General features: G+C 57.4%; 51 protein-coding genes (1 of these 51 cut by a window edge). 21 read left to right on the forward strand and 30 right to left on the reverse strand.

Annotated elements, in window-relative coordinates; all coding sequences use genetic code 11:
• The 4 genes from PQR63_RS10005 to greA form a co-directional block, all read left to right on the forward strand.
• Positions 1–321: the 3' portion of a GlcG/HbpS family heme-binding protein gene (locus PQR63_RS10005; RefSeq protein ID WP_094563024.1), read on the forward strand. It extends 87 nt beyond the left edge of the window; 321 of the gene's 408 nt are visible here — the last part of the coding sequence; its start codon lies beyond the left edge, outside the window; its stop codon occupies positions 319–321.
• A gap of 316 nt (positions 322–637) precedes the next feature.
• Positions 638–1,801: a glutamine-hydrolyzing carbamoyl-phosphate synthase small subunit gene (gene carA, locus PQR63_RS10010; protein WP_408167714.1), complete on the forward strand. Its 1,164-nt coding sequence runs from the start codon at positions 638–640 to the stop codon at positions 1,799–1,801.
• On the forward strand, positions 1,794–5,027 hold the full coding sequence (gene carB, locus PQR63_RS10015; protein ID WP_408167716.1) for a carbamoyl-phosphate synthase large subunit: 3,234 nt from the start codon (positions 1,794–1,796) through the stop codon (positions 5,025–5,027). The genes carA and carB overlap by 8 nt, the downstream gene beginning before the upstream one ends.
• Before the next feature lie 214 nt (positions 5,028–5,241).
• Positions 5,242–5,724 carry a transcription elongation factor GreA gene (greA, locus tag PQR63_RS10020; RefSeq protein WP_408167717.1) on the forward strand — a complete coding sequence of 161 codons (483 nt, stop codon included), beginning with the start codon at positions 5,242–5,244 and terminating at the stop codon, positions 5,722–5,724.
• A 182-nt stretch (positions 5,725–5,906) separates the two neighbouring features.
• Here greA and PQR63_RS10025 read toward each other — a convergent pair whose 3' ends face one another.
• Positions 5,907–6,371 (reverse strand): YhbY family RNA-binding protein, encoded by a 465-nt coding sequence (locus PQR63_RS10025; protein WP_116435051.1) that lies wholly within the window; start codon positions 6,369–6,371, stop codon positions 5,907–5,909.
• A 95-nt stretch (positions 6,372–6,466) separates the two neighbouring features.
• Here PQR63_RS10025 and PQR63_RS10030 point away from each other — a divergent pair, with 95 nt between their 5' ends.
• The 5 genes from PQR63_RS10030 (at position 6,467) to phoB (ending at position 12,476) form a co-directional block, all read left to right on the forward strand.
• Entirely contained in the window at positions 6,467–7,111 is a 645-nt protein-coding gene (locus PQR63_RS10030; RefSeq protein ID WP_094563028.1) for an RlmE family RNA methyltransferase, read from the forward strand.
• Positions 7,112–7,392: 281 nt separating this feature from the next.
• Positions 7,393–9,276 (forward strand): ATP-dependent zinc metalloprotease FtsH, encoded by a 1,884-nt coding sequence (gene ftsH, locus PQR63_RS10035; RefSeq protein ID WP_408167718.1) that lies wholly within the window; start codon positions 7,393–7,395, stop codon positions 9,274–9,276.
• Positions 9,277–9,447: 171 nt separating this feature from the next.
• On the forward strand, positions 9,448–10,305 hold the full coding sequence (gene folP / locus PQR63_RS10040) for a dihydropteroate synthase (protein ID WP_408167719.1): 858 nt from the start codon (positions 9,448–9,450) through the stop codon (positions 10,303–10,305).
• A 44-nt stretch (positions 10,306–10,349) separates the two neighbouring features.
• Positions 10,350–11,687, forward strand: coding sequence for a phosphoglucosamine mutase (gene glmM / locus PQR63_RS10045; protein WP_408167720.1), 1,338 nt, complete (start codon positions 10,350–10,352; stop codon positions 11,685–11,687).
• An 87-nt stretch (positions 11,688–11,774) separates the two neighbouring features.
• A complete protein-coding gene (phoB, locus tag PQR63_RS10050) occupies positions 11,775–12,476 on the forward strand; it encodes a phosphate regulon transcriptional regulator PhoB (protein ID WP_408167721.1) in 702 nt (233 codons plus the stop codon).
• Between the two features lie 111 nt (positions 12,477–12,587).
• Here the strand turns inward: phoB and PQR63_RS10055 are convergent, their stop codons facing one another.
• Positions 12,588–13,877: a c-type cytochrome gene (locus tag PQR63_RS10055; protein ID WP_408167722.1), complete on the reverse strand. Its 1,290-nt coding sequence runs from the start codon at positions 13,875–13,877 to the stop codon at positions 12,588–12,590.
• A gap of 10 nt (positions 13,878–13,887) precedes the next feature.
• On the reverse strand, positions 13,888–14,595 hold the full coding sequence (locus tag PQR63_RS10060) for a c-type cytochrome (protein ID WP_408167790.1): 708 nt from the start codon (positions 14,593–14,595) through the stop codon (positions 13,888–13,890).
• A gap of 289 nt (positions 14,596–14,884) precedes the next feature.
• Between PQR63_RS10060 and PQR63_RS10065 the strand changes: the two genes are divergently transcribed.
• Positions 14,885–15,454, forward strand: coding sequence for a sigma-70 family RNA polymerase sigma factor (locus tag PQR63_RS10065; RefSeq protein ID WP_408167723.1), 570 nt, complete (start codon positions 14,885–14,887; stop codon positions 15,452–15,454).
• Between the two features lie 460 nt (positions 15,455–15,914).
• Here the strand turns inward: PQR63_RS10065 and PQR63_RS10070 are convergent, their stop codons facing one another.
• On the reverse strand, positions 15,915–18,344 hold the full coding sequence (locus PQR63_RS10070) for a penicillin-binding protein 1A (protein ID WP_408167724.1): 2,430 nt from the start codon (positions 18,342–18,344) through the stop codon (positions 15,915–15,917).
• A 334-nt stretch (positions 18,345–18,678) separates the two neighbouring features.
• On the opposite strand from PQR63_RS10070, the gene PQR63_RS10075 reads away from it, so the two are divergent.
• Complete coding sequence (locus tag PQR63_RS10075; RefSeq protein WP_408167725.1) at positions 18,679–20,592, forward strand: ATP-binding cassette domain-containing protein; 1,914 nt, start codon at positions 18,679–18,681, stop codon at positions 20,590–20,592.
• A 51-nt stretch (positions 20,593–20,643) separates the two neighbouring features.
• Here PQR63_RS10075 and PQR63_RS10080 read toward each other — a convergent pair whose 3' ends face one another.
• Positions 20,644–21,483 (reverse strand): SirB1 family protein, encoded by an 840-nt coding sequence (locus PQR63_RS10080; RefSeq protein ID WP_408167726.1) that lies wholly within the window; start codon positions 21,481–21,483, stop codon positions 20,644–20,646.
• A gap of 100 nt (positions 21,484–21,583) precedes the next feature.
• Positions 21,584–23,134 (reverse strand): murein biosynthesis integral membrane protein MurJ, encoded by a 1,551-nt coding sequence (gene murJ / locus PQR63_RS10085; protein ID WP_408167727.1) that lies wholly within the window; start codon positions 23,132–23,134, stop codon positions 21,584–21,586.
• Between the two features lie 299 nt (positions 23,135–23,433).
• Here murJ and rpsT point away from each other — a divergent pair, with 299 nt between their 5' ends.
• Positions 23,434–23,700, forward strand: coding sequence for a 30S ribosomal protein S20 (rpsT, locus tag PQR63_RS10090; RefSeq protein WP_006463174.1), 267 nt, complete (start codon positions 23,434–23,436; stop codon positions 23,698–23,700).
• Between the two features lie 300 nt (positions 23,701–24,000).
• Here rpsT and PQR63_RS10095 read toward each other — a convergent pair whose 3' ends face one another.
• The 3 genes from PQR63_RS10095 to PQR63_RS10105 all read right to left on the reverse strand — a co-directional run bounded on the left by PQR63_RS10095 (position 24,001) and on the right by PQR63_RS10105 (position 25,537).
• A complete protein-coding gene (locus PQR63_RS10095) occupies positions 24,001–24,441 on the reverse strand; it encodes a DUF192 domain-containing protein (protein WP_408167729.1) in 441 nt (146 codons plus the stop codon).
• Between the two features lie 180 nt (positions 24,442–24,621).
• Complete coding sequence (locus PQR63_RS10100) at positions 24,622–24,816, reverse strand: hypothetical protein (protein ID WP_408167791.1); 195 nt, start codon at positions 24,814–24,816, stop codon at positions 24,622–24,624.
• A 160-nt stretch (positions 24,817–24,976) separates the two neighbouring features.
• The gene (locus PQR63_RS10105) at positions 24,977–25,537 is read right to left on the reverse strand and encodes a pseudouridine synthase (RefSeq protein WP_408167730.1); all 561 of its coding nucleotides are present in this window, start codon (positions 25,535–25,537) and stop codon (positions 24,977–24,979) included.
• Positions 25,538–25,933: 396 nt separating this feature from the next.
• Between PQR63_RS10105 and icd the strand changes: the two genes are divergently transcribed.
• A complete protein-coding gene (icd, locus tag PQR63_RS10110) occupies positions 25,934–27,187 on the forward strand; it encodes an NADP-dependent isocitrate dehydrogenase (RefSeq protein WP_408167731.1) in 1,254 nt (417 codons plus the stop codon).
• A gap of 176 nt (positions 27,188–27,363) precedes the next feature.
• On the opposite strand, the gene cspE is transcribed toward icd, so the two are convergent.
• Positions 27,364–27,567 (reverse strand): transcription antiterminator/RNA stability regulator CspE, encoded by a 204-nt coding sequence (gene cspE / locus PQR63_RS10115; RefSeq protein ID WP_009665919.1) that lies wholly within the window; start codon positions 27,565–27,567, stop codon positions 27,364–27,366.
• A gap of 342 nt (positions 27,568–27,909) precedes the next feature.
• On the opposite strand from cspE, the gene clpS reads away from it, so the two are divergent.
• Positions 27,910–28,224, forward strand: a complete 315-nt coding sequence (gene clpS, locus PQR63_RS10120; protein WP_007880228.1) for an ATP-dependent Clp protease adapter ClpS — start codon at positions 27,910–27,912, stop codon at positions 28,222–28,224.
• Positions 28,221–30,527 carry an ATP-dependent Clp protease ATP-binding subunit ClpA gene (clpA, locus tag PQR63_RS10125; RefSeq protein ID WP_408167732.1) on the forward strand — a complete coding sequence of 769 codons (2,307 nt, stop codon included), beginning with the start codon at positions 28,221–28,223 and terminating at the stop codon, positions 30,525–30,527. Before clpS ends, clpA begins: the two co-directional genes overlap by 4 nt.
• Before the next feature lie 258 nt (positions 30,528–30,785).
• Here clpA and PQR63_RS10130 read toward each other — a convergent pair whose 3' ends face one another.
• The 6 genes from PQR63_RS10130 to PQR63_RS10155 form a co-directional block, all read right to left on the reverse strand.
• Positions 30,786–31,877, reverse strand: coding sequence for a M48 family metalloprotease (locus PQR63_RS10130; protein WP_408167733.1), 1,092 nt, complete (start codon positions 31,875–31,877; stop codon positions 30,786–30,788).
• Between the two features lie 19 nt (positions 31,878–31,896).
• Entirely contained in the window at positions 31,897–32,346 is a 450-nt protein-coding gene (gene dut / locus PQR63_RS10135; protein WP_007880233.1) for a dUTP diphosphatase, read from the reverse strand.
• Between the two features lie 37 nt (positions 32,347–32,383).
• Complete coding sequence (gene coaBC, locus PQR63_RS10140) at positions 32,384–33,592, reverse strand: bifunctional phosphopantothenoylcysteine decarboxylase/phosphopantothenate--cysteine ligase CoaBC (RefSeq protein WP_408167735.1); 1,209 nt, start codon at positions 33,590–33,592, stop codon at positions 32,384–32,386.
• A 74-nt stretch (positions 33,593–33,666) separates the two neighbouring features.
• Positions 33,667–34,176 carry a signal peptidase II gene (lspA, locus tag PQR63_RS10145; RefSeq protein WP_408167736.1) on the reverse strand — a complete coding sequence of 170 codons (510 nt, stop codon included), beginning with the start codon at positions 34,174–34,176 and terminating at the stop codon, positions 33,667–33,669.
• Between the two features lie 110 nt (positions 34,177–34,286).
• Positions 34,287–37,181 (reverse strand): isoleucine--tRNA ligase, encoded by a 2,895-nt coding sequence (gene ileS / locus PQR63_RS10150; protein ID WP_408167737.1) that lies wholly within the window; start codon positions 37,179–37,181, stop codon positions 34,287–34,289.
• A gap of 114 nt (positions 37,182–37,295) precedes the next feature.
• Positions 37,296–38,273: a bifunctional riboflavin kinase/FAD synthetase gene (locus tag PQR63_RS10155; protein WP_408167738.1), complete on the reverse strand. Its 978-nt coding sequence runs from the start codon at positions 38,271–38,273 to the stop codon at positions 37,296–37,298.
• Positions 38,274–38,559: 286 nt separating this feature from the next.
• On the opposite strand from PQR63_RS10155, the gene PQR63_RS10160 reads away from it, so the two are divergent.
• Entirely contained in the window at positions 38,560–39,015 is a 456-nt protein-coding gene (locus PQR63_RS10160) for a GNAT family N-acetyltransferase (RefSeq protein ID WP_408167739.1), read from the forward strand.
• Positions 39,016–39,052: 37 nt separating this feature from the next.
• Here the strand turns inward: PQR63_RS10160 and PQR63_RS10165 are convergent, their stop codons facing one another.
• From PQR63_RS10165 to PQR63_RS10230, 14 genes are all read right to left on the reverse strand, one after another.
• Positions 39,053–39,745 (reverse strand): GntR family transcriptional regulator, encoded by a 693-nt coding sequence (locus PQR63_RS10165; protein WP_094563053.1) that lies wholly within the window; start codon positions 39,743–39,745, stop codon positions 39,053–39,055.
• Positions 39,746–39,812: 67 nt separating this feature from the next.
• Positions 39,813–40,193, reverse strand: coding sequence for an oxalurate catabolism protein HpxZ (gene hpxZ, locus PQR63_RS10170; RefSeq protein ID WP_408167740.1), 381 nt, complete (start codon positions 40,191–40,193; stop codon positions 39,813–39,815).
• The gene (locus PQR63_RS10175; protein WP_408167741.1) at positions 40,190–40,888 is read right to left on the reverse strand and encodes a cysteine hydrolase family protein; all 699 of its coding nucleotides are present in this window, start codon (positions 40,886–40,888) and stop codon (positions 40,190–40,192) included. Before PQR63_RS10175 ends, hpxZ begins: the two co-directional genes overlap by 4 nt.
• Positions 40,885–42,477 (reverse strand): ABC transporter ATP-binding protein, encoded by a 1,593-nt coding sequence (locus tag PQR63_RS10180; protein WP_408167742.1) that lies wholly within the window; start codon positions 42,475–42,477, stop codon positions 40,885–40,887. Before PQR63_RS10180 ends, PQR63_RS10175 begins: the two co-directional genes overlap by 4 nt.
• 2 nt (positions 42,478–42,479) lie before the next feature.
• Complete coding sequence (gene biuH / locus PQR63_RS10185; RefSeq protein ID WP_408167743.1) at positions 42,480–43,175, reverse strand: biuret amidohydrolase; 696 nt, start codon at positions 43,173–43,175, stop codon at positions 42,480–42,482.
• Between the two features lie 16 nt (positions 43,176–43,191).
• On the reverse strand, positions 43,192–44,112 hold the full coding sequence (locus tag PQR63_RS10190; protein ID WP_408167744.1) for an ABC transporter permease: 921 nt from the start codon (positions 44,110–44,112) through the stop codon (positions 43,192–43,194).
• Positions 44,105–45,247: an ABC transporter permease gene (locus PQR63_RS10195; protein WP_408167745.1), complete on the reverse strand. Its 1,143-nt coding sequence runs from the start codon at positions 45,245–45,247 to the stop codon at positions 44,105–44,107. The genes PQR63_RS10190 and PQR63_RS10195 overlap by 8 nt, the downstream gene beginning before the upstream one ends.
• Positions 45,248–45,356: 109 nt before the next feature.
• Complete coding sequence (locus PQR63_RS10200) at positions 45,357–46,454, reverse strand: BMP family ABC transporter substrate-binding protein (protein ID WP_408167746.1); 1,098 nt, start codon at positions 46,452–46,454, stop codon at positions 45,357–45,359.
• 68 nt (positions 46,455–46,522) lie between these two features.
• Positions 46,523–47,368: an ABC transporter ATP-binding protein gene (locus tag PQR63_RS10205; RefSeq protein WP_408167747.1), complete on the reverse strand. Its 846-nt coding sequence runs from the start codon at positions 47,366–47,368 to the stop codon at positions 46,523–46,525.
• Complete coding sequence (locus tag PQR63_RS10210; RefSeq protein WP_408167748.1) at positions 47,365–48,231, reverse strand: ABC transporter permease; 867 nt, start codon at positions 48,229–48,231, stop codon at positions 47,365–47,367. The genes PQR63_RS10205 and PQR63_RS10210 overlap by 4 nt, the downstream gene beginning before the upstream one ends.
• A gap of 2 nt (positions 48,232–48,233) precedes the next feature.
• Positions 48,234–49,307: an ABC transporter substrate-binding protein gene (locus tag PQR63_RS10215; protein WP_408167749.1), complete on the reverse strand. Its 1,074-nt coding sequence runs from the start codon at positions 49,305–49,307 to the stop codon at positions 48,234–48,236.
• Between the two features lie 44 nt (positions 49,308–49,351).
• Positions 49,352–51,190, reverse strand: a complete 1,839-nt coding sequence (atzF, locus tag PQR63_RS10220; protein ID WP_408167750.1) for an allophanate hydrolase — start codon at positions 51,188–51,190, stop codon at positions 49,352–49,354.
• A gap of 346 nt (positions 51,191–51,536) precedes the next feature.
• Complete coding sequence (locus PQR63_RS10225) at positions 51,537–52,025, reverse strand: YidB family protein (RefSeq protein ID WP_408167752.1); 489 nt, start codon at positions 52,023–52,025, stop codon at positions 51,537–51,539.
• 183 nt (positions 52,026–52,208) lie between these two features.
• Positions 52,209–52,934 carry a 16S rRNA (uracil(1498)-N(3))-methyltransferase gene (locus tag PQR63_RS10230; protein ID WP_094566179.1) on the reverse strand — a complete coding sequence of 242 codons (726 nt, stop codon included), beginning with the start codon at positions 52,932–52,934 and terminating at the stop codon, positions 52,209–52,211.
• Positions 52,935–52,978: 44 nt separating this feature from the next.
• Here PQR63_RS10230 and PQR63_RS10235 point away from each other — a divergent pair, with 44 nt between their 5' ends.
• From PQR63_RS10235 to PQR63_RS10255, 5 genes are all read left to right on the forward strand, one after another.
• The gene (locus PQR63_RS10235) at positions 52,979–53,191 is read left to right on the forward strand and encodes a hypothetical protein (protein ID WP_408167754.1); all 213 of its coding nucleotides are present in this window, start codon (positions 52,979–52,981) and stop codon (positions 53,189–53,191) included.
• A gap of 82 nt (positions 53,192–53,273) precedes the next feature.
• Positions 53,274–55,268, forward strand: coding sequence for a transketolase (gene tkt / locus PQR63_RS10240; protein WP_408167755.1), 1,995 nt, complete (start codon positions 53,274–53,276; stop codon positions 55,266–55,268).
• A complete protein-coding gene (locus PQR63_RS10245) occupies positions 55,265–55,867 on the forward strand; it encodes a GNAT family N-acetyltransferase (RefSeq protein WP_408167756.1) in 603 nt (200 codons plus the stop codon). Before tkt ends, PQR63_RS10245 begins: the two co-directional genes overlap by 4 nt.
• 9 nt (positions 55,868–55,876) lie before the next feature.
• Positions 55,877–56,890, forward strand: coding sequence for a type I glyceraldehyde-3-phosphate dehydrogenase (gene gap / locus PQR63_RS10250; RefSeq protein WP_408167757.1), 1,014 nt, complete (start codon positions 55,877–55,879; stop codon positions 56,888–56,890).
• 243 nt (positions 56,891–57,133) lie between these two features.
• Entirely contained in the window at positions 57,134–57,637 is a 504-nt protein-coding gene (locus PQR63_RS10255) for a hypothetical protein (RefSeq protein WP_408167758.1), read from the forward strand.
• Positions 57,638–57,671: the final 34 nt, after the last annotated feature.

A 57,671-nucleotide genomic window follows, 5' to 3' on the forward strand; every position in this document is an offset into this window, starting at 1 on the left:
GTTGTCATCTCCATCGTCGACGATGGTGGTCATTTGCTGTGGTTGCAACGTCTGGACGGCGCTGCACCGGCTTCTTCGCATATCGCTCCGGCCAAGGCCAAGACCGCTGCGCTGGGTCGTCGCGAAACCAAGATTTATGAAGACATGATCAACAACGGCCGTGTCGCATTCCTGTGCGCACCGGAGCTGGATGGTCTGTTGGAGGGCGGCGTGCCTATCGTTGTTGACGGCCAATATGTCGGCGCCGTCGGCGTGTCGGGCGTGAAGTCGTCGGAAGACGTGCAGATTGCCAAGGCAGGTATTGCTGCTTTGGGTCTGTAATCGTCTGATCTGACGCTAATTAATTGATTTTTAGCCGGTTTTTGCTAACCGGCAAAGTCTTGAAATGCGCCTTCCGGCAATCTTAGGATTTGCTGGGGGGCGCATTTTGCGCTATAATCGAGCGGTTTAGCTAATTTAAATTCCGCCGTAGCGCATACCGAATCCTTCACCTCGTCCCAGCAGACCAAACAACCACCCCACGTGCTTCAAAACGGGGCGTTTGCGCCGGTCGCCGGTTGGGTACTGAGAATCGAGTGCTGATCCCAGCAACACGATCTGGTCAGGCCAGCGGCGGTAACAATCTCAGGAGTTACCCTTGCTGCCTCTTCTTTCTGGCCCTACCGTTCCGGCCATCCTCGCGCTAGCAGACGGGTCCGTTTTTCTTGGTGTTTCGATCGGCGCTGCCGGTAACACGACTGGTGAGGTGGTTTTCAACACCGCCATGACCGGCTACCAGGAAATTCTGACCGATCCCAGCTACAGCCAACAGATCGTCACACTGACTTACCCGCATATCGGCAATACCGGCGTCAATCCCGAAGATGTCGAAGCCTCGCAGATTCACGCTGCCGGCCTGATCATCAAAGATCTGCCGCGTCTGACCTCCAATTTCCGCACCAAGCAAACACTGACCGAATACCTGCAAGCCAGCAACATTGTGGCCATTGCCGATATCGACACGCGCAAGCTGACCCGCATCCTGCGCGAAAAGGGTGCGCAAGGCGGCGCCATCGTCGCCGGTGACACGAACATCGAAGCGGCAACCGCCAAGGCGCTGGAACTGGCGCGCGGTTTCCCGGGACTGGCAGGCATGGACCTGGCCAAGGTCGTGTCGACCAAGCAATCCTACAACTGGACCGAGACCGAGTGGAAGCTGGGTCGCGGTTACGGTCAGCAAATCACGCCGAAATTCCACGTCGTCGCGTTCGACTACGGCGTCAAGTACAACATCCTGCGCATGCTGGCTGAGCGCGGTTGCAAGGTCACCGTGCTGCCGGCGCAGGCAACTGCCGCTGAAGCGCTGGCCCTGAATCCGGACGGCATCTTCCTGTCGAATGGTCCCGGCGATCCGGAGCCATGCGATTACGCGATTGCTGCGTCGAAGGAGCTGATCGAGCGCGGTATTCCGACTTTCGGCATCTGCCTCGGCCACCAGATCATGGCGCTGGCCTCCGGCGCCAAGACACTGAAGATGAAGTTCGGTCACCATGGCGCGAACCATCCGGTGCAGGATCTGGACACCAAGCAAGTGCTGATCACTTCGCAAAACCACGGTTTCGCTGTTGATGCCGCGACACTGCCGGCCAACTGCCGCGTCACGCACGTGTCGCTGTTCGATGGCTCGCTGCAAGGTTTTGCCCGTACCGATAAGCCTGCGTTCTGCTTCCAGGGCCACCCCGAAGCATCGCCCGGGCCGCATGACATCGCCCCCCTGTTCGATAAATTTGTGGCGATGATGGAGAAAAAGAAACATGCCTAAGCGTAACGACATTAAAAGCATCCTGATCATCGGCGCTGGTCCGATCATCATCGGTCAGGCCTGCGAATTCGACTATTCCGGTGCGCAAGCCTGTAAGGCACTGCGTGAAGAAGGCTACAAAGTCATCCTGGTCAACAGCAATCCTGCGACCATCATGACCGATCCTGAAATGGCGGACGTCACCTACATCGAGCCGATTACCTGGCAAGTTGTGGAACGCATCATCGCCAAGGAAAAGCCGGACGCGATCCTGCCGACCATGGGTGGCCAGACTGCGCTGAACTGCGCGCTGGACCTGCACCGCAACGGCGTGCTGGAAAAGTACAAGTGCGAACTGATCGGTGCCTCGCCGGAAGCCATCGACAAGGCTGAAGACCGCTCCAAGTTCAAGGACGCCATGACCAAGATCGGTCTGGGTTCCGCGCGCTCTGGCGTGGCGCACACGCTGGAAGAATCGTGGGCGGTGCAGAAGGAACTGGGCTTCCCCGTCATCATCCGTCCATCGTTCACTATGGGCGGCACCGGCGGCGGCATCGCCTACAACGCCGAAGAATTCGAAACCATCTGCAAGCGCGGCCTGGAAGCTTCGCCGACCACCGAACTGCTGATTGAAGAATCGCTGATCGGTTGGAAAGAGTACGAGATGGAAGTCGTGCGCGACAAGGCCGACAACTGCATCATCGTCTGCTCGATCGAAAACCTGGATCCGATGGGCGTGCATACCGGCGACTCCATCACCGTCGCGCCGGCACAAACGCTGACCGACAAGGAATACCAGATCATGCGTAACGCCTCGCTGGCGGTGCTGCGTGAAATCGGCGTCGACACCGGCGGCTCCAACGTGCAGTTCTCGGTCAATCCGGCCGACGGCCGCATGATCGTCATCGAAATGAATCCGCGCGTCTCGCGTTCGTCGGCATTGGCCTCCAAAGCGACCGGTTTCCCGATCGCCAAGATCGCCGCCAAGCTGGCGGTTGGTTTCACGCTGGACGAACTGCGCAACGAAATCACCGGCGGCGCGACCCCGGCATCGTTCGAACCGTCGATCGACTACGTCGTCACCAAGATCCCACGTTTTGCGTTTGAAAAATTCCCGCAAGCCGACAACCACCTGACCACGCAAATGAAGTCGGTCGGTGAAGTCATGGCGATCGGTCGCACCTTCCAGGAATCGTTTCAGAAAGCCTTGCGCGGCCTGGAAGTCGGCGTCGATGGCATGAACGAAAAGACCACCGACCACGAAACCATCAAGGAAGAACTGGGCGAGCCTGGTCCTGACCGTATCTGGTACGTGGGTGATGCGTTCGCGCAAGGTTTCACACTGGAAGAAGTGCATGGCCTGACGCACATCGATCCGTGGTTCCTGTCGCAAATCAAGGAAATCGTCGACATCGAACTGTGGCTGGAAAACGGCCAGACACTGGAAGGCCTGGACAAGGCGACCTTGTACAAGCTGAAGCAAAAGGGTTTCGCTGACCGTCGCCTGGCCAAGCTGCTGAAGGTCACCGACACCGCCGTGCGCGAGAAGCGTCATGCGTTGAATATCCGCCCGGTCTACAAGCGCGTCGATACCTGCGCCGGCGAATTCTCGACCAACACTGCTTACATGTACTCGACGTATGAAGAAGAGTGCGAGTCAAAGCCGACCGACAAGAAGAAGATCATGGTGCTGGGCGGCGGTCCAAACCGTATCGGCCAAGGTATCGAATTCGACTATTGCTGCGTGCACGCTGCGCTGGCAATGCGCGAAGACGGCTACGAAACCATTATGGTCAACTGCAATCCGGAAACTGTTTCGACCGACTACGACACCTCCGACCGTCTGTATTTTGAATCGCTGACGCTGGAAGATGTGCTGGAAATCGTCGCGCTGGAAAAACCATACGGCGTCATCGTGCAATACGGTGGTCAGACACCGCTGAAGCTGGCGCTGGATCTGGAAGCCAACGGCGTACCTATCGTCGGTACTTCGCCAGACATGATCGATGCCGCAGAAGACCGCGAGCGTTTCCAAAAGCTGCTGCACGACCTCGGTCTGCGCCAACCGCCGAATCGCACCGCGCGTACCGAAGCCGACGCGCTGCGTCTGGCGCAGGAAATCGGTTATCCGCTGGTGGTGCGTCCTTCCTACGTGCTGGGTGGCCGCGCGATGGAAATCGTCCACGAGCAACGCGACCTCGAGCGTTACATGCGTGAAGCCGTCAAGGTTTCGCATGACTCGCCGGTGTTGCTGGACCGCTTCCTGAACGACGCGATCGAAGTCGACGTCGACTGCCTGTCGGACGGCGAGCGCACCTTCATCGGCGGCGTGATGGAACACATCGAACAAGCCGGCGTGCACTCAGGCGACTCGGCTTGCTCGCTGCCGCCTTACTCGCTGGCGAAAGAAACCATCGACGAACTGAAGCGCCAGACCGCATTGATGGCGAAGGGCCTGAACGTGGTCGGCCTGATGAACGTGCAGTTTGCGATCCAGCAAACTGAAGTCGACGGCAAGTTGCAAGACGTCGTCTTCGTGCTGGAAGTGAACCCACGCGCATCGCGTACCGTGCCGTTCGTCTCCAAGGCAACCGGTCTGCAACTGGCGAAGATCGCTGCACGTTGCATGGTCGGCCAATCGCTGGACAGCCAGGGCATCAAGAACGAAGTGATCCCGCCTTACTTCAGCGTCAAGGAAGCGGTATTCCCGTTCGTAAAATTCCCGGGCGTCGACACCATTCTCGGACCTGAGATGAAGTCGACCGGTGAAGTCATGGGCGTGGGTAAGACTTTCGGTGAAGCTTTCGTCAAGTCGCAGCTGGGCGCCGGCGTCAAGCTGCCGACATCGGGCAAGGTGTTCCTGAGCGTGAAGGGCAGTGACAAACCGCGCGCCGTGCAAGTGGCGAAGGATCTGGTCGGTCTCGGCTTCTCCATCGTTGCAACCAAGGGCACGGCTGCGGCCGTCAGCGCTGCAGGTATTCCTGTCACGACCGTGAACAAGGTTGTGGAAGGTCGTCCGCACATCGTCGACATGATCAAAAACAACGAAATCACACTCGTGGTCAATACCGTCGAAGAAAAGCGTACGGCGATTGCCGACTCCGGTGCGATCCGTACTTCGGCGCTGGCAGCGCGCGTGACAACGTTCACGACCATCGCCGGCGCAGAGGCTGCGGTTGAGGGCATGCGTCACCTGAATGCGCTGGATGTGTATGATTTACAAGGGCTGCATAAAGCTATACACTAAACCCACATACACGTTTTATTGCTAGTCACAGAGGGCATCTGAGTATTCGATGCCCTCTGTGTCTTTTTTAACGGCAAACTCTGTATTTGCCCGTAAGGGCTGTTGCAAAATTGATCTCGCACCGCATCATGTTTTACGCGCGTTCAGTTTGATTTTGCAACAGCCTCCAGGGCAAGTCATACAAAAGTGCCTCATTTTTTTGTTGAGAGTTTTTATGAGTACAGTTCCTATCACCAAGTATGGTGCAGAGCTTTTGAAGGAAGAGTTGCAGCGTCTGAAAACCAAAGAGCGTCCAGCGGTCATCAATGCGATTGCCGAAGCGCGCGCGCAAGGCGATCTGTCGGAAAATGCTGAATACGATGCCGCCAAGGAACGCCAGGCTTTCATCGAAGGCCGCATTGCTGATCTGGAAGGTAAACTGGGTTCGTCGCTGGTCGTTGATCCGGCGACATTGAGCGCAGGCGCGGATGGCCGTGTGGTGTTTGCTGCGACGGTCGATCTGGAAAACCTGGATAGCGGTGAAAAAGTCACCTATCAGATCGTCGGTATTGACGAAGCGGATATCAAGGAATCCAAGGTTTCCGTGACCTCGCCGATCGCACGTGCGATGATAGGCAAGAGCGCCGGCGATGTGGTTGCCGTTGAAGCGCCATCGGGCGTGCGTGAGTATGAAATTCTGGAAGTGCGCTACGTTTAAGTCTTAGCGTAAAGGCCGACGTAGGCGCTGTGGATGACAAGCTGTAAATAATTTACAGCGCTGCGATGGTTAAAAAAATGCCCGCTGAAGCGGGCATTTTTTCTTGCTTGATTTGAATTCCAGTCAGGCGGGAATACTATTATCCACGGTGCTCATTTTGGTAAGCGTCGCGGCTGACGGCATCAGCCCATGGATTTCTTTGCGCTTTTCTGACGTGGCTTGGCGCGCTTGATCGAGCCGCCCGCAGTAACGCGCTCGTTGCCCTTGATCATGACCTTGGTGACCGATGGGCGCTTGGTGCCGCTGGCGCTAGGCTTGACGATGGTGACTTCGCGCATGCCCTTGCCGCGTGTTTCGCTGCGTTCTTTCGCCGCTTCCTTCTTGGGGCGGAAGATCACCAGCAGTTTGCCGATGTGTTGTACGGGCGCTGCCTTGAGTTGTTCGCAGATGGTGTCGTAGATGGCGACGCGCGCTTCGCGGTCATCGCCGAACACGCGAACCTTGATCAGGCCGTGGGCGTTCAGGCTGGCATCGATTTCTTTGGTGACGCCGGCAGTCAGGCCGCCTTCGCCGATAATCACGACAGGGCTCAGGCCATGCGCTTCGGCACGCAATTCACTGCGCTCTGCAGGAGTAAGTTTCAACATAGTTTGTTTCCGGTGGGCGAGCGGCTTGGCGCCTGAGACCAGTTAAACCGGTCCGAACTCTGTCCCTCAATATTTAAAACCAGTATTCTACGCGAATGGCAAAGAACAAATTAAACAAAAACTGGCTGCATGATCACATTAACGACCCGTATGTGAAGCTTGCGCAGAAGGAAGGCTATCGCGCACGCGCGGCCTACAAGCTCAAGGAAATCGATGAGGATGAGAAGCTGATCAAGCCCGGCCAGGTCATTGTCGACCTTGGCTCGACCCCCGGCAGCTGGTCGCAATATGCCCGCAACAAGCTGGCAGGGCTGGAGGGCGGCGGCATTCGCGGCACCATCATTGGGCTGGACATGCTACCAATGGATCCTATTGCCGACGTTCACTTCATTCAGGGCGATTTTCGCGAAGAGGACTCGTTGCGCCAGCTGGAAGCTATTCTGGATGGGCGCCAGGTCGATCTGGTGTTGTCCGACATGGCACCGAACCTGTCCGGCGTGGCGATTGCCGATGCTGCACGGGTTGAGCATCTTATCGATCTGGCAATTGAATTTGCGCAGGCACACATGAAACCAACCGGTTCAGTGTTGGTGAAATGCTTCAACGGTACGGGTTATAACGAGCTGGTGCACAAATTCCGCGCGGAATTTAAAACCGTCACGTCGAAAAAACCGAAAGCCAGCCGCGATAAATCGTCGGAAATTTTCCTTTTGGGCAAAATTTTGAAGAATCCACATTAAATCGGCCGGTAATCTTGCATTTCGACCATTTTTCTTCTTGATTTCACCGATTCCGGCCACACATCCACTGCTGGAACCTTACGATTTTTATTCCTCGGAGCGTTTTTTGCGGCGATTTGGATGTGTTTTTGCCATCGGCCGCGATTCAAGTTTCTCCGCCGGTCTGCCGTAGTCTATTTACGTCAGCCAGGGATGGACGGTTTCCTAGTAAGCGCAGATGAATCCGAGTAAAATCGGATATATATAAGGTAATGAGGCGCGCTCGCGTCGGAGGAGTTCTAGTGAACAACATGTTTTCCAAAGCCGCCATCTGGGTGGTGATCGCCCTGGTGCTGTTTATGGTCTTTAAACAGTTCGATAGCCGTAGCCTGGCGTCGGGCGCTACACCGATCGCATACTCCGACTTCATCAGCGAAGTAAAAGCCGGCCACATCAAAGACGCGACCATCGAAGACCGTAGCATCGTTGCGACCACGCAAGATGGTAAAAAGGTCAAGACTGCCGCAACCTATCTGGATCGCGGCCTGGTCGGCGATCTACTGAACAACGGCGTCAAGTTCGATGTCAAGCAACCGGAAGAACAATCCTTCCTGTCGCAAGTCTTCATCTCCTGGTTCCCGATGCTGTTGCTGATCGGCGTCTGGGTGTTCTTCATGCGCCAGATGCAGGGCGGCGGCAAAGGCGGCGCGTTCTCCTTCGGTAAGTCCAAGGCGCGCATGCTTGACGAGAACAGCAATTCCGTCACTTTCGCCGACGTCGCAGGTTGCGACGAAGCCAAGGAAGAAGTGCAGGAGCTGGTCGAGTTCCTGCGCGATCCAACCAAATTCCAGAAACTCGGCGGCCGCATTCCTCACGGCGTGCTGATGGTCGGTCCTCCAGGTACTGGTAAGACATTGCTGGCGCGTGCGATTGCAGGCGAAGCGAAGGTTCCGTTCTTCACCATTTCCGGTTCCGATTTCGTTGAAATGTTCGTCGGTGTGGGCGCATCGCGTGTTCGCGACATGTTCGAAAACGCCAAGAAGCACGCACCGTGCATTATCTTCATCGATGAAATCGACGCCGTCGGCCGCCATCGCGGCGCCGGTATGGGCGGTGGTAACGATGAGCGTGAACAAACGCTGAACCAGATGCTGGTCGAGATGGATGGTTTTGAAGCCAACTCCGGCGTTATCGTGATTGCTGCAACCAACCGTGCTGACGTGCTGGATAAGGCGCTGCTGCGTCCAGGTCGTTTCGACCGCCAGGTGATGGTCGGCTTGCCGGATATCCGTGGTCGCGAACAAATTCTCTACGTCCACATGCGCAAGGTGCCTATCGCCCCTGACGTCAAGGCCGATATCCTTGCGCGCGGCACACCTGGTTTCTCGGGCGCCGATCTGGCCAACCTCGTCAACGAAGCTGCACTGTTCGCCGCACGCCGCAGCAAGCGTCTGGTCGAAATGCAAGACTTCGAAGATGCGAAGGACAAGATCGTCATGGGTCCGGAACGCAAGTCTGCCGTGATGCGCGAAGAAGAGCGCCGCAACACGGCGTTCCATGAGTCCGGTCACGCTGTTGTCGCCAAACTGTTACCTAAGGCTGATCCCGTTCACAAAGTCACCATCATGCCGCGTGGCTACGCACTGGGTTTGACATGGCAGCTCCCTGAGCATGATCGCGTCAATATGTACAAGGACAAGATGCTCGAAGAGATCGCCATCTTGTTCGGTGGTCGTATCGCAGAAGAAATCTTCATGCATCAAATGTCGACCGGCGCGTCCAATGACTTTGAACGTGCAACCAAGCTGGCACGTGCAATGGTGACTCGCTACGGCATGTCCGAAGCGCTCGGCACCATGGTCTACGAAGATACCGAGCAAGACGCCTACTTTGGTCGCATGTCGTCGAAGACCGTGTCTGAAGCGACGCAGCAAAAGGTCGATGCCGAAATCCGTAGCATCCTCGACACGCAATATGCACTGTCGCGCCGCCTGCTGGAAGAAAACCGCGACAAGGTCGAAGTCATGGCGCAAAAGCTGCTCGATTGGGAAACCATCGACGCTGATCAGATCAACGACATCATGGCAGGCAACGAGCCGCGTCCACCGAAATACGGTATCCCGGTCAAGAAGTCGTCCGACAATACGCCAGGCGATATTTCGCCGACCGCGACTGCTCCTGCCTGATAGCGGGACTGTAAGCGAAGTTGGTCTCAGGGTGAGGAGTAATCCTCGCCCTTTTTCTTTGGGTGAGGGCTCCTGCAAGGTTTGCGGAGTCTTTTGCACGTTGGGACTGATTAGCCGCATGGTCGGCTGCAGTGCTGAAAACACCCTGAGTCAGAACATCGAAGTAACCGAATGAGCCAACAATATCTACAATGCGGGCGTTATCGCCTTTCTGTTACGCCCGGCCGCAGGCCGCTGGTAATGGGCATCCTCAACGTCACTCCCGATTCGTTTTCTGACGGCGGCAATTATCATGCGCTGGAGTTTGCCATTTCGCGCGCCGAACAGATGATTGCTGACGGCGTCGATATCATTGACATCGGTGGCGAGTCGACCCGGCCCGGTATTCCGCCGGTTCCACTGGACGAAGAACTCAAGCGCGTGATGCCTCTGATTTACGCTTTGCGCGATTGCGGCAAGCCGCTGTCGATTGACACCTATAAGCCGGAAGTCATGCGCGAGGCCTTGATTGCTGACGCCGACATGATTAACGATATCAACGGTTTTCGTGCGCCGGGCGCTATCGATGCGGTGAAGGACAGTACTGCCGGCCTATGTATCATGCATATGCAGGGCGAGCCGCAAACCATGCAGCAGCAGCCCGTATACGACGATGTTGTTGAAGAAGTGACTGCATTTCTTCAAGCGCGTGTGGAGGCGTTCAATGCCGCCGGCGTTGACCATGATCGTCTTTGTATCGATCCTGGTTTTGGCTTCGGCAAGAGTGTCGAGCATAATTATGCTCTGCTGAGAAATACCCGGAAATTGATCCGTACGCTGGATTTACCTTTGTTGGCCGGGATGTCGCGCAAATCCATGATCGGTGCAATTACCGGTAAGCCGCTGGATCAGCGTCTGGCAGGCAGTATCGGTGCGGCCTTGGCAGCGGCGGCGCAAGGTGCGATGATTATCCGTGTACACGATGTCGCGGAGACTGTCGATGCGCTCAATGTCTGGCATGCAGGCATGACGGATGCTACCGCCATCTGATAATTATTTATAAAAAAGACTCTTCAAGAGGAAACACAGGAATCATGGCTGGAAAATATTTTGGTACCGATGGTGTGCGTGGACGTGTCGGCGTGGCGCCGATTACTCCTGATTTCGTCATGCGTCTTGGTTACGCTGCAGGAAAAGTGCTCACCAAGTCTTGGGCATCGTCGGCCAAACCGACGGTGCTGATCGGCAAGGACACCCGTATTTCCGGTTATATGCTGGAAGCCGCTCTGGAGGCAGGCTTTGCGGCGGCAGGCGTTGATGTGATGCTGGCCGGGCCGATGCCAACACCGGCGATCGCTTACCTTACGCGCGCGCTGCGCCTGTCGGCGGGCGTGGTGATTTCGGCTTCGCACAATCCGTATCACGATAACGGCATCAAGTTTTTCTCGGCTTCTGGTAACAAACTGCCGGACGCCGTTGAAGCAGAAATCGAGGCCGCACTCGATACGCCAATGAGCTGTGTATCGTCCGAAAAACTGGGTAAAGCAAAGCGCTTGGACGATGCGCAGGGCCGCTATATCGAATTTTGCAAAGGGACGTTTCCGAACGATCTGGATCTGCATGGCATGCGTATCGTCGTCGATTGCGCACACGGCGCTGCCTACAACATCGCGCCGCACGTTTTCCATGAGCTTGGTGCCGAAGTTATCAATATCGGCAACCAGCCCAACGGTCTGAACATCAATGAAGGTTTTGGCGCGACTGCGCCGGAAGCCCTGTCAAAGTCAGTGCGCGCCAATCACGCGCACGTCGGTATTGCACTTGACGGCGACGCCGATCGTCTGGTGATGGTGGACGCCGCCGGCCGTATCTACAACGGCGACGAGCTGTTGTATGTAATGGTCAAGGACCGTCTGGCTACCGGACCGGTGCCGGGTGCTGTCGGTACGTTGATGACCAACATGGCGCTGGAAGTCGCTTTCAAGAAAATGGGCATCGGTTTCGCGCGCGCCAAAGTCGGCGACCGCTACGTGTTGGAAACTTTGCAGGAGCGCGGCTGGCTGCTCGGCGGTGAAGGTTCCGGCCATTTGCTGTGTCTCGATAAGCACACCACCGGCGACGGCATTGTTTCGGCGCTGCAGGTCATGTCTGCGCTCAAGCGCTCTGGACAAAGCCTGGCCGAGATGACCGCAGACATCCGTATGTATCCCCAAGTACTGATCAACGTTAAGATTCCTGCCGGCTTCGACTGGAAAACGAATCCCGGCATGCAAGCCGAAAAGGACGCTGTTGAAAAGGCTCTTGGCGACACCGGTCGCGTCTTGATTCGTCCATCCGGCACCGAACCGCTGATTCGCGTCATGGTGGAAGCGCAGCAGGCAGAGACGGCGCAGACGATGGCGCAGCGGATTGCTGATAAAGTAGCGGCCTGAGTGCTGGGTAGAACAGCGCGGGGAAGGACGAAGGCGAAGCACTGTTCTAAGCACATCGCCAACCATTACAAGTCAACATAGCAGCGCATGTCAAAAGATCAGCCACATATCTTATTAGTCGAGGACGAGCCGAGTATCGCGGAGCTTCTGCGCTTCACCATGGAAGGCGCAGGCTTTGCCACCAGCATCGCGAGTGATGCGGCAGAAGCGCGCAAGCTCATCGCGACTGCCTTGCCGCAACTGGTGCTGCTGGACTGGATGCTGCCTGATACCTCCGGGCTGGCCTTGCTTGGCGAGTGGCGCAGAGAGGCGCGTACCGCTGCTTTGCCAGTCATTATGCTGACCGCAAAGGGCATGGAAGAAGACAAGGTCAAAGGCTTGAACGAAGGGGCTGACGACTACGTCACCAAACCGTTTTCACCGAAAGAACTGGTGGCGCGTGTACAGGCACTGCTGCGTCGCAAGGTGCCAGAAGTTGGTCATCAGAGTTTGTCCTATGGCTTGCTCGGCATCGATACCGAACGTCATCGCGTCACGGTCGACAAGGATGAGATCGAACTGGATCAGGCGGAATTCAAACTGTTGCGCTATCTCGTCGCACATCCGGAACGCATTTTTTCACGTGCCCAGTTGCTGGATAAAGTCTGGGGCGATCATACCTTCATCGAAGAGCGCACCGTCGACGTTCACATCATGCGCCTGCGCAAATCGCTGGGAGCTGCCGCAGACTATGTGAAGACTGTACGCGGCATGGGCTACAAGCTCAGCATGGAAGCGAAGAGCGCTTGATTCCGAGTTTGATGATTCGGCCACGCGGTCGAATGTTGTAACCGAATCCTATCTAATCTCACATTTGAAGCCCGTTCTTGGTTCAGCCAAGCGTCAACCGGACTTCAATCATCAGTCCAACGGAATTGATCGATAGCGATTCACCTCTTGCGGCGAGACAAAACCGGCGCGATTTTCCCAGCTGTTCCTGATATACGACACGACCGCAGCGACTTCCTGGTCGTTCAGGGCCTGTCCGAAAGGTGGCATGCCGTAGGGGCGTGGATTGCCTTCGGTTGACGGCGGGAAGCCGCCATTGAGCACCATGCGAATCGGATTGACTGCGGATCCCATCGTCAGCGAACGGTTGCCGCTCATCGGCGGGTAAGCCGGCGCGATGCCCTGGCCGTTGGCCTGGTGGCACTCGGCGCATTGCTTTTCATAGATCTTGCTGCCGGTTTGCAGAATGCGATCGGCTGTTGCCTTGTCCGGCTGCGCCGTGTCGAGCGCTGGCGGGGGATCGTTCTGCGGCAAGGATTTCAGGTAAACCGCCATGGCCTGGATGTCGCTGTCAGTCAGGTGTTGCAGACTCTGGCTGACGACTTCCGCCATGGGGCCGAACACCGTGCTGCGCGGCGAGACGCCGGTTTTCAACAGCGCTGTGATGTGAGCTATTTCCCATTTTCCGAGCCCGGCTTCAGCGTCTGAGGTCAACGACGGCGCATACCAGTTCATGATCGGAATGAGGCCGCCGGCCAGATCGGATTTATCCACGGTGGCACCAAATGCGTTGCGAGTCGTATGGCACGCGCTGCAATGTCCCAGCCCCTGAACCAGATAAGCGCCGCGATTCCACTCGACCGATTGTTTGTTTTCTGGCGCATAGGATCCCGGTGTGAAATACAGCGCACGCCATCCGGCCAGCAGGATGCGGTAGTTGTAGGGGAAGCGCAGTTCGTGTTCCTGATTGACTTGATGCACCGGCTTGATTGTTTGCAGATACGAGAACAAGGCATCGGCGTCTTCACGCGTCACTTTGGTGTAATTCGGATACGGGAAGGCCGGGTAGAGGAAGCTGCCGTCCTTCGACTTGCCGTGATGCAGCGCCCGCCAGAAATCTTTTGTGTTCCAGCTGCCCAGGCCGGTCTCATTGTCGGCGGTGATATTGGGCGCGTAGAGCGTGCCGAACGGCGTCGAAATGGCGCGGCCACCGGCATAGGGTTGCCCACCGCGTGCCGTATGGCAGGCCATGCAGTCACCGGCACGGGCCAGGTAGGCGCCGCGGATGACTTGTTGTTCGGGATTCATCGGGGCGGCCGATTGTGGCGGAGCATCGTCGTCATGATCAACAAATTGCATGCTGACCATGACGGCGGGGATGGCGCTGATCAGCAAGAGGAGGGCCAGCAAGATGCGTTTCATGAGCAGCCCTTTATTCGGTGACGCTGCCGCAAGCCAGCGGCAGTTTGACAGTCGTGGCAGGGGCCGGTACGGCGCCTTCCGGGACGGTTTGGGCGGCGAGCCAACTGCTGGCCGCGTTGATATCTTCCAGTGTCAGTTTTTGCGTGATCTGCGCCATGCAGTCGGGCGCTTTTGCTTTGCGTACGCCGTTTCGCCACGCGCCGAATTGCGAATTGATATAGTCGCGCGGCAAACCGATCAGGCCCGGAACGGCAGGCGCTACGCCGGTTAGCGCTTGTCCATGACAGGCAATGCAAGCCGGCACTTTCTTGCTGCTGTCGCCGTTCATGACCAGATTGCGGCCACGTTCCAGTACTGCCGGCGTAGCGTCGCTAGGTTGTGGTGCAGGGTAGGGCGGATGTTGTTCGGAGAAGTAGTTGGCGATTTCATGCAGATAGGCGTCGGAAAGATGATCCAACAGATACGTCATCAGTGGATACTGCCGGCGGCCATCGCGGAAGTTGGTGAGCTGGTTGAACAGATAGCCCTCCGGCTTACCGGCGATGCGGGGATAAAAACCGTCGCTGGAGGCGCGTCCTTCTTTGCCATGGCACGCGGTACAGGCAACGACACGCTGGGAAATCGTATCCGGTAAGGTTTGCCGGCCCGAGGCCGAGCTCGACGTCAAAGTAGAAGTTGGGGCTGAGTTTGAGCTTTGCGCGTGAGCCAGCGGTAACATGGCTGTCATCAGCCCGGCACATAATGCCAGGTAACGCGCCACATACAGCGTCGGAAACGCGCGTGGTACGCTGCGTGCGAACATCGGGAAAGATATAAGGCTGGCCATATAAATAATCGTTGTAAGTTATATGCGGCGAGCTGATCGGAGAATTGATCGCAATGTTTGCATTGTATAAGAGCTGGCGTTTATCATGCCCGCACACCAGCACCATGAAAATCCAAGTACAGTAGCGTTTTTGCAGTGTGTATTGCCGTACAGATCAATTTCAGAAGACAGATAAATCCCCATGGCCGACAAGTCGTTTGAACAGTCAGTGATTGCCGAGCGTAGCATGCTGGTCAAGTTTGCACGCCTGCATCTGCAGGAAGATGCTGCCGAGGATGTCGCGCAGGAAACCTTACTGGCTGCATTGCAGAATGCCGCAGGCTTTTCGGGAAAATCGTCGTTGCGTACCTGGCTGGTCGGCATTCTCAAGCACAAGATCGTTGACTTGATTCGCAAGGAAAAGAAGTACGTTCAGATCACACAAGAGGAAACCGGCGACCCGACCGACTTCGACGTACTTTTTGACGACACGGGGCATTGGGCCGAAGCGCCCGCCGATTGGGGCAATCCGGCGGAAACTCTGCAGCAGTCGCAGTTCTTCGACATCATGGATTTTTGTCTGAACAAGCTCTCGCCGGTGATGGCGCGTGTGTTTTCCATGCGTGAACTGTTCGAGTTCGAGATTGCCGAGATCTGCAAGGAGCTCAAGATCACAGCCAGCAATTGCAGCGTGCTGCTCTATCGCGCCCGCATGCAACTCCGTCTGTGCCTGGATCAAAATTGGTTCGACGGCCGCACAAGCGGCGCTTGATCCGACTGCGCGCCTTTCCATACCCGCCCACACCCGCTACAATAGCGCCCACGCCCCCGTAGCTCAGTGGATAGAGCGATCCCCTCCTAAATACAATTGGGCACCGGCATCCGAAAGGCGCCGCGTGAATGGAGTCAAATTCGGTGAACCCTGACAGCGCTTGCAGTGCTTATGCTGCAAACGGCTGCTGGCAATACCGAGCCAAGCCGCACCGGGTTGTTATCGTGCGGAAGGTGTAGAGACTAGACGGCTCCGGCCTGCGGACTGCAAGTCCATGGCCAAGGTATAGTCCAGACCACAAACAAGTTACTTGGTGGCGAAAGCCATGGTGGTACGAAGGGATAGGTCACACGTTCGATCCGTGTCGGGGGCGCCAGATACGAAGGTAAAAAAAGCGCAGAAGATATTGTCTTCTGCGCTTTTTCTTTTTTGCGATCCGGTCAGTGAGGTCAGCGACTGGTCAATGACCCTGATAGAGCTTGTCTCGGTCAACCTGAGCAGGCGATGCCGGGGCGCCGGTCGAACTTGCCGGTGGTGCAGGTGTCTCTGAGTTCGGATTCTTTGACCAGCCGAAGAAATTGGACAAGGCATCTACCACACCGCCGCCTTCCGTACCCAGCGAGGCGACAAAGCCATCACCCGGAGAGAAGTTGTCGTAGTAAGGCTCGCCATCGACAAACTTGATGCCTGCCGGTGCCGGCATGTCGAATTGCGGCACGCCCTTGAGTGCGGCACCCATGTAATCCACCCAGATCGGCAAGGCCAGTTGCGCGCCGAATTCTTTGCTGCCCAAGGTCTTGGGTTGGTCGTAACCCATCCAGACGACGGTCGTCAGCGTGCGTTGATAACCGGCAAACCAGCCGTCCATCGCATCGTTGGTGGTCCCTGTCTTGCCCGCCAGATCCGTGCGCTTGAGCGAGTTGCTGCGTGCGCCGGTGCCGCGTTGTGCGACCGATTGCAGCAGGCTGGTCATGACATAGCTGTTGCGTTCGTCAATGGCGCGCGGCGCATTGTTGCCGACCACTAGGGGATCTGCCTTGGACAAGACCTTGCCGCGTGCATCCGCGATTTGCGTGATGAGGTAAGGATTGATCTTGTAACCACCGTTGGCGAAGATTGCATAAGCGGACGCCAACTGCAGCGGTGTGGTCTGACCCGCACCCAGAGCCATCGGCAGATAAGGCGGCACCTTGTCGACATCGAAGCCGAAATGGCTGGTGATGAAATCTTGCGCATACTTCACGCCGATTGCATCTAGGGTACGGATTGCCACCAGATTGACCGATTTTTGCAAGGCGGTGCGCATCGACATCGGGCCAGCCGGCGGATCATCATCCTTCGGTTCCCAGTTTGGCTGACCATTGCCTGCCGGGTAAGAAACCGGAGCATCGTTGATGATACTGGCTGGTGCAAAACCTTTTTCCAGCGCAGCCGAATAGATGAATGGCTTGAACGTCGAGCCCGGTTGGCGCCATGCCTGTGTCACGTGATTGAAGTTGTTTTGCGTGAAGTCAAAGCCACCGACCAGCGCGCGAATAGCGCCATTCTGTGGCGTGACCGATACCAGCGTTGCTTCTACTTCCGGCAACTGCACGATCTGCCAGTTTTTCTTGGCGTCTTGCATGACGCGGATCACCGCACCCGGTGCGATGCGAATTTCCTTCTTGGCTTTCGGACTCAATGCGGCTGCCACGAATTTGAGTGTGTCGCCGCTCAGTGTGATCTTGTCGCCGCTGCGGATCACAGCCTGGATTTGCTTCGGATCAGCAGAAACCACGACTGCAGCGAGGATGTCGTCGTTGTCCGGGTGATCATCCATGGCGTCGTCGATGGCTTGCGAGCGATCATCGTCGCCAGATGGCAACTCGATGGTTTCTTCCGGGCCGCGATAGCCGTGGCGGCGGTCGTAGTCCATGACACCCTTGCGCACGGCGTCATAGGCGGCCTTCTGATCGGCTGCATTGATGGTGGTGGTGACGGTGATGCCGTGGGTGTAGGTGTCTTCCTTGTACTGCGCGTAGACCATCTGGCGCACCATTTCATTCACGTACTCGGCATGAACGTTGTATTGATTGCCGGGGGCGCGCACCTGGATATCTTCTTTTACGGCAGCGTCATATTGCGCTTGCGTGATGTATTCCAGATCCAGCATGCGTTGCAGGATGTATTGCTGGCGGATGTGCGCGCGCTTGGGATTGACGATCGGGTTGTACGCCGACGGTGCTTTCGGTAAACCGGCCAGCATGGCGGCTTGCGCCAACGTGATGTCCTTGATGTCCTTGCCGAAATAGGTGCGTGCCGCAGCGGCAAAGCCGAAGGCGCGTTGTCCCAGATAGATCTGGTTCATGTACACCTCAAGGATCTGATCCTTGCTCAGGGTTGCTTCAATTTTGTTAGCCAGCAGGACTTCATAGAGTTTGCGCGAAACAGTTTTTTCCTTGGTCAGGAACACATTGCGCGCCACTTGCATGGTGATGGTGCTTGCGCCTTGGCTGGCATGGCCTTTGATGATGTCGGTCGCCAATGCGCGTGCGATACCGATGTAGTCGATGCCGCCATGCTGATAGAAGCGGTAGTCTTCAATCGCCAGCACAGCGTTTTTCAAGTTGGCGGGGATGGCGTCGAGCTTCACCAGACTGCGTTTCTCTTCACCGAACTCACCCAGCAGCACATTGTCGGCAGAATAAATCCGCAGCGGTACTTTCGGACGATAGTCGGTAATGACATCCAGCGACGGCAGGCGCGGATTGATGAAGATCAGTGCGTAGGCGATGATCAATGCGCCAATGATCGCCAGCCCGAGAACGGTGAAGGCGATGAATTTGGCGATATTGGGATTCAGAAAACCGCGTTGGCGGGAAACTAGGGGAAAGCGAGAGTTAAAGCGCATGGTCATTGTTAGTGAAGGGCGTGCCGTATCTTACAACATGGGGTGGTCGGGACTGCCGATCTGAGGCCAATCAAAGGCGCGATTATGTTTCCAAATGTATGCGGTGGCCACCGGCGTGCTTGTTTTGGCGCAGGATCATGCCAAAAACACATTCTTTGTTGTTGTTCGGCAATTATCGTTGTTGCGACGCAGTATTAAGCCAGGAAGATCGCGTACAGATCGACGTTAGATTCACGAAGCCCGCGCACAATCGGTACAATGCGGTCTTTCCTCTTAATTCAGTCGCGGCAAAGCAGTTGCTGCCCGGCCTTCGATTTCATCCCTCGGCATACTTATGGCAGTCATTTCTCTCTCCAATGCGCAGCTCGCATTCGGACACGTTGCGCTTCTCGATGGCGCGGAGTTTTCCCTTGAAACAGGCGAACGCGTCGGTCTGATCGGCCGCAACGGCACCGGCAAGTCGTCCTTGCTGAAAATCATCGCGAGCGTTTCCAAACTGGACGATGGTCTGCTGGTGATGCAGCAAGGCCTGAAGATTGCCTATGTCGATCAGGAGCCGCATTTCCCTGCAGAGATGTCGATTTTCGATGCGGTCGCTTCCGGCTTGGGCGAATTGCCGGCGCTGCTGGCCGAATATGAGTCGTTGACCGGCCAGTTCGGCGGCGACAACGATGATGCGCTGATGGAGCGCATGCACGACATTCAGGTCAAGCTCGATGCCGCCGACGCCTGGAGTCTGAATCACAAGGTCGAAACCACGCTCGACAAGCTGAACCTCAAAGCGGAGTCGCTGATCGGCGAACTGTCCGGCGGTATGCAAAAGCGCGTGGCGCTGGCATGCGGCCTGGTCGGTGCGCCCGATGTGCTGCTGCTGGATGAGCCGACCAACCATCTGGATTTCGGCTCGATCCTGTGGCTCGAAGCGCTGTTGCGCGACTACAAGGGCAGCGTGCTGTTCATTACCCATGATCGTAGCTTCCTTGATAACGTTGCTACGCGCATCATCGAACTGGATCGCGGCAAAATACTTTCCTTCCCGGGCAACTTCAGCACCTATCAGGGCCGCAAGGCAGAGTTGCTGGCCAATGAAGAAGTCGAGAACGCCAAATTCGATAAATTCCTCGCGCAGGAAGAAGTCTGGATCCGCAAGGGTGTGCAGGCGCGCCGTACCCGTGACGAAGGTCGTGTGCGCCGTCTCGAAGCCTTGCGCCAGGAACGCAGCGTACGCCGCGACCGCCAGGGCCAGGTCAAACTGGAGGTTTCCTCCGGCGAGCGTTCAGGCAAGATCGTGGCGGAACTGGAAAACGTCAGCAAGGCCTATGGCCCGAAGACCATCGTGCGCGATTTTACCGGCACCATCATGCGTGGCGACAAGGTCGGCCTGATCGGTCAAAACGGCGCCGGCAAGACGACATTGCTCAAGCTCATTCTCGGTGAAGAAACGGCAGATGCCGGCACCGTGCGCCAAGGCACCAAATTGCAGGTCGCGTACTTCGACCAGATGCGCACTCAGCTCAACGAAGAAGCCAGCCTGGCCGAAACCATTGCCCCGGGTAGTGACTGGGTAGAAGTCAACGGTCAGCGCAAGCATGTCATGACGTATCTGAGCGACTTCCTGTTCGCACCGGAACGTGCACGTTCGCCGGTGCGCACCTTGTCGGGCGGCGAGCGCAACCGTTTGCTGCTGGCGCGTCTGTTCGCCAAGCCGGCCAACGTGCTGGTGCTCGATGAACCGACCAACGATCTCGATATCGATACGCTGGAATTGCTGGAAGAGTTGCTGGAAGAATATACCGGCACCGTTTTCCTGGTCAGCCATGATCGTACTTTCCTCGACAATGTGGTGACACAGGTGATCGCTTCCGAAGGCGATGGCGTGTGGCGCGAATATGTCGGCGGCTATAGCGATTGGGAGCGCGTGCGCGCCAACATGCAGGCAACAGCGAAGAAGGCTGACAACAAGCCGGAAACCAAGCCGGCAGAAGTGCAAGCAGCACCGGTTGCCGCAGCGGCCAAGCCGAAGAAGCTCAGCTACAAGGAGCAGCGCGAGTTGGAAGAGTTGCCTAAACTGATCGCGCAACTGGAAGAAGAGCAGGCAACGATTTCTGCCAAGCTGGCTGATGCTGATCTGTACAAGCAAGGTGCGGATGTCGCCGTGGGTCTGAACGCACGCTTTGCTGAAATCGACGGTTTGCTGTTGGAAAACCTGGAGCGCTGGGAAGTGATCGAAGCGCGCTCGAAGGGATAATTAATCTTGCAGAGAAGGCGCTCCCAATTTCAATTCAATCTGAGTTGAATCTTAATTGGGACGCCGGCTTGCATGGCGCAATTCCGGCAGCTTCTCGCGCATGATGTCGGCGTCTTCCGCATCGGGCCGTAAAGCCAGATAGGCTTCAATATCATCTAACGCCGCCTGAGGTTCCGCCAGGTTGGCATAGGCCAGTCCGCGATCGCGGCGCTCGGTAATTTCATCCGGCAGCAAAATCACCAGACGTTCTTGCACGTCGCGTAAAAGCTCCCATTGCCGGCCTTCGGTAAAAATGGCCTTGAGATTACGCAGCATGCGAGTGAGGATCTCACGCGGATGTGCCGCGCGCAGATAAGCGGCCAGCGGCAGCTCGTCGCCGTATTCCTGTTGTTCCAGATACGGCTCCAGCCGTTCTTCCAGTTCTTCGCGCGACAGGCTGGAACCGTTCATCGGATCCAGTACGATATCGCCCGACTGCACCGATAACTTCATCAGGAAGTGCCCGGGGAAGGAGATGCCCTTCATGTTCAGACCGATCTGCTGGCCCAGCTCCATGTAGACCAGCGCCAGCGAAATCGGAATGCCGCGGCGCGACGCGATGACGCGATGGATATAACTGTTGTCGGGATCGTAATAATTGTTGATGTTGCCCGCGAAAGCCAATTCCTGGAAAAAGAAATGGTTCAGCATGCGCAGTTTTTGAATATGCGATGCATCGGCGGAGAGACGCTGCTTCAGCTTGAGCGCTAAAGTGTCCATCTCGATCTGGCTGGCGGAAAAATCCAGATCGGGATACGCATCTTGGCCCAACGCCAGAGCCGATTCAAACAGCGGAATCGAATCGTCTTGACGAACCAGCGAAGAAAAATATTCGAGCGGTGTAAGCGTCATATGTTGATCATGCTATCAAAATATGCGCGCTTGTGAAATGTTTGCCTGGCAATGGGGCGCTAAAGCAACATTGCCCGGCAAACAAAAAATAAATGCGTGATCAGCGACCGATGCGTTTGAAGTCGCGGAAACGGAAGCCCATCGCCATCAACGCGCCGAAATAGGCGATGCCGCAGGCCGCGAATACCAGCATCAGTGCGCCGACACGTTCGGCCGGATGCGCGCGCATGGCGATCCAGTCAAAATGCCGCGCTACGGCAAGTGCGACGCCGGCCAGCAGAAACAGCGCGCCGGTCAGTTTGATCAGAAACATGCGCCAGCCCGGTTGTGGCGTGTAGATGTTGCGGCGGCGCAGTCCCCAGAACAGAAACGCGGCATTGAGGCAGGCGCCCAGCCCGATGGACAGAGCCAGCCCGGCATGTGCGATCCATGGCACAAAAATATAGTTCATCAACTGCGTTGCAATCAGCACGCCAATGGCAATCTTGACTGGTGTGCGGATATCTTGTTTTGCGTAGAACCCGGGCGCGAGAATCTTCACCAGAATCAGACCGATCAGCCCCACTCCATACGCGACCAACGCGTGGCTGGTCATCGCTACCGATACGGTATCGAATTTCCCGTAGTGGAAAAGCGTCGCCGTCAGCGGTTCGGATAGCGTCGCCAAGCCGACCGCACAAGGCAGCGCCAGCAAAAACGTCAGACGCAGGCCCCAGTCGAGCAGGGAGGAGTATTCCACCATATCGTTTTCGGCATGCGCGTTCGACAGGCTGGGCAACAAAATCGTGCCGAGCGCCACACCGAGCAACGCAGTGGGGAATTCCATCAGACGGTCGGCATACGACAGCCACGATACGCTGCCATGTGCGAGGCGGGAGGCGATGTTGGTATTGATCATCAGGCTGATCTGCGCGGCAGAGACGGCAAACACAGCCGGTCCCATCTTCTTGAGCACGCGTTTGACGCCTTCATCCGAGAGGCCAATCATTGGATTGAGGTACAGGTGCGGCAACATGCCGATTTTTTTCAGCGCCGGGACTTGCAGCGCTACCTGCAATATGCCGCCCACAAAGACGGCAAATGCCATCGCGTAGATCGGCTGGTCCATGTAAGGCGCGACGAACAGCGAAGCGACGATGAAAGAGACATTCAGCAGTACTGAGGTAAAAGCCGGGATCTTGAACTCTCGCCAGGTATTGAGAATGCCGCCGGCCAGCGCAACAAACGCCATGAAGCCGATATAGGGGAACATGATCCGCGTCATCATCACGGAGGCATCAAAGGCTCCCTGATTGTATTTAAGGCCGGTAGCGATGAAATAGACAATCACGGGCGTGGCCAGAATGCCGACGATGCTGGTCGCCAGCATCACCCAGATCAATACCGTTGCCACATGGTCAACCAAGGTTTTGGTGGCGGCATCACCTTTCTGGTTTTTATATTCGGCAAGGATGGGGACGAACGCCTGCGAGAAGGCGCCTTCAGCGAAGAGGCGGCGCAGCAGATTGGGGATGCGGAAGGCCACGTTGAAGGCGTCCGTGTAGGCGGAGGCGCCGAATGCGCGTGCGAACAGGATTTCTCTTGCGAGGCCGGTAATGCGGGATAACATCGTCATGCCAGAGACGGTGGCAAGCGTTTTATGCAAGTTCATGGGACGGCATTATAGCTTTCGTTTTTGATGCTTCGACGCGGAAGGTGGTTTGGTGCCATTGTCGGGTAGAGTGATGGCGTTGGAGAAGGCGAGCGCGGCAAGGTTCGGAAAGGCGAAAAATCAGATTTCAGGGTTTGTTGATTTTTGGCAATTTGACCGCTTTGCAACACGCAGAGGCGATAGTCGGGCTGTATTTGCCAGTTTGAGGAAAAGTGGTTATAATCCGTGGCTTTACAGAATTCCGCCTCGCAAGTTATCAAGATTGCGATGCACTCGATCTCGATTTAGGATAATTATTCATGGCAAATACCGCACAAGCACGCAAACGTGCTCGTCAAGCTGTTAAGCAAAACGCGCACAACTCCAGCCAGCGTTCGACGCTGCGTACAGCAATCAAGGCTGTTCGCAAGGCGATCGCTGCAGGCGACAAGGCTGCTGCGACTTCCGTGTTTCAATCGTCGGTTTCGACCATTGACAGCATCGCTGACAAGAAAATCATTCACAAGAACAAGGCTGCTCGCCATAAGAGCCGTCTGGCTGCTGCCCTGAAGGCACTGGCTGCTTAATTCTTGTCGTTGACTGGGTCTTTGCTTCGGCTGAGACTCAAGCAGCGCTGAATCGATAGTAATGTCGATTCGAAAACATCAACCCGCCCAAGCGATTTGGCGGGTTTTTGCATTTGCAGATAGCGTATTCACCGCAGCCGTCGCTTATCGCTGGCTCTATTCCAGATTGTTTTGCTAAGCGCGGGTTGTTTCTTCCCGGGCGATCGATCTTGACCCGGCTTGACGGGTTGTCAGGTCGTGAATGGCTATAGGTGATTGACGCGACGTCGCTCAGGACGTCACGGACTGCTTGTCGGATGCTTAGCGCGGTAAGCCTTCAATGACAGTGCCTGGCTTGATGTTCTTTTGCTTGAACCAGCCCTTGTTCATTTCCAGGGCATAGGTTGCCGCCTTGGTCGCGCAGTGCGAGTCCAGGGTCTGTTCCTTCATTTCTTCGATATTGATGATCTTTCCGGTTTCGTCCATAAAGGCGACGGAAAGAGGGATCAGCGTGTTCTTCATCCACATGCAGACGCCTGCCGGCTGGCCAAAAGCGAACACCATGCCTTCATTGGCGCCCATTTTGTCCCGGAACATCAGGCCCTGTTCGCGCTGTGCTTCGGTCGAGGCGACTTCGGCCTTGATCAGATACAGCCCGGAATTGAGCGTGATCGTGGGGAATTTCTGAAGTTGCTGGGAGTAAGACGGAAGGGCGGTCGCGAAAGCAGCAAGTGCGGTAAGCAGTGCAAATGAACGGCGCATGATGGATTTTAAGTAAGGGTGACGGACTATCAGCGGATTATAGCGAGGATGGATTGTCAATGGCACATCGGAGGCTGCAATCGCGAGATACTGTCAAAACAGGCGAGCGGATTGAGAAATCTGGAGCGGAAATGAAAAAAGGCAGGACGAGCCTGCCTTTTAGTCGTGCGAAAGCTTAGATTACTTAGCAGCGTCAGCAGCTGGAGCAGCCTTCTTTGCCTTCTTAGCCTTGTGGCTCTTCTTCGCTTTCTTAGCCTTTGGAGCAGGAGCAGCAGCGTCAGCAGCTGGTGCTGCTGGGGCAGCAGGAGCTGCAGCTTGTGCGAAAACGGTAGTAGCGAACAGACCAGCGATCAGAGCGGCGATCAATTTTTTCATTTTGCAGTCCTTCAAATTTAACATGTTAAGAAAACGGTGATTCTCGTGAATCATTGCCAATAACGACGTGCTGAAAGCTTGGTTGACAGAAAATTCCAAAAAAGAAAATTTCTTTGCATCCCGCGTAGTAGCGCGGTTTTTAGTCAGCATATTGTCAGGTTTAGCGGCTGAGTTCACTCGCTTCAACCTCTTTCCATTCACCCGGCATCAGAGGGTCGGTCTGCAAGGAAAAAGGGCCGATGGCAATACGTACCAGTCGCAAAGTTGGCAGATCGACAGCGGCGGTCATGCGGCGAACCTGGCGATTCTTTCCTTCTGAGATTTTGATGGTGAGCCAACTGGTCGGCTGACTCTTCCTCACGCGTATCGGCGGATTACGCGGCCACAGCCACTCCGGCTCCGCGACATGTTTGACCTCGCTTCGCTGTGTCACGAAATCGCCCAGATCAAGCGGGTTACGCAGACGTTCCAGTGTGTCCCGGTCAGGGACGCCATCGACTTGCACCAAGTAAACTTTTGGCTGCTTGCGTTTGGGGTGACTGATCTCGTGCTGCAATTGGCCGTCGTCCGTCAGCAGCATCAAGCCTTCGCTATCGGCATCCAGGCGACCAGCCGGGTAAATGTCGGGGATATCGAGGTAATTCGCCAGCGTATCGTGTTCAGGATGTGCAGAGAATTGGCACAAGACCTGAAACGGTTTGTTGAACAAAATCAAAGGCATGCTTGAGCTGAAGATAAGTTGGTTCAGAGGTTGTGTCGTTTGCATCGGTGCAAATCTGTGCATTCACAGCGCAGCCAGATCTGCTCCGGACGCGTCGACGCGCCAGTGCAAATGTTACAGCCTGGGTATTGCAAAGGCACGACATTCAGTAAAATACTCGTGCAAGATAAAAATGGTATCTTATGTCTTATATAAGACGTTGTTTTATCCTTTGCAGATATCCCGTGTAAGCAAGCTTGGATGCGGCGATGGCAATTCGTGGCTCAGCTGGCCGCACGATACGTAATTCGCCGCTGTTTCCTGATGCCGCTTACGGGAATCTGGTTCAGAATGGCAGGCTGTGAGCATTCTAGCTTTTGCGCTTTATTCCGTTTAGTTTAATTGTCGGAGACAACGATGTACCAACATATCAACGTGCCGTCTGAAGGTAAGAAGATTACCGTCAACGCAGACTTTTCCCTCAATGTTCCGGACAATCCGATCATTCCATTCATTGAAGGGGACGGCACCGGCAGCGATGTGACGCCTGTCATGCTCAAAGTCGTCAATGCCGCGGTCGAAAAAGCCTATGGCGACAAGCGCAAGATCAACTGGATGGAAATCTATGCCGGCGAAAAATCGACCAAGCTCTACGGCGATGACGTGTGGCTTCCGGAGGAAACCGTCGCGGCAGTCAAAGAGTACATCGTCTCGATCAAAGGCCCGCTGACAACGCCGGTTGGCGGCGGTATCCGCTCGCTTAACGTGTCGCTGCGACAGCAACTGGATCTGTATGTCTGCCTGCGCCCAGTGCGCTATTTCAAAGGCGTGCCGTCGCCGCTGCGCGAGCCTGAAAAAACAAACATGGTGATCTTTCGTGAAAACTCGGAAGACATTTACGCCGGCATCGAATGGCAAGCCGGTTCGGAAGGCGCCAAGAAGCTGATCGATTTCCTGGTCAAGGAAATGGGCGTCAAGAAATTACGCTTCCCGGAAACCTCCAGCCTCGGCATCAAGCCGGTTTCGCAAGAGGGCACCGAGCGTCTGGTGCGCAAGGCGATTCAATACGCGATCGATCACGACAAGCCCTCGGTCACTCTGGTCCACAAGGGCAACATCATGAAGTTCACCGAAGGCAGCTTCCGCGACTGGGGTTACGCCCTCGCGCAGAAGGAGTTTGGCGGTGTGATCATCGATGACGGCCCATGGGTGCGGATAAAGAATCCCAAGACCGGTCGCGACATCATCGTCAAGGATTCAATCACGGATGCTTTCATGCAGCAAATCTTGCTGCGTCCGGCGGAGTACAGCGTCATTGCGACACTTAACCTGAACGGCGATTACATCTCGGACGCGTTGGCCGCACAAGTCGGCGGTATCGGTATTGCCCCTGGCGCCAACATGTCGGACTCCGTAGCCATGTTCGAGGCTACACATGGCACATCGCCACGTTATGCGGGTAAGGATTACGTCAATCCTGGTTCGCTGATCTTGTCTGCGGAAATGATGTTGCGCCACATTGGCTGGACCGAAGCAGCCGCGATCATTGTCGAAGCGATGCAAACCACGATTTCGTCGAAGAAGGTGACTTATGACTTTGCTCGCCTGATGGAAGGTGCGACACAGGTGTCATGCTCCGGATTTGGCGATGCCGTGATCGGGAATATGTGATTTGCAAATCGTCGCATTACTGAGTGACGTGCAGTTGATCAGGAAAGGCCGGGTAACCGGCCTTTTTTATTGGCTTTTTTGCCGTTTTATCTTTGGATGTGAAAAGAGGGCTTAAAAACAGGCATAAAAAAAGCTCCTGTCGAAACAGGAGCTTTTTAGAAGCAACTTAACCGAAATTAAGGGGCTTGGATGTTAGAAGCTTGCTTGCCTTTGGGGCCTTGCGTGACTTCGAACTGAACTTTTTGACCTTCTTTGAGGGTCTTGAAGCCGTTCATCTGGATTGCCGAGAAGTGTGCGAACAAATCTTCACCGCCGTCGTCCGGGGTGATAAAGCCAAAGCCCTTAGAATCGTTGAACCACTTGACTGTACCTGTTGCCATAAAAGCATCTTTCAATTAATAAAAAATCACACGAGCCGTTAAAGCAAGAAGCCTCGCGAGATTAAAACGTCCGCAGCCCCCCTTAAACTTGCCCCCTTCGTATTAACAAGCAGTAACTACTTATCAATAAATTCCATTGTTCTCGTTAAAAATACAAAAGTCAAGTTGTTTTGAATGGAATTATTAAGCTTTTGTTCACTCGATGGGAACTGCACCTCTTGATTTACGATAAATAAGCGTTATCTGCGGACTATCAGGAAAACGCGTAATATCTAATTTAATTTGGATATTTTCTTCATCGTTGTGCGTTGCACAGTTGATTGATAGTTTTAGAATAGATGCATGGCAACCAAGCACGATAATGATAACGGTACAGTCCTGGCGCGGCAGGAGCAAAAGCTCAAGCCGCCTCCTATGTACCAGGTATTGTTGTTGAATGATGACTATACGCCGATGGAATTCGTCGTCGCAGTCATTCAGGAGTACTTCAATAAAGACCGTGAAACGGCGACGCAGATTATGCTCAAAGTTCACCGCGATGGGAAAGGTATGTGTGGTGTGTATCCCAAAGATATCGCATCCACAAAAGTTGAACTCGTATTAACCCACGCTAGGAAAGCAGGGCATCCCCTGCAGTGCGTGATGGAGGAAGCATGATTGCGCAGGAATTGGAAGTCAGTTTGCACATGGCATTTGTTGAGGCCAGACAATCCCGTCACGAATTTATCACGGTAGAGCATTTGCTCCTTGCCCTGTTGGATAATCCATCAGCGGCGGAAGTGTTGCGCGCGTGTTCGGTCAATATCGACGACTTGCGCAAGACGCTGACCAATTTTATTACCGACAACACGCCCACCGTGCCCGGTACCAACGAAGTCGACACGCAGCCTACGCTGGGCTTCCAGCGCGTGATCCAGCGCGCGATCATGCACGTGCAGTCGGCTTCCAACGGCAAGAAGGAAGTGACCGGCGCCAACGTGCTCGTCGCCATCTTCGGCGAGAAGGATTCGCACGCTGTCTATTATCTGCATCAGCAAGGCGTAACTCGCCTGGACGTAGTCAATTTCATTTCTCATGGTGTGCGCAAGGATCAGCAAGTTGATTCGCAAAAAGCGCCTGAAGGAGCGGAAGACGTGCAGACCGAAGGCCAGCAAAAGGAAAGTCCTCTCGATCAGTTCACACAGAATTTGAACAAGGCTGCCGCAGAAGGCAAGATCGATCCGCTGATCGGCCGCGACGCCGAAGTCGAGCGTGTGATCCAGACTCTCTGCCGCCGCCGCAAGAACAACCCATTGCTGGTCGGCGAAGCCGGCGTCGGCAAGACTGCCATTGCCGAAGGCCTGGCATGGCGCATCACGCAGAGCGATGTGCCGGAGATCCTCAAGAACGCCGTCGTGTATTCGCTCGACATGGGCGCGTTGCTGGCCGGCACCAAGTATCGCGGCGATTTTGAGCAACGCCTGAAAGCCGTCCTCAAGCAATTGAAGGATGCGCCCAACGGCATTCTGTTCATCGACGAAATCCACACCATCATCGGCGCCGGTTCGGCTTCGGGCGGCACGCTGGATGCATCGAATCTGCTCAAGCCTGCGTTGTCGAGCGGCCAGCTGAAATGCATCGGCGCGACCACCTACACTGAATTCCGCGGCGTGTTCGAAAAAGACCACGCCTTGTCGCGTCGCTTCCAGAAGATCGACGTCAACGAGCCGACCGTCGAGCAGACCATTCAGATTCTGCGTGGTTTGAAGTCCAAGTTCGAAGAGCATCATGGCGTGAAGTATTCCGCTTCGGCGCTGACTTCTGCAGCAGAACTCGCAGCACGCTTCATCAACGACCGTCACTTGCCGGATAAGGCAATCGACGTTATCGACGAAGCCGGCGCAGCACAACGCATCCTGCCAAAGTCGAAGCAGAAGAAGACTATCGGCAAGTCCGAGATCGAAGAGATCATCTCCAAGATCGCGCGGATTCCGCCGCAATCCGTCAATCAGGACGACCGCACCAAGCTGCAAACGATTGATCGTGACCTCAAGAACGTCGTGTTCGGTCAGGATCCAGCGATTGAAGCATTGGCATCAGCCATCAAGATGGCGCGTGCCGGCCTGGGTAAAACCGACAAGCCGATCGGCTCTTTCCTGTTCTCCGGTCCGACCGGCGTGGGCAAGACCGAAGTGGCGAAGCAACTGGCCTTCATCATGGGCATTGAGCTGATTCGTTTCGACATGTCCGAATACATGGAGCGTCACGCGGTCAGCCGTCTGATCGGCGCGCCTCCGGGCTACGTCGGTTTCGATCAGGGCGGTCTGTTGACCGAAGCGATCACCAAGAAGCCGCACGCTGTGCTGCTGCTCGATGAAATCGAAAAGGCGCATCCGGATATTTTCAACATCCTGCTGCAGGTGATGGATCACGGCACGCTGACTGACAACAACGGCCGCAAGACTGACTTCCGCAATGTCATCATCGTGATGACCACGAATGCCGGCGCAGAGAGCCTGCAAAAGCGTTCGATCGGTTTCACTGACAAGAAGGAAGCCGGCGACGAGATGGCGGATATCAAGCGTATGTTCACGCCGGAATTCCGCAATCGTCTGGATGCGATCATCAGCTTCCGTGCGCTGGATGAAGACATCATCCTGCGCGTGGTCGACAAGTTCCTGATGCAGCTGGAAGAGCAATTGCACGAGAAGAAGGTGGAAGCCGTATTCTCGGACGCATTGCGCAAGTTCCTGAGCAAGAAGGGCTTCGATCCACTGATGGGCGCGCGTCCGATGTCGCGTCTGATCCAGGACATGATCCGCAAGGCGCTGGCCGACGAACTGCTGTTTGGCCGTCTGGTCAACGGTGGCCGTGTCACCGTCGAGCTGGACGACAAGGATCAGGTCAAGCTGGAATTCCCCGAAGGCGACGATCCGACGCCTCCGCCGGAAGAGCCGCAGGAAAAGCTGGAAGTCGAATAAGCTGTATCGACATCGTCGGCGCATCGCAAGGTGCGCCGGTGCTGCAGCTAGCGGGACAAGCAAAAAGGCCGGAACGTTTGATCGTTCCGGCCTTTTTGTTTTGTCGCTCGTCTCGCTGAAGCACTGATTTGCTGATCCGTCTTGTTTAGCGCTATCTCATGGCTTCGTCGCTTGATTAGTATGCTGTTCCGGCGGCACAGAAGCCATCTATAAGCGCATGACGGCATCGGTTTTGCCCGGTGCCGTCAGCATCTCACATTAAGGCGTCAGTGGCTTTCCCGCAGCCTGTTTGGCCTTGAGCCCCTGCGTCGACTTGTCGATCATGGTCATGCGATAGGCCGTCGCCGGATGCAGCGCAGTGTAACCATTCGGTACGCTGACCGTATATTGCGACGCCAGACGCTGCCAGAAGGCCGCGTAGCCGTCGATGCTGTAGCCGGCACGCACCAGCATGTATAGCGCCAGATTGTCGGCGGCAGCGTCCAGATCCTGCGGATATGGACGAATGCCACCGGTGCCTGCTGTGGCTGTCGGATCCGGTTGTGCGCGCATCAGGTTGTCGATCACGCTGCCGATAGTCGCCACCATGCGCTGACGAATAGCGTGTCCCAGTGAATTGTGGGCCATATCCTTGGCAATCAGATACGCCAGTTCTTCATCCGACTTTACAAAATTCATCATGCCGCGCGTAATCAGCACGCGTCGGCCGTCTGCGTAGGTGTTGACGTTGTCGGCGTTGCCCAGTTCGATGCTGAAGGCGCAGGCCAGCGTCAAAGGCACGATGACGTTTTGCTGTGCCTTGTTGCGCATCACGGTCAGTTTGATTGGTGCGCGCCCGTTGGTGACCAAGGGGCCCAGCAGATTGGCAGCCTGGCGCTCGGCATTGGCGCCTTGTTGCAGAGGCTTGTCGGCAACCGCCAGCAACACATCTCCGCGTTGAATTCCGCTCTTGGCGGCACCGCTGTCGGGCAACACGCCGGTGACTTGCAGACGGTCGTCAAAGCCTAGCGATTGAGCGGCGTTGATGAACTCGGTCGGATAGGAATACTTGTTCTTGGCGGTGAAACCCAGCAGATTGCGCGCATTACCTCGGCATAGCGGTGCGTTGCTGGTCAGCAGCGGCGCCGCGACGTTGTACAGGCGATCCTGCTGCGCCGTCAGTGCGCGCAAGGCGATCTGATCCGGCGTCAGCACCGGCGGCTTCACGGCGACCGGTGCTGTCACGGCTGGTGCCGGTGTATTGAGGGTAGTGCCATCCTGCGGTGTGACGCATGCTGCGAGTAAAGCTGCCGGAATGACGGCCAGCGCTATTTTTATTTTTCCCCAATATCCCTGATGACCTGCGCGCATCCAATACTCCTTAGTAATCCTAGTGTTTGCCAGTGCTGCCGAAGCCGCCCGCGCCGCGCTCGCTGCTGTCGAATTCTTCAACCACGTTGAAGCCGACCTGCATGACGGGAACGATCACGAGTTGTGCCAGGCGCTCCATGGGGTTTAGGACAAACTCGGTCTGGCCTCGGTTCCATGTGGAGACCATCAACTGACCTTGATAATCTGAATCGATCAGACCGACCAGATTGCCCAGTACGATACCGTGCTTGTGGCCCAGACCACTGCGCGGCAGGATGATGGCCGCATAGCCTGGATCGGCCACGTGGATCGCCAGGCCGGTCGGGATCAGATGCGTGGTTCCCGGAGCGATCGTCAGCGGTGCGTCGAGACAGGCGCGCAGATCCAGGCCGGCGCTACCTGCGGTAGCGTAGGCGGGTAGTTGGTCTTTCATGCGCGGGTCGAGGATTTTGACGTCGATAGTTTTCATGGAAACAAAAATTGTTAAGTTAAAAGTCAGAGCTGAATTAGTGTGTGCCTGATGTGGCAATGCGATGCGCAATCTCGCGCACCAGTTGCCGCGCCAGCGTTTGCTTGTCGGCGCGCGGCAGGCTGGTGTGGCCTTTGTCGTCGAACAGCGTCAGCGCATTTTCGTCCTTGCCGAAAGTCTGATGGCCGATATTGCCTACCAATAGGGGAATATTCTTTTTCACGCGCTTGGCGGCGCCGTATTGTTCGAGGTTTTCAGACTCAGCTGCAAAACCCACGCAGTACGGACGCTTGGGCAAAGCAGCAACGTCGGCGAGGATGTCGGCGTTCTGTTCGAAGGACAAGTGCAGGCTGTCGTCGGCGGCGCTCTTCTTGAGCTTCTGATTGCTGACGTTGGCCACGCGCCAGTCGGCCACCGCAGCGACGGCCACGAATATATCCTGGCCGGCGACATTGGCGAACACGGCGTCATGCATCTGCTGCGCCGTCTGCACGTCGATACGGCGCACGCCGTAAGGTGCCTCCAACGCAGTTGGTCCAGATACCAGAACGACTTCGGCGCCAGCTTCCCGTGCGGCGCGCGCAAGGGCATAACCCATCTTGCCGGACGACAGATTGGTAATGCCGCGTACCGGATCAATCGGCTCAAACGTTGGTCCCGCCGTCAGCAATACACGACGACCGGCCAGCAGCTTGGGCTGGAAGGCGGCGATGATTTCTTCCAGCAGTTGTTCAGGTTCCAGCATGCGGCCATAACCGACTTCACCGCAGGCCTGGTCGCCCGAATCAGGGCCGAGCAATTTGATGCCGTCCTGTTGTACTTGTGCGATGTTGCGTTGGGTTGCCGGGTTCTGCCACATCTCGACATTCATGGCCGGAGCGATCATCAGCGGCACGCCATGCGGGCGCGCCACGCACAGCGTCGACAGCAGATCGTCGCAAGCGCCATGCGCCAATTTGAAAATGAAATCGGTGGAGCAGGGGGCGATTACGATGGCGTCAATGCCACGCGTCAGATCGATGTGCGGCATGTTGTTCTCAATGCGCGCATCCCATTGATCGGTGTAGACCGTGTTGCCGGTCAGCGCCTGCATGGTGATGGTCGTCATGAACTGTGTTGCCGCCTGCGTCATGACAACCTGCACCGAAGCGCCAGCCTTGCCGAGACCGCGCGCGAGTTCGGCGGCCTTGTAGCACGCCACGCCGCCGGTCAGGCCGAGAAGGATTTTTTTGCCAGCGAGATCCATTGCCTTACTCCTTATAGAACTCAATCATGACGGCTGCGGGATCCAAAATTATTCGCAGCCTTGCCGTCCGTCATCTATTTGCCGACGCGGCGCAATTCATCCAGCACGAACAATACCGCACCTATGCAGATCGCACTATCGGCGATGTTGAATGCCGGCCAATGCCAGCCGCCAACGAAGACGTCGAGAAAATCGACCACATGGCCGTACATGATGCGATCAATCACGTTACCGATTGCGCCACCCAAAATCAGCGCCAGCGCCCAGCAGAACATGCGTTGTCCGGCGTGCTTGCGCAGCAGATAAATGATGTAGACCGCAGCAGCAATGCCGATGGCGGTGAACAGATGGCGCTGCCAGCCCGACTCGGCTGCGAGGAAGCTGAACGCCGCGCCCTTGTTATAGACCAGCACCAGATTGAAGAATCCGGTGACCGGACGCGATTCGCCGTAGTGAAACAGCTTGAGGATGGTGATCTTGGACAACTGATCCAGCAGCAGCACGATCAGCGAAATACCCAGCCATGGCAGCAGGCTGTTGTTGTTGCTGGAGCTGGGCATGAGGCGTTTTTTATTGGAAGCCATGGAGGATGGATATGGATGATGTCGAAGAAGGATATTCAGAAAAAGCACCGGCACGCGCTATTGCTTATTGGTCGCGTGCCGGTCTGCTTGATACTTATACTTGATGATGCTTAAGCGAAGTGGCGGGCTTCGCCGCTGCCGAACAGATTGGAGACGCAACGGCCGCACAGGCCTGCATGCTCCGCATGTGAACCGACATCCGCGCGGTAATGCCAGCAGCGCTCGCACTTCTGGTTGGCCGACGGTGTGACGATGATGGCTTCGTCGCTCTCCGCTGCCACGGCAGTGACTTTGGCCGCCGATGTGATCAGTACGAACTTCAGATCGTCGCCCAGGCTTTCCAGCAAGGCTACCTTGTCGCCGCTGACTTTCAGTTCGACTTCCGCCTGCAATGACGAACCGATGTTGCCGGCGATGCGGACTTCTTCCAGTTGCTTGGTCACCGCTGCGCGCACTTCATGCAGCACGTTGAACTTGGCGACCAGCGCATCGGCTTGCGCCACTTCCGGCAGCGTGTAGTAAGTCTGCGAGAAGATGGTTTCGCTGCTGTCGGCAAAGGCTTCCTTGCTGGCGAAGAAACTCCATGCTTCTTCCGCCGTGAACGACAGCGTCGGCGCCATCAGACGCAGCAGCGCCTGGGTGATATGCCAGATCGCAGTCTGCGCCGAACGGCGTGCATGCGAATCGACGCCGCTGGTGTACAGGCGATCCTTTAGGATGTCGAGGTAGAAGCCGCCCAGGTCTTCCGAGCAATACATCTGCAGCTTGGAAACCACCGGGTGGAACTCGTAAGTCTCGTAATGCGCCAGGATTTCTTTTTGCAGGTTGGCCATGTTGGCGATCGCATAGCGGTCGATTTCCAACATCTCGGCGACCGGCACGGCGTTCTTGGTCATGTCGAAATCGGCCGTGTTGGCCAGCAGGAAGCGCAGCGTATTGCGGATGCGGCGATAGGCTTCGGTCACGCGCTTGAGGATTTCGTCGGAGATCGAGATCTCGCCGGAATAATCGCTCGACGCCACCCACAGGCGCAGGATTTCCGCGCCCAGCGAGTCGGCCACCTTTTGCGGCTCGACGCCGTTCTTGAGCGACTTCGACATCTTGCGGCCTTCGCCGTCGACCACGAAGCCGTGGGTCAGCAGCGCCTTGTACGGCGCGCGGCCGTTGAGCATTGACGAGGTCAACAGGGAGGAGTGGAACCAGCCGCGATGCTGGTCCGAACCTTCCAGATACAGATCGGCAGGGAATTGCAACTCCTGCTTGTGCGAACCGCGCAGCACAGTCTGATGGGTCGAGCCGGAATCGAACCAGACGTCCAGCGTGTCCTTGTTCTTCAGGTATTGATCCGCCTCGTCGCCCAGCAATTCCTTTGGATCCAGCGCCTGCCATGCCTCGATGCCACCTTGCTCGATGCGTTGGGCAATCTGTTCCAGCAACTCAGGCGTGCGTGGATGCAGCAGGCCGGTTTCCTTGTGCACGAAGAAAGCCATCGGCACGCCCCATTGGCGTTGGCGCGACAGCGTCCAGTCGGGACGATTGGCGATCATGCCGTGCAGGCGCGCCTTGCCCCACGCCGGGAAGAAGGCAGTGTCTTCGATGCCTTGCAGCGCGGTCTCGCGCAGGCTCTTGCCACCGTCTTTCGGCGTGTTGTCCATGCTCGCGAACCACTGCGACGTGGCGCGATAGATGATCGGCGTCTTATGACGCCAGCAGTGCATGTAGCTGTGATCGAACATCACCAGCTTGAACAGCGTACCGACTTCTTCCAGCTTGGCGCAGATAGGCTTCGACGCTTCCCAGATCGTCAGGCCGGCAAACAGCGGCAGCGACGATGCGTAGCGGCCATCGCCCATGACCGGGCTGATGATGTCGTCGTCCTTCATGCCGTGCGCCTTGCACGAGATAAAGTCTTCGATACCGTAGGCAGGCGCCGAGTGGACGATGCCGGTACCGCTGTCGGCGGTCACATAGTCGCCCAGGTAGATCGGCGACAGGCGGTCATAGCCCTTGTCGGCGGTCGCCAATGGATGATGGAAGGCGATCAGCGACAGCGCTTCACCCTTGGTGGTGGCGATGACTTTGCCTTCAAGGCCGAAGCGTTGCAGGCAGGACTCGACCAGATCGTTGGCCAGGATCAGCAGCGTCGGTTCGCCATGGCGCTCGGTCTGCACCAGCGCGTAGTCGAATTCCGGATGCACGTTCAGCGCCTGGTTGGACGGGATGGTCCATGGCGTAGTGGTCCAGATGACGACGTAACCCTTGTCGGTAGGCAGCTTGTCCAGGCCGAAAGCCTTGGCGATCTTGTCGTGTTCCGCAAACGGGAAGCCGACGTCGATGGCCGGGTCGCGCTTGTCCTGATATTCCACTTCTGCTTCCGCCAATGCGGAGCCGCAGTCAAAACACCAGTTGACCGGCTTCAGGCCGCGATAGACATAACCCTTCTCCAGGATCGTGCCGAGCGCGCGCAGCTCATCGGCTTCGTTGGAGAAGTTCATGGTCTTGTATGGATTGTCCCATTCGCCCAATACGCCCAGACGGATGAAGTCCTTCTTTTGCAGTTCGATCTGTTCGTTGGCGTAAGCGCGGGCCTTGGCTTGTACTTCTGCCACCGGCAGGTTCTTGCCGTATTTCTTTTCGATCTGGATTTCGATCGGCATGCCGTGACAATCCCAGCCCGGCACGTATTGCGCGTCGAAGCCGGCCATATTGCGGGCCTTGACGATCATGTCTTTCAGGATCTTGTTGACGGCGTGGCCCAGATGGATCTCGCCGTTGGCATACGGTGGGCCGTCATGCAGGATAAACTTTGGGCGACCGGCCGATGCCTGGCGGATGCGCTGATACAGTTTCTTGGTCTGCCATTCCTTGACCCATTGCGGCTCGCGCTTGGCGAGGTCGCCGCGCATCGGGAATGCGGTCTCCGTCATATTGACCGGATACTTGCTGACCGGCTTGCCTTCAGGTTTGCCCGGCTTGTTTGGCTTGGAGGATTCGTTATTCGACATAGTTGTTTTCAGTTAAATTCTGGAAATCGGTGACGGCTGAGGTAGCTGATCCGGCTGTTGATACGGTAAGAAGCGTCGTCGGAAATCAGTACCGGCGAGCGGGGCGGGCCAGCGTCAAATTCGGTCGGTGGCGGACACGGCGAAACTCGCCTGTTCCTTGAACCAGGCACGCGCCTGTTGCGCATCGCGCTCAATGGCTGCCGTCAAGGTCGGCAGGTCGACGTATTTCTCTTCGTCGCGCAATTTCTTCAAAAATTCCACGCGCAGCAATTTGCCGTAGCAATCGCCGCTGTAATCGAAGATGTGTGTTTCCAGCAGCACGCGGCCGCTGTCGTCCACGGTCGGACGCACGCCCAGGCTGGCTACAGCCGGCAAGGGGCTGTCGCCCAATCCATGCACCTGCACGACAAAAATCCCCGACAGCGCCGGACGTTTGTGGCCAACGCGCATGTTCAGCGTCGGGAAACCGATAGTGCGGCCAAGCTTCTTGCCGTGCACCACATGGCCGGAAATTGCATACGAATGCCCCAGCAACTGGCGCGCATGCGGAAAATCCGTCTTCGCCAGCGCCGCGCGGATCGCCGACGACGAGATGCGCACGCCCTCGTTGTTCACGTTCGGCATGGTGTGCACTTCAAAGCCGTATTGCTTGCCGGCGTCGATCAGGGTCTGGATATTGCCGGCGCGGCGCGAGCCGAAGCAGAAATCTTCACCCACCAGCAGCCAGCGCACGTGCAGACCCTGAATCAGGATCTTTTCGATGAAGTCTTGCGGCGAGAGGGCGGCAAAGTTGGCGTTGAAGTGTTCGACGATCACGCGATCGACACCGGCATTGGACAGCGATTGCAGCTTGTCGCGCAGGTTGGCGATGCGTTGCGGGGCTTTTTCCGGGGTGCCGGCCAGTTGCGCGAAGAACTCGCGCGGATGCGGTTCGAACGTCATCACGGCGGCATCCAGGTTCAGGCGGGTTGCAGCTTCGCGCACCTGCGCCAGCAGCGCCTGGTGGCCACGGTGCACGCCGTCGAAGTTGCCGATCGTCAGCGCGCAGGGCGCACGCGATTCAGCATTGGGAAGTCCGCGAAATACCTTCATGGAAGAGGTTAAAAGTGATGCCGTTGCAAAAGCCTTCCATTATAAATGTTTTCGGAGGCTTACCCCTGATTTGGCGGCGAAACGGCGGGAAACAAGCGATGGCAACGGTTGTTCCGGTTCGCGGGCCGCGCCGGTGAGGCTGATTTTTGCAAGTAGTGTTGTTAAATTAATATTTATTTCAAAATGACAATGTTGTTTGACGTTAATGCCTTCTCTTGTATCTCTGGGCATAATGTCTGTAGGGACAGAAGTCCATCCATCACATCACAACATCAGGGAAACAGCCATGCAGATCGAAGTGGACGACCTATCACGCCCCGCCATCCACGCCTTGCTTGAAGAGCATTTGCGCAATATGCGCGAAATATCGCCACCCGAAAGCGTGCATGCGCTCGATCTCAGCAAGCTGCGCAGCCCGGACATCACGTTCTGGACGGTGTGGGAGGGCGAGCAACTGATAGGCTGCGGCGCGCTCAAGGAGCTTGATAGTTTGCATGGCGAGATCAAATCCATGCGCACGCCCGAGGCGCTGCGTCGCAAAGGTGCCGGCCGGGCGATGCTAGTGCATATTCTCGAGCAGGCCAAAGCGCGCGGTTACGAACGTCTCAGCCTGGAGACCGGATCGTTTGACGCCTTCAAACCGGCCCGGCAATTGTATGAGAGTGTGGGTTTCGTCTACTGCGGCCCGTTCGGCACTTATGGCGAAGATCCGAACAGCATGTTCATGACGTTGCGCCTGTAAAACTTCAGCGAAGCGGCAGAGTGGATTGTGCTGGCGGCTAAGGCAGCGTTTTCAATTGTTCCTGACGCGCTTCGGCCAGCATCCAGATGGTGATCTTGCGCACCTCTAGTTTGCTTTGCGTAATGTGAGCGCGCAGCAGAATCTGCGCCTCGGTGGCCTTGCGTTTGGCGATCAGCTTGAGGATCTTGCCGTGTTCCTCATACGTCGCCAGTACGCGGTTCTTTTTCAGGAAATCGAGTCGGCGGACAATGCGAATTTTTTCCGTCACTTCGGTATGGATGCGCGTCATTTCCTCGTTGCCGGCGGCGGCGACCAAATTGGTGTGGAAGCTTTCGTCCAGCTCAGCCACCTTGACGGCTTCGCTTTCGCGTTCTTCCTCCGGCACCAGCCAGACGGCGTTGAGCTCTTGCAAGCCGGGCGAAGGATCCGGATTCTGGCAGAGCCGCTCCAGCGCGGCCATTTCCAGCACGATGCGCAGGTCGTAGAGATTATCGAGACGGTCGAAGTCGATCGGCCGAACCTTCCAGCCGCGACGAAAACCGACATCCAGATAACCTTCGCGCTGCATCCGGAAAAGGGCGTCGCGCAATGGCGTGCGCGAGACACCGTAGGACAGCGCCATTTCAGTTTCGGTGAAATTATCCCCCGGCAGCAGACGGAAATTGAAGATGTCTTCCTTGAGCCGGTTGTAAACCTGTTCAGCGAGAGGGTTTGCAGAAGTTACGGTCATGGTGGAACGTCATCAATACAAAAAGGAAATCAACAAGCCGGAAATCGGAAGCGGTGGTGTCACTACATCAAGCCATCAAGCTCACATGCGCGGCGACGATGCGCCAGCCGGCTTCCATGCGCACCCAGGTTTGCATCTGGCGACCGATTTTATCCGAGTCGTCGGCGGTGAACTCGGTACTGACAGTAGCATAGTCGCTGCCAAAGGTCGTGACCACGGTGCGATGCAGCGTGCGCGATGGATGCACCGGCGCGCAGGTCTGACGGTATTGGCGGATCGCTTCGCCGCCGAGCAGGATTTCACCGACGCCATAGCGCACCGTTTGCGGGTCGTACCAGAACCAGCGATCCAGCGCCGGTACATCATGTACCAGCAGGGCCTGTTCATAGTCGGCAAAGGCTTGTTCGACTTCTTCAACGATGTGCGGCAGATTGATTTGCAGACTCATGATGCGGCTTCTCCAGCAGTTTCTCCGGCGGTTTCTTTGAATGATGCTTGCAGCGTGGACAGTGGCGCTTTCCAGCCGACGATGCCGCCCTGTGCGGTCAGCATGGCCAGCGTGGCCTGATGGAATACGGGGAAATAGCTGGCGCAGGCGTCTTCGACGATCAGGCATTCGTAGCCGCGGTCGTTGGCTTCGCGCATCGAGGTCTGTACGCAGACTTCGGTCGTGACGCCGGCAAAGAGCAGGTGTGTGATGCCGCGCGCCTGCAATTGCGCGTGCAGGTCGGTGGCGTAGAACGCGCCCTTGCCGGGTTTGTCGATTACCAGCTCCCCATCGTGTGGCGCCAACAGCGGCAGGATCTGGTTGCCCGGTTCGCCGCGCACCAGGATGCGGCCCATCGGGCCTTCATCGCCAATACCCAGCGTGGGATTGCCGCGCTTGAGTTTGGCCGGCGGACAGTCGGACAAATCAGGCAAATGCGATTCGCGCGTGTGCACCACCAGCACGCCGTGTTCGCGCGCCAGCGCCAGCAGTTTCGCTACCGTCGGGACGATGGTCGCCAGCGGCCGCACATCGTTGCCGAGCACGCTGCCGAAGCCGCCTTCTTCGACAAAGTCGCGTTGCATGTCGATCACGACTAGCGCCGTGTGACGGCTGTCGAATTGATAGGGATAAGGAATGGCGTCGACGGTAATCATGCGGTCTCCAGTTGCGTGTCGGGCGTGGTCGTTGGATTGCCGTGCTGACCGTGTCCGGCCATCCAGCGCCCCAGTTCGGCGCGGTCGGCGCCGGCGGCGTCGGTCGCATGCACGATGGCGCCGTCGGTCATTACGAGGATGCGGTCGGACAACTCCAGCAACTCATCGAGATCTTCGCTGACCAGCAGGATCGCCGTTCCCAGTGCACGCGCCTGCAACAGCCGCGCATGGATGTCGGCCACCGAAGCGAAATCCAGGCCGAACACCGGATTGGCGACGATCAGTACGTTTACCGCATCTTCCTGTCTGGTCGAGTCACCCAGCTCGCGCGCCAGCACGGCGCGTTGTACGTTGCCGCCCGAGAGCGTACCGATGGCGCGTTCCGGCAGCGGCGGTTTGACGTTGAAGGCGGTGATCAAGGCCTGCGCCTGTTTGCGCATGGCGGCACGATTGACGCTCCAGCGCAGCCAGCCGCTGCGGCGGAAGGGCACGACATCGAAATTGCGCAGCGCCATGTTTTCGGCGACGTTCATGCCTGCGATGCAGGCGTTGCGCAGCGGTTCTTCCGGCAGCGCAAAGACTTTGCGCTCGCGCATCTCACTACGGCTTGCCTGATAGTCGGCGCCGTTGATCTGCACTTCACCGGACAAGCGGCGGCGCTGGCCGAGAAGGGCTTCCACCAGTTCTTTCTGACCGTTGCCGGAGATGCCGGCCAGGCCGACGATTTCGCCACGTTTGACTTGCAGCGATAGCGTATTGACGGCGGTGACGCCACGGTCATTGAGGACAAGTAGAGAGTCCACTTTCAGGCCGACCGGCGCATCGGCAGGTACAGGCGGGCGGGCCACGACTTCTTTTTCGACGCGCGCCTGTCCCATCATCCAGTGTGCGAGTTCGGCCGGGCTGGTGTCGGCTACGGCCGTACTACCGACCAATCTGCCTTTACGCAAAACCGTGACGTCATCGGCGTAAGCAGTGACTTCGTGGAACTTGTGCGTGATCATCAGCACGGTCAGTTCCTCGCGGCGTGTGAGGTCGCGCATCAGACCGAGTACTTCATCGGCTTCTTGCGGCGTGAGTACCGAGGTCGGTTCGTCGAGAATCAGCAGTCGGCGTCGCAGGTAGAGTTGCTTGAGGATTTCGAGCTTCTGTTTTTCACCGGCGGACAGGCTACTGGTGAGGCGGTCGAGGTCGAGCCGGAACGGCATCGCTTCCATGAATTCTTCCAGCGCCTGGCGTTCCAGATTCCAGTGGATGCGCCAGCGCACGAGGCCGCGCGCCAGCAGCAGGTTTTCTGCCACGGACAGGCTGGGCGCCAGCGTGAAGTGCTGATACACCATGCCGATGCCAAGCGTATTGGGCACGCGCGGGCCGCGGATTTCCACCTCGCGGCGGTCGGCCTGGATGATGCCCTGATCAAGCGGGCTGTAGCCGACCAGGCCTTTGACGAGCGTGCTTTTCCCTGCGCCGTTTTCGCCCAGCAGCGCGTGGATGGTGCCGGCCTTGATCTTGATCGAGACCTCATCCAGGGCGCGGAACTCGCCGAAGGATTTGCCGGCGCCGATGACTTCCAGCTCGAGCGCGTGCATGATTATTTTCCGATCGCTTGCAACAGCGATGAGGAGTCCGACACCGCACCGAACACGCCGCCCTGCATCTTGATCATCGACAGCGCCGCCAGATGATTGTTGTGGTCAGTGGCGCCGCAGCAGTCGGCCAGCATCACGCATTCAAAACCGCGATCGTTGGCTTCGCGCATGGTGGTGTGGACGCAGACGTCGGTGGTGATGCCGGTCAGGATCAGGTTGCGGATGCCGCGCGTGTGCAGCACCAGTTCCAGGTCGGTGGCGCAGAACGAGCCCTTGCCGGGTTTGTCGATGATGATTTCACCTGCGATGGGAGCCAGTTCGGGAATGATGTCCCAGCCTGGTTCGCCGCGCACGAGGATTTTTCCGCAGGGGCCGTCATCGCCGATGCCGACGCCGTTGGTGCCGATTTGACGCGAACGCCAGCGTTTGTTGGCAGGCAGGTCGGACAGGTCGGGACGATGACCTTCGCGCGTGTGGATGATGGTGTAGCCGTCGGCGCGCATGGCGTTCAGCACGCTCTTGATCGGCGCGATCGGCGCGCGCGTGAGCGACAGGTCGTAGCCCATCTTGTCGACGTAGCCGCCGATGCCGCAGAAGTCGGTCTGCATGTCGATGATGACCAGCGCGGTATTGGCCGACGTCAGTGCGCCGTCGTAGGGCCACGCATAAGGTTCGGCTTTAATGAACAATTCGGACATGTCGGTTTCTCCTGATTTATCTGGTAAGGCTGAGTTCGCCCGGCGCGCTCGACAGCGTACGGTCGGGGCGGCAGGTAATGATCATGATCAGCAAGGTCAGCGCGTATGGTGCGGCGTTGAAGAGGTAGTAGCCCGAGGTCACGCCGACCGCCTGCAAGGCCGGGCCGAGTGCGCCGGCAGCGCCGAATAGCAGCGCCGCCAGCAGACAACGCATCGGCTGCCAACGCGCGAAAATTACCAGCGCCACCGCCATCAGGCCTTGCCCGCTGGATAGGCCTTCATTCCAGCTGCCGGGGTAATAGAGCGAAAGATAAGCGCCGCCGACCGCCGCCAGAAAACCGCCGCAGGCCGTGGCGATGATGCGCGTCAGATTGATGCGATAGCCAAGCGCGCGCGCGGTCTCGGCATGGTCGCCGACCAAACGCAAAGCCAATCCCCAACTCGTGCTCGACAAGCCCCATTGCAAGGCGGCCGCCAGCAGCACGCCGATCAGGAACAGCGCATTGATCTGCAGCGCATGATGGATCTGAGGATTGCTGCTCCAGCTACCGAGATCGATCGACGGCAGCATCGTCGCCTGCGGCTGGATGAAAGGTTTGCCGAGGAAGAATGCGAGGCCGGTGCCGAGCAGCATCAGCGCGATGCCAAAGGCGATGTCATTGACGCGCGGTAGCGAACACACCAGTCCGTGCAAGGTGCCGAGCAACATGCCGGAGACGCCCGCCGCCAACACGCCCAGCCAGGCCGAGCCGGAGAAGAAAGACACGGCGTAACCGGTCATCGCGCCGCAAACGAGGATACCTTCCAGACCGAGGTTTACGCGGCCGCCTTTTTCGGTCAGGCATTCGCCCAGACTCACGAAGAGGAAGGGGGTCCCGACCCGGATTGCGCCGGCGAACAAGGCCAGCAGCAGCGTGGTGAAATCGAAATCAGACATGGCTGGTCTCCGCGACTGTTGTCGGCAAGGGTTGCGCCTGTTGCTGCCAGCGCGTCTTCAGCGCGCCGAGACGACCGGTGATGGCTTCCCACGCCAGCAGGTTGCAGAACAGCAGTCCCTGTAATACCAGCGTGGTGGCGTCGGGCAGATCGAGGCGGCGTTGCAGCAAGCTGCCGCTGGCTTCGACGCCGCCGATGACGACGGCGCAGACGATGATGGCAAGTGGATTTTGGCGCGCCGCAAAGGCCACCAGAATGCCGCTGAATCCGTAGCCTGCGAGTAGCGCGCTATTGGCGCTGCCGTGCACGGCAGTGACTTCAAACATGCCGGCCAGACCCGCTGCTGCGCCACCCATTGCGCAGGCGATCACGACCAGACGATTGACCGGCAGACCGACCAGGCGTGCTGTGCGGCCGTTGCCGCCGGCAATTGCCATGGCGAAGCCGGTCACGCTATGGCGCAGGAATATCCACGCCGCCACGCAAGCCAGCGCACCCCACACCAATCCCCAGTGCACGTCGAGGCCGGGCAACGGATTGATCAAATAGGCCTCCGGCAGTGGCACTGTCGACGGTTTGTTGAGACTGGCCGGATCGCGCAGCGGACCTTCGACCAGATGTTTGAACAGCGCCACCGCGATATAGGAAAGCAGCAGGCTGGAGATAGTTTCGTTGACACCGCGCCATTGGCGTAGAGCGCCACACAGCGCGATCCAGAGTCCGCCGGCGATCATGGCAACGATAGCCATGGCCGGCAGCATGATCCAAGGAGACAGCACGGGTAAAAAAGAGGGAAGCACGGCGGCAAACAATCCACCCATCGCCAGCGCGCCTTCACCGCCAATGACGATCAGACCGACGCGTGCCGGCAGCGCTACGCACAGCGCGGTCAACAGCAAGGGCGCGGCGCGTTGCAAGGTATTCTGCCAGGCGAACATGGAGCCGAAGGCGCCCTGGAAGATCAGCAGGCAAGCTTCGGTAGCGGGCTTGCCCTGCACCAGAAGAAACAACACGAACAGCAACAGTGCGCCGCTCAGTGCGCACAGCGTCGGCAATACCGGCGCCAGCGTGACGGCGACACGGGCCTTGAGCCGTAAAGTGAAAGCACTGTTTTCCGCGCGGTCGTGTGTGGTCATGGTGATCTGTGAACGATGATGAACAATGAAGGGCGAGAAAAGAGCGAAAAAGGGTGAGAAAATAAGCCGGCAGCGACGCGCTGCCGGTTCACATTGCACTAAGCAGTTTTCATACCTGACCGACGACGCCCGCCACCAGATAATTCATCTTCTCCAGCGCGACATCAGTCTGCGCCTGCGTCGTGCCGGCCGGGATCACGATCGCACCCTTGTTGTCCTTGATCGGGCCCTTGAAGATCTGGAACTTACCGGCCAGCATCTGCGCCTTCACATCGTCGGCCTTCTTCTTGGCCGCTGCGCTGACGTTGGTGCCATAGGGCGACATCTTGACGAAGTTGTCCTTCAGGCCGCCGCGCAGGAAGTTGATCATCGGCTTGCCTTCGAGCGTGGCCTTGACGATTTCTGTGTACGGTGTGGCCCAGTTCCACTCGGCGCCGGTGAGGTAGCCCTTGGGGGCGAGTGCAGCCTGGCTGGCGTGATAGCCGCAGGTCATGATGCCGCGCTTCTCTGCGGTTTCAACGATGACCTTGGGGCCGTCGACGTGGCAGGTGATGACGTCGCAACCCTGATCAATCAGGCTGTTGGCGGCTTCGGCTTCCTTGACCGGCAGCGACCAGTCGCCGGTGAAGATCACATGCGTGGTGATGGATGGATCAACCGACTGCGCGCCCAGCGTGAAGGCGTTGATATTGCGCAGCACTTGTGGAATCGGCTTGGCGGCGATGAAGGCCAGCTTCTTGGATTTGCTCATGTGTCCGGCAACCACGCCGGACAGGTATTCGCACTCTTCGATGTAGCCGAAGAAGCTGCCGACGTTCATCGGATGCTTGCCGGCAGTCCACAGACCGCCGCAGTGGGCGATGCGCACCTTGGGATATTTCTCTGCGACTTTCAGCACGTGCGGATCGAAGTAGCCAAACGAAGTCGGGAAGATCAGCGAAGCGCCGTCCTGCTGGATCATGGCTTCCATGGTTTTTTGCACAGCCACGGTTTCAGGCACTTTCTCTTCTTCGATGACCTTGATGCCAGGCATTTTCTTGATGATGGCGGCAGCCTGCGCATGCGACTGGTTGTAGCCGAAATCGTCGCGCGCACCGACGTAGATGAAGCCGACCGTTAACGGTGCAGCAGCCAGCAGGTCCAGCGGAAATGCTGCGCCCAGTGCAGCGGCACCGGTCAATTTGAGAAAGTCACGACGGTTGTTCATCTTTGGCTCCAGTCAGGGAAACGTTGGTGGTGTTGTTGGCAAAGTGGTGCAAAAAATTCTGTAGCGGATTATTTCGGCGGCTGGGCCGTAGCCTCGCGCCGGACTTCAGTCTGGAAAATGTCGAGGCTCATCTTCTTGGCTTCGATGAAGCGTGGCTGCGTCAGCGTCTCCACCGTGCGCGGACGGGCATCGTCGTAATGCAGGATGTGTGCCACCTTGGTCGGACGCTTGGTCAACAGCAGAATCTCGTCGGCGAGGTAGACCGCTTCTTCCAGATCGTGCGAGACCAGCATCATGGTGGTGCCGGTCTGCATAAAAACTTCCTGCAGCTTTTCGCGGATGAACAGCGTCATCTCGAAGTCGAGTGCAGAGAACGGTTCGTCGAGGAACAGCACCTCCGGCCCCGGCGCCAGTGCACGCATGATGGAGGCGGTCTGTTGCTGGCCGCCGGACATCTCGTACGGATAGCGGTTGAGGTCGAACTTGACGTCGAAGGAGGCGACCAGTTCTTCCACACGGCGGTTGATCTCGACCTTGGATTTGCCTTCCAGCTTCAAGGGATAGGCGATGTTGTCGATGGTGCGCAACCACGGGAACATGGCTTCGCGGTAGTTTTGGAAGACGTAGCCGATCTTGGTGTCGGCCAGCGATTTGCCGTCGAACAGGATCTGGCCCGAGTCGATCGGAATCAAGCCGGCGATCATGTTGATCAGCGTCGACTTGCCGCAGCCGTTGGGGCCGAACACCGAGACGATCTTGTTCTTCGGGATGTCGAGATTGAAATCCTCATACAGCGGCCAGCCGGCGAAATATTTGGTCAGACCGCGGATCGTGATGTGCGTGCCGGGTGGACCTGGAACGAAAGGAACGACGGGCTCTTCATATTTCAATTTTGGGGAAATAACGACGCTCATCTTCCGCTCCAATGGACGATACGTTTTTCAATCACGATGAAGACCACATTCAGCGCATAACCGAGCGCGCCGGCAGCCAGGATCGCGGCATACATTTCGCGTACGTTCAATACTTGCTGCGCGTCGATGATCTTGTGGCCAAGACCATTTTCGGAGCCGATGAACATCTCGGCCACGATCACAATCACCAGCGCCATCGACACCGCGCTGCGCAGACCGACGAAGGTCGGTTGCAGGCTTTCCCACAGCAGCACATCCTTGAAGATCTGCCAGCGCGACGCACCCATGACCTTGGCCGCCATGACGCGCTGTTTGCGGGCATTGAGCACGCCGTAGGCGCTGTTGAACAGCACGATCAGCAACGCGCCGAAGGCAGCGATGGCGACCTTGTTGATGTCCGACACGCCAAAGATCAGCAGGAACAGCGGGATCAGTGCCGACGAAGGCGTCGAGCGGAAAAAATCGATCAGGAACTCCACACTGCGATAGGCGCGCTCGTTGCTGCCTAGCAGAACACCGAGCGGCACGCCGACCACTGCGGCAATGACGAAGGCTTCCAGCGTGCGCATTACCGTCACCAGAAAATCTGTCAGCAGCGGGCCGCCGGCCAGACCATTGACCAGCGTGATCAGCGTCGCTGCAGGCGTGGGCAGCAGGATTGCCTTGATCCAGCCGGCACGTACGACCAGATCCCAGATGATGAACAGAGCAATCGGGCCGACGATAGGCAGGAGCTTGCCGAACGATGGCGGCGTGCGGCGTTTCTTGGCAGCCGGCGCTACTTTGATTTCAGCCGCCGGAGCGGTTGCGGTATCCGGCTTAGTTGCTCCATTGGCGCCGTTGGCAGTGAGGGAGTCAGCCATGATCAACCCTTATAAAGAAGTGAATCCACCATCACGCGCGAGGCGAAGATGCCCTTGTCGACGAACAGGTCATAGAACTTCTGGAAGTAGGCAACGTCGCTGGCCTTGAACTCGTTGTAGAGCATGTAGGAAGCCAGCGGCACTTCATTGGTAAGCGAGCCTTCGATGGCGGTGTAGCCCTTGAGGTAAGGACGCGCCTTGTCCGGTGTCTTGCGGATCAACTCGATGCCACGGGTATAGGCGGCGATGTATTTTTTGGTTTCCACAGGATGCTTCTTGATGAAGTCTGTGGTCAGCGCTGCCGCACCACCATGCCATGGCGCGCTCGGATTGCCGAGGATGTACTTGGCAATGACGCCGGCTTCCAGCACACGGGTGGTGTTGTTCATGCGGCCGATGGTGCCGGTCGGTTCCAGCGTGTAGACGGCGTCGACCTGACCGGCGGCGAGCGAAGCGACGTGCTGGCCGATCGGCAGTTCGATCACGGTCGCTCCGGTGGCGCCCGCGCGTTCGAGCACAGTCTTGGCCAGCGTGACGTTCTGAATGCCGGGGCCGGAGGCGATCTTCTTGCCCTTGAGCTCGGTGATCGATTTGATCGTGCTGTCCTTCGGTACGAGGAACTCGTCGAGCACGTATTGCGCATTGCTCGGATTGGTCGCGAAGATCTTGAACAGACCTGGCTGAGCGATCTCACCGATGGCCAGGTTGCCGGCGCCGGTGCCGTTGGCCGAACCATCGGCACGACCGGACAGCATGGCTTCCATGACTTGCTGCGCACCGGCGAATTTGATCGGCTGTACGTCCAGACCGGCTTCTTTAAAGTAACCGGCTTCCACTGCTGCATAGAAGGGCAGGCCAGCTGCGACAGGCCAGTAGCCAATGCGGATTGGAACAGTCTGCGCGCGCAAAATGGCCGGTGCACCGCCCAACGCCAGCGTCGTCGCGACCGTGCCGGCGGTGCCGAGAAAGCGGCGGCGCTGCCTAGACTCAACCCCCTGTTCAACCACCGATTCAGCCTGCAATTCAGCTTGTGCTGCATTGCTATTTGTCGTGTTCGGGTGTGCTGTCTTTTTCATGCTGGCTCCGTGAGGTGGGGGCGGAAATAAGTGTGAAAACGTGGTCAGATCTTTGCGGCGAGATAGGCGGTCCAGCCGCCGTAGCCGGTGATGTCGCGTGCGTTGTCGAGTGCCGCCGGTTCGCAGATGAAACCCTTGACGCTGCTGCCGTCGGCCAGCTCCATGGTGCCGATGCCCAGCGGTGCCGGAATCGCGGCGACGAAGCTGCCGAAATTGCGCACCGGCATTTCCCAGACTTCGGTGAGAATGGCGGCGCCGTCGTCGCCATTTGCACTATTGATGCGGACCAATCCCGGCTTGGCCGGTGTCGTGTTGGCGAGTGCATAGAGGCGATAGTGTTTGCTGGTGGTGGTGCTGGCATGCAGGCGTGCACCGGCTTCCAGCAATTGCCAGTTCAGCGGCTGGCCGCTCAGATGGGCGCCGACCACGCCGACTTTGACTGTCGCTTCGTTGAAAGGCAGCGGCGCGGCGGCCACGGCATCGGCCTGTGCTGCACCGCCCAGCAATTGCTGGAACTGCGCGCCGGCTTCCGCCAGCAGATGGTCGGATCCTGCGGGGCCGATCAGTGTGACCCCTGCCGGAAGACCATCCTTGCGCCACACCGCTGGAATCGCCAGCGCGGCCATGTCCATCAGATTGACGAAATTGGTGTAGTAGCCGAGTTGCGAATTGCGTACGATGGGATCGGCTTCCACTGCGGCGATGGTCGGCATGGTAGTGGTGGTCGGCACCAGCAGCAGGTCGGTGTTTTGCAGCAGGGTTTCGGCTTCGCGGCGCAGTTCGGCCAGACGGTATTGGCCGTTGAAAGCATCGACCGCATCGAACTTGTCGGACTGCCCGGTGATCTCTCTGACTACCGGATGAATCGCTTCGTTATGGGTGTCGAAGAAGTCACCTAGCGCCGCACGGCGTTCCGCGACCCACGGGCCTTGATACAGCAACTGCGCGGCATCGGTGAATGCATCGAAAGGAATACGCGTGATGCTGACGCCGGGCAGGGCAGTGATCTTTTCCAGCGCTTGTTCGTAAGCCAGTTTGGCGTTGTCGTCGCCATAGAATTCCGGTTTTTGCGGCACGGCGATGCGATAGCCGCGGCGCTTCACACCGAGCATCACCGGGCTGCGCGAATAGGCATCGCCTGCATCGTATCCCGCCGCACTTTGCAGCACGCGCCAGGCGTCGGCGACGTCATGCGCAAAAATAGAAATGCAGTCCAGCGTGCGACAGGCCGGCAACATGCCGCTGGCGCTGAGCAGGCCGCGCGTCGGTTTCAACCCGACCAGGTTGTTGAAGGCAGCTGGTACGCGGCCGGAGCCGGCAGTGTCGGTGCCGAGTGAAAACAAGACTTGCCCCAATGCGACTGCAACGGCCGAGCCGGAGCTTGAGCCGCCCGAAACATATTCTGGCCGCAGCGAGTTGCGCACGGCGCCATAGGGTGAGCGAACGCCGACCAGCCCGGTGGCGAACTGATCCAGATTGGTTTTGCCGACCAGCAGTGCGCCAGCCTGTTGCAGCCGGGCGACCACAGTGGCGCTGACTTGCGGCACATGGCTGAATTCGGGGCAGGCGGCGGTGGTCGCCATGTCGGCGACGTCGATGTTGTCTTTCACCGCAAATGGGATGCCGAACAACGGCAGCGATTCGAACACCGCTTCGCCCTTGATTTGCAACATCAGATCAAGCGCGGCCGCCTGTTGCTTGAGCGTCTTGGCAGGCACACGGCTGATCCAGATTTCATCGCGGTCGGCGTGTTCTATTTGTGTGATCAGATCCCCAATCAGTTTGCCGGGAGTGAGGCTGCCGGCGCGGTACGAGGCCAATACGTCGGCGATCGTCCGTTGTGGGGATTGGATGGAATTTTGGCGTAGAGTATTTGCTGACATGTTTATATTCATTCTTGAATACAAGATTGAGAACATTAAGCAGATACTGTGCCAGCGGAGATTTTTGGGCGCTTATTTGAGATGGAAACCAGTCCGAAAATGCCTGCAACGCAATAGGATGGCTGGTTTGGTGGCGGCGCATCGATTGTTGCGTGAAGCGGAGGAGGGCAGTGAGGGGGACCAAGAATGTGGAGAGCGGTGATCCGAACTGGGGCACATGCTTTCGTCTGGCGCAGCTTTGGATACCAAACTGGTGCCTGCATCAGGTTTTCGTGCAGGTCTACTTCGGATCATTTCGTGGATCAGCTCAGGTCACTTATCTATTGGTAAGTGACCTGATGAAAGCTTAAGTTGGCTTGCCGCCGAGAAAGCCACCAAGCAGATTGCCGATTTCGGAACCAAGATCGCCGCCGACGGACTCCGGCACCTGACCGTTCGGTGTCAGATGATCAACCAGACCCGGAAGAATCTGCGCCAGATGACCGGCGATGTCGCCTTGTGGAATGCCGGTGGCTTGTGCCAGACCGCCCAGTTGATCGTCGCCCAGCGCCTGCGAAACCTGGTCGCCGGAGACGGGCTGGTTCTGGCCGTTGCCGATCCAGGAGTCGACGATCTGTCCGAGTCCGGCGTTTTGCAGCGTGCCGAGCAGGCCTCCCAGTCCGCCTATGCTGCCTAGACCACCCAAGCCGCCCAGTGCGCCGCCGGACTGATTGTTATTGTTGGCGAGCAGGCTCAAAACCGCCTGAATCAATGCTGCCTTGGGGTCGGCGGGTGCGTCGGCGGCATCGCCTGCATTGTTATTGAGTGCGCCAAGTACGCTGTCGAATAAGCCCATGAAATTCTCCGGAATCAAAAGTGATGAGGGATACGTTTCGGCACTCTCGCAGGCGATGGCCGAAACAACGTTAAAACAAGCAGATACAACGGTTTGCCGCTCTCCGGCGTTGTCGAAGGATGTCGAGATGCCCCGGCTTTCGGTGCTTCCATGCCACCTTCGTCGCTCTCCCTTTACTCTTATTTACATCTCGCCCCAGATTGCATTGATCGCCGCCAGGGCGCTGAGACCGGCAGTTTCGGTACGCAGCACGCGCGGGCCCATGGATAGCATCAGCGCGCCATGGTCGCAGGCGAGGTTTTCTTCTGCATCGGTAAAGCCACCTTCCGGGCCAACCATCAGGCTTAGCGCCTGCGCCGGATGATGGCGGGCCCAGTCCGACAGCGATTGTTCGCCGCGCGGCGACAGCAGGATGCGCTTGTGCAGGTCGCTCTGAGCAATCCAGCTGTTGAATTCGGTGAGCGGCGATAGTTGCGCCAGGCGATTGCGTCCGCTTTGCTCCGCGGCGGCGTGGATGATGCCTTGCCAATGGCTTTGCTTCTTTTCGGCGCGCTCGCTGTTGAGGCGCACTACGCAGCGCTGTGCTGCCAGAGGCTGGATCGCAGTGACGCCGAGTTCGACGGCTTTTTCGATGATCCAGTCCATTTTGGATGCTTCCGGCAAGGCTTGCGCCAGCGTGATGGCGTAGGACAGCTCCGCTTCGCGCGGGGAAAAGGTTTTGACCTCGGCGTAGACGCGTTTCTTTTCCATCTGGGTAATGACGGCGGTGTATTCGCCGCCTTCGCCATTGAAGAGCGTAATCGGATTGCCGACCTGCATGCGGATCACCTGGACGTGATGCGCGACCTGGTCGGGCAGGGCAAGCGTCGTACCGATGGCAAGCGGGTCGGGGCAATAAAAGCGGGGCATGATCAACAAGTCCTGATGAGTGAGAACGGTGAAATGAACAATTCTTGGATGCCGCGGTGGTGGATCAAGGCAGCGCAAACCAAAGGGGAATTCGCGAAAAATCAGCGGGAATTGCCTTCAGGTATGCTTTTCTGGCCCTGGCGGCGACGCTTGATTTTAATTCTTCGGGCTTCTGTCTGGTAAAATACTTGGCTCAGTCTGGCTTGGTCCGGGAGTTCATCCGGGTCGACCGGCAAGGCATTCGAAATGCGCGTTAATGACGGCAAACCGCAGCTATCTCGCGGAAGCCATCAAAACGACATGATTCGACACCGCAATCCGCAACTCTTTGACATCGACATGACTTCCACACTCCCTACCGACAAGATGGCCAACGCGATCCGCGCGCTGGCAATGGACGCAGTACAAAAAGCAAACTCAGGACACCCAGGCGCGCCGATGGGGATGGCGGAAATCGCAGTCGCATTGTGGGCCAAGCACTATCGCCACAATCCGACCAATCCGCAATGGGCCAACCGCGACCGTTTCGTGTTGTCGAACGGACATGGTTCGATGCTGCAATACGCCTTGTTGCACCTGACCGGTTACGACCTGTCGATGGAAGAAATCAAGAATTTCCGCCAACTGCATTCCAAGACCGCCGGCCATCCGGAAGTCCACATCACCCCAGGCGTGGAAACCACCACCGGCCCGCTGGGTCAGGGCGTCACCAACGCCGTCGGTATGGCGCTGGCTGAAAAGCTGCTGGCTGCAGAATTCAACAAGCCGGATCTGGCAGTTGTTGATCACTACACTTACGCTTTCGTCGGCGACGGTTGCCTGATGGAAGGCATCTCGCACGAAGCCTGCTCGCTGGCCGGCACACTGCGCCTGTCCAAGCTGATCGTGCTGTACGACGACAACGGCATCTCCATTGATGGCAAGGTCGAAGGCTGGTTCAAGGACGACACCCCGAAGCGTTTTGAAGCCTACGGCTGGAACGTTATTGCCGGCGTCGATGGTCACAATGTCGAAGCGGTCAATTCCGCTATCCATCAAGCCAAGCTGGCCGACAAGCCGACGCTGATCTGCTGCAAGACCGTGATCGGCAAGGGTTCGCCAAATCTGGCCGGTACCGACAAGGTTCACGGCGCGGCATTAGGCGACAAGGAAGTTGCTGCCGTGCGCGAAGCGCTGGGCTGGACTTCTGCACCGTTCGAAATTCCTGCCGACATCTATTCCGCCTGGGACGGCAAGACCCAAGGCCAGCAACTGGAAGCCGAGTGGAACAAGCTGTATCAGGCCTATCAGGCCAAGTATCCAACCGAAGCCGCTGAACTGGTGCGTCGCCTGAAGGGCGAGTTGCCGGCTGGTTTCGATGCGGCGGTGCAGGCTTACATCGCCAGCACCATCGAAAAGAAAGAAACCATCGCCACCCGCAAGGCCAGCCAGAACGCGATTCAGGCGTATGCCCAAGTTCTGCCTGAATTCCTCGGCGGTTCGGCCGATCTGACTGGTTCCAACCTGACCAACTGGAAGGAATCCGTGGCCGTGCGTGCCGACGTCGCCGGCAACCATATCAACTATGGCGTGCGCGAATTCGGCATGAGCGCGATCATGAACGGTATCGCTTTGCATGGCGGTTACATCCCGTTCGGCGCGACCTTCCTGACCTTCTCCGATTACAGCCGCAATGCGTTGCGCATGGCGGCGCTGATGCAGATCCGTGCGCTGTTCGTGTTCACGCATGACTCCATCGGCCTGGGCGAAGACGGCCCGACGCATCAATCGGTGGAACATGTTTCGAGCCTGCGCCTGATCCCGAATCTGGACAACTGGCGTCCATGCGACACAGTCGAATCGGCTATCGCGTGGGAACAAGCAGTCAAGCGCAACGATGGTCCGAGCACGCTGATCTTCTCGCGTCAAAATCTGCCGTATCAGGAACGTACTGCGGAACAAGTCGCTGACATCAAGCGCGGTGGCTATATCCTGAAAGAAGCCAAGGACGCCAAGGTGATCCTGATCGCTACCGGTTCGGAAATCGAACTGGCGGTCAAGGCAGCTGATGAACTGGCAGCGCAAGGCATCGCGGCCCGCGTCGTGTCGATGCCATGTACCGATGTGTTTGACCGTCAGGATGCGGCTTACAAGGCAAGCGTTCTGCAACGTGGCGTGCCGCGCGTGGCGATCGAGGCCGGCGTGACCTCGACATGGCACAAGTATGTCGGCCTGGAAGGCGCTGTGGTCGGTATCGACACCTTTGGTGAATCGGCTCCGGCAGGCGTGCTGTTCAAGCATTTCGGCTTCACCGTCGAAAACGTCGTCGCCAAGGCCAAGCTGGTCCTGGCATGAGCGTGACCGGCAAAGGTCAGAACAAAGATCGGGACCCGGACATCACCAACGTCGTCGGCCCGGTAACGGTCCGGCGCGCGACGGTCGACGATGCCGCTCTGATCGCTCAGGTGCGCATTGACAGCTGGCGTGCAGCGTATCGCGGCATGATTCCAGATGCTTATCTGGACGGCATGAAGGTAGAAGACAGCACGCGCATGTGGACGCGCGTGTTGAGCGCAGCGTCCGATGCGGCTTGCACCTATGTGGCGGAAGTTGACGGTGAGCTGGTCGGTTTCGCCGCCGGTATCACGCTGGCGGAACGCAAGCTTGATTTCGATGCCGAACTGACGGCGTTATATGTTTTGCCCTCGGCTCAGCGCGCTGGCATCGGCCGCCGCTTGCTGACCGAAGTGGCTGCAACACTGGGCGCGGCAGGTGCGCCCAACATGCTGGTCTGGGTGCTGGCACAAAACAAAAAGGCGCGCGATTTTTACGCGCATCTGGATGCGCTGCTACTCGCAGAGCAGACCTTCAAGTGGGATGAATTGGATTTGATCGAAGTCGCCTACGGCTGGCGCGACATCCAATCCATCGGCAAAATTACTACTGTTTCTTAAGGAGAAAACATGACTATCCGCGTTGCAATCAATGGCTACGGCCGTATCGGCCGCAATATCCTCCGCGCTCATTACGAAGGCGGTAAAAAACACGACATCGAGATCGTGGCCATCAATGACCTGGGCGATCCAAAAACCAACGCCCACCTGACTCAATACGACACGACCCACGGCAAGTTTCCTGGCACCGTGACAGTCGACGGCGACTCCATCGTCGTCAACGGCGACCGCATCAAGGTGCTGGCGCAACGCAACCCGGCAGAACTGCCATGGGGCGAACTGAAGGTTGACGTCGTGCTGGAATGCACCGGCTTCTTCACGACAAAAGAAAAGGCCAGCGCTCACCTGAAGGGCGGCGCAAAGAAAGTCATCATCTCCGCACCAGGCGGCAAGGATGTGGACGCGACGGTCGTGTTCGGCGTCAACCACGGCGTGCTGAAGGCCAGCGACACCGTGATCTCCAACGCATCGTGCACCACCAACTGCCTGGCGCCGCTGGTTCAGCCTCTGCACGAGAAAATCGGTCTGGTCAACGGTCTGATGACGACCGTCCACGCTTACACCAACGACCAGGTGCTGACTGACGTGTACCACGAAGATCTGCGCCGCGCGCGCTCGGCTACCCAGTCGATGATCCCGGCCAAGACCGGTGCCGCTTCCGCAGTCGGCCTGGTGCTGCCAGAACTGAACGGCAAGCTGGACGGCTACGCGATTCGCGTTCCGACCATCAACGTCTCGATCGTCGATCTGTCGTTCATTGCTGCACGCGACACGACTGTGGACGAAGTCAACGCCATCATGAAGGCCGCTTCCGAAGCCGGCCCGCTGAAGGGTATCCTGACTTACAACACCGAGCCGCTGGTTTCTGTCGACTTCAACCACAATCCTGCATCGTCGAACTTCGACTCGACCCTGACCAAGGTCTCCGGCCGTCTGGTCAAGGTTTCGTCGTGGTATGACAACGAATGGGGCTTCTCGAACCGCATGCTGGACACGACTGTGGCGCTGGTTTCGGCAAAATAATCGGAGTTTTGAAGGCATTTAACTAGGAATTTTTCGGGCATTTCTCATTGATCCGGCCTAATTGGGCTTCTTTTCATCGCATGCTTGTCAGGCGTTGTCTAAGAAAATACATTGGGCGGATCAATAGCCGGACTTTGCCAGGGACTTGCCAAGACTTGCCTAGTACCGGAAAGGCTGTTGCAAACTCCGTTTTGCGATAGCCTTTTTTATTGACGATTTAACAATAAATAACCGAGGGATGTAATGTCATCATCGTCACCTTCAAGAGCAACTGCGCGTAGTCGCGGTCTCAAACTGATTGCCGTCGTGGGGCTGACCCTCGCGCTGAGCGCGTGCGATTACGTCGCCAGTTTCAGCAAACCGAAGCAAACACCGGAAGAAGCCAAGGCCGAAGGCATCGCCCTGGGTGCAGGCTGCCGTCAAGCCGGGCAAAGCCTGGAAGACTGCTATCAACGTAATCCGGACAGCCTGAAGGCGGGTATCTTCGCCGGCTGGAAGGATATGCACGAATACATGGCCGCCAAGAATATCCAGACCGTCACTCCACCTCCGCCGGTGATGACTGACAAGCCGGATGCCGAAGCGGATGCCGCCAAGGACGCACCGAAAGATGATCGCGCCGCGCGCCGTGAGCGCCGCGAACGCGAGCGCGCCGAAAAAGACAAAGATGCCGCTAAAAGCAAGGATAGTGATAGCGACTCCAAAAGTAGCAGGAAAAACCGCGACGACGGTTCCTCCAAAAAATAAGCAGGCAATCCTTGGTGTCGACAAGATGCATTTG

The sequence above is a fragment of the Herbaspirillum rhizosphaerae genome (assembly GCF_046025915.1).
Taxonomy (GTDB): domain Bacteria; phylum Pseudomonadota; class Gammaproteobacteria; order Burkholderiales; family Burkholderiaceae_D; genus Herbaspirillum; species Herbaspirillum rhizosphaerae_A.

Excerpts from the sequence above, each read along its gene's own strand:
- greA (WP_408167717.1), top strand. The coding sequence starts at position 5,242 with ATGAGTACAGTTCCTATCACCAAGTATGGTGCAGAGCTTTTGAAGGAA.
- cspE (WP_009665919.1), bottom strand. The coding sequence starts at position 27,567 with ATGGCAACAGGTACAGTCAAGTGGTTCAACGATTCTAAGGGCTTTGGC.
- PQR63_RS10175 (WP_408167741.1), bottom strand. The coding sequence starts at position 40,888 with ATGATTACCGTCGACGCCATTCCTTATCCCTATCAATTCGACAGCCGT.
- dut (WP_007880233.1), bottom strand. The coding sequence starts at position 32,346 with ATGAAAACTATCGACGTCAAAATCCTCGACCCGCGCATGAAAGACCAA.
- PQR63_RS10025 (WP_116435051.1), bottom strand. The coding sequence starts at position 6,371 with ATGTTGAAACTTACTCCTGCAGAGCGCAGTGAATTGCGTGCCGAAGCG.
- PQR63_RS10200 (WP_408167746.1), bottom strand. The coding sequence starts at position 46,454 with ATGAACAACCGTCGTGACTTTCTCAAATTGACCGGTGCCGCTGCACTG.
- PQR63_RS10190 (WP_408167744.1), bottom strand. The coding sequence starts at position 44,112 with ATGTCTGATTTCGATTTCACCACGCTGCTGCTGGCCTTGTTCGCCGGC.
- PQR63_RS10155 (WP_408167738.1), bottom strand. The coding sequence starts at position 38,273 with ATGAAGGTATTTCGCGGACTTCCCAATGCTGAATCGCGTGCGCCCTGC.
- PQR63_RS10225 (WP_408167752.1), bottom strand. The coding sequence starts at position 52,025 with ATGGGCTTATTCGACAGCGTACTTGGCGCACTCAATAACAATGCAGGC.
- clpS (WP_007880228.1), top strand. The coding sequence starts at position 27,910 with ATGGCAACCAAGCACGATAATGATAACGGTACAGTCCTGGCGCGGCAG.
- PQR63_RS10100 (WP_408167791.1), bottom strand. The coding sequence starts at position 24,816 with ATGAAAAAATTGATCGCCGCTCTGATCGCTGGTCTGTTCGCTACTACC.
- PQR63_RS10075 (WP_408167725.1), top strand. The coding sequence starts at position 18,679 with ATGGCAGTCATTTCTCTCTCCAATGCGCAGCTCGCATTCGGACACGTT.
- carB (WP_408167716.1), top strand. The coding sequence starts at position 1,794 with ATGCCTAAGCGTAACGACATTAAAAGCATCCTGATCATCGGCGCTGGT.
- PQR63_RS10030 (WP_094563028.1), top strand. The coding sequence starts at position 6,467 with ATGGCAAAGAACAAATTAAACAAAAACTGGCTGCATGATCACATTAAC.
- ileS (WP_408167737.1), bottom strand. The coding sequence starts at position 37,181 with ATGTCGAATAACGAATCCTCCAAGCCAAACAAGCCGGGCAAACCTGAA.
- PQR63_RS10080 (WP_408167726.1), bottom strand. The coding sequence starts at position 21,483 with ATGACGCTTACACCGCTCGAATATTTTTCTTCGCTGGTTCGTCAAGAC.
- hpxZ (WP_408167740.1), bottom strand. The coding sequence starts at position 40,193 with ATGAGTCTGCAAATCAATCTGCCGCACATCGTTGAAGAAGTCGAACAA.
- PQR63_RS10215 (WP_408167749.1), bottom strand. The coding sequence starts at position 49,307 with ATGAAAAAGACAGCACACCCGAACACGACAAATAGCAATGCAGCACAA.
- PQR63_RS10165 (WP_094563053.1), bottom strand. The coding sequence starts at position 39,745 with ATGACCGTAACTTCTGCAAACCCTCTCGCTGAACAGGTTTACAACCGG.
- tkt (WP_408167755.1), top strand. The coding sequence starts at position 53,274 with ATGACTTCCACACTCCCTACCGACAAGATGGCCAACGCGATCCGCGCG.
- PQR63_RS10070 (WP_408167724.1), bottom strand. The coding sequence starts at position 18,344 with ATGCGCTTTAACTCTCGCTTTCCCCTAGTTTCCCGCCAACGCGGTTTT.
- folP (WP_408167719.1), top strand. The coding sequence starts at position 9,448 with ATGAGCCAACAATATCTACAATGCGGGCGTTATCGCCTTTCTGTTACG.
- atzF (WP_408167750.1), bottom strand. The coding sequence starts at position 51,190 with ATGTCAGCAAATACTCTACGCCAAAATTCCATCCAATCCCCACAACGG.
- PQR63_RS10105 (WP_408167730.1), bottom strand. The coding sequence starts at position 25,537 with ATGCCTTTGATTTTGTTCAACAAACCGTTTCAGGTCTTGTGCCAATTC.
- PQR63_RS10130 (WP_408167733.1), bottom strand. The coding sequence starts at position 31,877 with ATGCGCGCAGGTCATCAGGGATATTGGGGAAAAATAAAAATAGCGCTG.
- PQR63_RS10095 (WP_408167729.1), bottom strand. The coding sequence starts at position 24,441 with ATGCGCCGTTCATTTGCACTGCTTACCGCACTTGCTGCTTTCGCGACC.
- PQR63_RS10205 (WP_408167747.1), bottom strand. The coding sequence starts at position 47,368 with ATGAGCGTCGTTATTTCCCCAAAATTGAAATATGAAGAGCCCGTCGTT.
- PQR63_RS10210 (WP_408167748.1), bottom strand. The coding sequence starts at position 48,231 with ATGGCTGACTCCCTCACTGCCAACGGCGCCAATGGAGCAACTAAGCCG.
- PQR63_RS10180 (WP_408167742.1), bottom strand. The coding sequence starts at position 42,477 with ATGCACGCGCTCGAGCTGGAAGTCATCGGCGCCGGCAAATCCTTCGGC.
- PQR63_RS10065 (WP_408167723.1), top strand. The coding sequence starts at position 14,885 with ATGGCCGACAAGTCGTTTGAACAGTCAGTGATTGCCGAGCGTAGCATG.
- gap (WP_408167757.1), top strand. The coding sequence starts at position 55,877 with ATGACTATCCGCGTTGCAATCAATGGCTACGGCCGTATCGGCCGCAAT.
- murJ (WP_408167727.1), bottom strand. The coding sequence starts at position 23,134 with ATGAACTTGCATAAAACGCTTGCCACCGTCTCTGGCATGACGATGTTA.
- PQR63_RS10245 (WP_408167756.1), top strand. The coding sequence starts at position 55,265 with ATGAGCGTGACCGGCAAAGGTCAGAACAAAGATCGGGACCCGGACATC.
- PQR63_RS10230 (WP_094566179.1), bottom strand. The coding sequence starts at position 52,934 with ATGCCCCGCTTTTATTGCCCCGACCCGCTTGCCATCGGTACGACGCTT.
- phoB (WP_408167721.1), top strand. The coding sequence starts at position 11,775 with ATGTCAAAAGATCAGCCACATATCTTATTAGTCGAGGACGAGCCGAGT.
- PQR63_RS10195 (WP_408167745.1), bottom strand. The coding sequence starts at position 45,247 with ATGACCACACACGACCGCGCGGAAAACAGTGCTTTCACTTTACGGCTC.
- icd (WP_408167731.1), top strand. The coding sequence starts at position 25,934 with ATGTACCAACATATCAACGTGCCGTCTGAAGGTAAGAAGATTACCGTC.
- coaBC (WP_408167735.1), bottom strand. The coding sequence starts at position 33,592 with ATGGATCTCGCTGGCAAAAAAATCCTTCTCGGCCTGACCGGCGGCGTG.
- biuH (WP_408167743.1), bottom strand. The coding sequence starts at position 43,175 with ATGTCCGAATTGTTCATTAAAGCCGAACCTTATGCGTGGCCCTACGAC.
- glmM (WP_408167720.1), top strand. The coding sequence starts at position 10,350 with ATGGCTGGAAAATATTTTGGTACCGATGGTGTGCGTGGACGTGTCGGC.
- rpsT (WP_006463174.1), top strand. The coding sequence starts at position 23,434 with ATGGCAAATACCGCACAAGCACGCAAACGTGCTCGTCAAGCTGTTAAG.
- PQR63_RS10255 (WP_408167758.1), top strand. The coding sequence starts at position 57,134 with ATGTCATCATCGTCACCTTCAAGAGCAACTGCGCGTAGTCGCGGTCTC.
- PQR63_RS10055 (WP_408167722.1), bottom strand. The coding sequence starts at position 13,877 with ATGAAACGCATCTTGCTGGCCCTCCTCTTGCTGATCAGCGCCATCCCC.
- clpA (WP_408167732.1), top strand. The coding sequence starts at position 28,221 with ATGATTGCGCAGGAATTGGAAGTCAGTTTGCACATGGCATTTGTTGAG.
- PQR63_RS10060 (WP_408167790.1), bottom strand. The coding sequence starts at position 14,595 with ATGTTACCGCTGGCTCACGCGCAAAGCTCAAACTCAGCCCCAACTTCT.
- PQR63_RS10160 (WP_408167739.1), top strand. The coding sequence starts at position 38,560 with ATGCAGATCGAAGTGGACGACCTATCACGCCCCGCCATCCACGCCTTG.
- lspA (WP_408167736.1), bottom strand. The coding sequence starts at position 34,176 with ATGGCTTCCAATAAAAAACGCCTCATGCCCAGCTCCAGCAACAACAAC.